The organism is Loktanella sp. PT4BL, assembly GCF_003201935.1.
In the GTDB taxonomy this organism is placed as follows: domain Bacteria; phylum Pseudomonadota; class Alphaproteobacteria; order Rhodobacterales; family Rhodobacteraceae; genus Yoonia.
Genome location: NZ_QJJL01000001.1, coordinates 747,786 through 804,261, shown reverse-complemented (window position 1 = coordinate 804,261; position 56,476 = coordinate 747,786). Strand labels below are relative to the sequence as shown.

Genomic DNA, 56,476 nt, shown 5'->3' with positions numbered 1-56,476 from the left:
GGCCAATCCGGAAATAGGCGTCAGCCGGCGACCGGCCCAGCCCGATTCCCAGCGTCAGACCGCATTTATGTTCACACCAATGGCGCAGTGCATCCCCATGGGGCGAACCGATACTGACGGACGTCACCGCATGGGACCGATGCGCAGGATCAGCGATATTCAGGTGCATTGGCCCTTCCGACGACCAATGGTCAAAGGCCGTCCAGATGACCTGCGCTAGCTTTTCATGCCGCGCGAAAACATTGTCCAAACCCTCCGCCTTGATGAGGTCCAGCGCCGTGCGCAACCCGTAGAGGTGGTGCGTCGGGGCAGTGCCGTCAAAGTACTGAAAATAGAACTCTGGGTTGGTGCGCGGCCGCCAGTCCCAATAGGTTGTCACCCGGTCACCACGGGCTGCATCGGCTTTGTCGTTGAACCAGACAAAGCTGATGCCCGCAGGCGTCATCAGGCCTTTTTGGCACCCCGCGACCATGACATCCACGCCCCAAGCGTCCATTTCAAACCGGTCACACCCTAACGACGCGATGCAATCTGCCATAAGCAGCGCCGGATGCCCAACGCGATCCATGACATCCCGCAAGGCCGCAATATCGTTTTTGACGCTGGTTGAGGTATCAACATGCACTGCGAGAACCGCCTTGATCCGGCCTTCTTTGTCGTTGGCCAAAACCTCTTCCACCTGTGCAAGGCCAATCGGTGATTGCGCGCCATAGTCGATGGTCTCGACCTTTGCGCCTAGCCCCGCGGCCATCTCCCCCCAACCGATGCAAAAACGCCCTGTCGCCAGCACCAGAACGGTGTCGCCAGCCGAGATCGTATTGGCAAGGGCCGCTTCCCAAGCGGCGTGTCCGTTTCCAATGTAAATGGCCACGTTGCTGTCTGTCATCGCTATCTCTTTAAGATCCGGCACGAGACTGGCGGTCAAGTCATGCAGCTCACCCTCGTAAATGTTGGGCGATGCGCGGTGCATTGCGCGCAAAACGTCATCAGGAATGACTGACGGACCAGGGATGGCCAAATAAGCACGACCTTGAGACAGCGACATGTTTTGGTGGCTTTCTTTATAACTCGGCAGGACCTTAATGAAGCGCCATGCAACGTCAACCTTGCCTCGCTTGCTCTATGCCCCCATTTCCGCGTAGACGAGAGAGAGCAGAGTTTGCAAAAGGCCAGTGATGCCCCCTCCTACCCCGAAATCCGGCTCCAAAAAGCAGCAATCTGCCACCAAACTCTTTGGTTGGCTCTGGCGAGATTACTTGCGGGAGCACAAGTGGCTGCTCGCTGCAGCCGTCGTCCTGATGATGGTCGAAGGGTCAATGCTGGCGTTGATCAGCCGCATGATCCAACCAATGTTTGATGATGTTTTCGCCCAAGGCGACCGGAACGCCCTTTATTTTGTCGGGTTCGGGATCATGACGATCTTTTTCGTCCGCGCGTTCACATCCTCTTGTCAGCGCATCTTGATGCAGTGGATCAAAGAGCTCGCGTCAGCTGCCATGCGCAAACATTTGCTGCGGCATATGATGTCACTCGACAGCGGCTTTTTTCAAATCCACCCACCAGGCCAGTTGATCGAACGTGTGCAAGGCGACGTGAATGTCATCAACTCGGTCTGGAGCAGTTTGCTGACGGCTGTCGCGCGCGATCTGGTGTCATTGATCGGTCTGCTCGCCGTCGCGATCTGGATTGATTGGAAATGGACCTTGATTGCGATCATCGGCATTCCACTCTTGATTCTGCCATCCATTCTTGTGCAGGCCTATATTCGTCGTCGTTCACGCAGTGCGCGTGAAATTGCAGGCAATGTCTCGACCCGACTTGATGAGGTGTTTCACGGCATCAACCCGATCAAGCTCAATGCGCTCGAAACCTATCAGGCAAAACGGTATGACGCGCTGATCCAGCAGGGTGTTACGGCAAGTATGCGCACGACAGCGGGGCAAGCGGCGGTGCCTGCATTGATTGATATCATGACAGGGATCGGTTTTTTGGCAGTCATGCTCTATGGCGGGTCCGAGATTATCGCCGGCGAAAAGACCAACGGTGAATTCATGGCGTTCTTTACGGCCATGTCGCTTGCCTTCGATCCACTGCGTCGCCTTGGCCTGATGAGCGGGCAATGGCAGATGGCCGCAGCGAGCGTAGAGCGTCTGCAATATGTCCTGAACCTGCAGCCGACGATCCTGTCACCTACCAAAGCCAAAACGGTCCCCCACAGTGCCCCGGCGGTCGCTTTGGAAAATGTGTCCATGAACTACGGTGATCTGCCTGTTTTGCGCGGGGCTAGCTTTACCGCTGAAGCCGGTAAAACCACCGCGCTCGTCGGCGCATCCGGGGCGGGCAAAAGCACGGTCTTTAATGTGCTGACCCGTCTGGTCGAGCCGCGCGAAGGGGCCGCGATGGTCGCAGGCGTTCCGATCACAGACTATGATCTGGCCGACCTGCGCAGCCTGTTTTCTGTCGTCACCCAGGACGCCGCCCTTTTTGACGAAACGCTGCGCGATAACATCCTGCTGGGCCGCGAAGGGGTGGATGAGGCGCATTTGAAATCTGTTCTTGATGCAGCCCACGTCAGTGACTTCCTGCCGTCCTTGCCCAACGGGCTCGATAGCCCCGCCGGACCACGCGGATCAAATCTTTCGGGTGGTCAACGGCAGCGTGTGGCGATTGCCCGCGCGCTCTTGCGTGACACGCCCATCCTGCTGCTGGACGAGGCGACAAGCGCGCTGGATACAAAATCCGAAGCAATCGTGCAGCAAGCGCTTGAAAAGCTTTCGACAGGGCGAACAACCTTGGTCATCGCGCATCGGCTTTCGACGATCCGCAACGCGGATTCGATCGTGGTGATGGACCACGGCCGCGTAGTCGATCAGGGCGACCATGAAACGCTTCTGGCGCGTGGCGGTATTTATGCAGACCTGCACCGCCTTCAATTTTCGCAAGAGGAGAGCACAGAGAATGTCTGACCGGACCGTCCTTTCCGTTGGTGGTGATGACCGCGTATCGTTCTTGCAAGGTTTGGTGACGAACGACGTGCGGCGCGCAGACGGTGCGATCATCTACACGGCGCTGCTGACGCCGCAGGGCAAATTCATTGCTGATTTTTTTGTCATCGGCGAGCAGGACCGCCTGCTGATTGATGTCGCAACATCCCATGCGCAGAAGCTTGGCCAGCGGCTTATGATGTACCGGTTGCGCGCGGCGGTGACGATTGAGCAGACCGATCTGGTTGTGTCACGCGGCACGGGCACCGCACCCGAGGGCGCCTATCAAGACCCACGCCATGACGCACTTGGCTGGCGCGCTTATGGCGATACAGATATCAGCGACGAAACCGATTGGGATGCGCTCCGCGTCGCAAACCTGATCCCTGAAACAGGCATCGAACTCGACAATGAGACCTATGTCCTGGAAGCTGGCTTTGAGCGCCTGCACGGCGTGGACTTCAAAAAAGGCTGTTTCGTCGGGCAGGAAATTGTTGCCCGCATGCAACACAAAACAACGCTGAAGAAGGGATTGGCGCTTGTTTCTGTCACAGGCACAGCAGTGCCAGGGGATCCGATCACCGCTGACGGGAAACCGGTGGGCACCTTGCATACGATTGATGGCGACAAGGCGCTCGCATTTCTGCGCTTTGACCGGGCCGAAGGCCCGATGCAGGCAGGCGAGGCAACCCTCACCCGCCTGAAGTAGGTTTAGGCGCGTTCGGCGTATTCGAACGTTTCAGTGTTCACCACGATATCTTCGTCCTGCCCGACAAAGGGCGGGATCATGACGCGCACACCATTGTCGAGAACGGCTGGCTTGAAGCTGTTTGCGGCTGTCTGGCCCTTCACGACCGGCTCGGTCTCAACAACCTTGCAGACAACTTTCTGCGGCAGGCTGACGTTCAGCGCCTCTTCGCCATAGTATTCGATCTTGACCATCATACCGTCCTGCAAGAACGGGCGGCGGTCGCCCAGAATATCAGACGGCAATGCAATTTGCTCATAGGTGTCGCTGTCCATGAATGTCAGCATGTCGCCCTCTTCAAACAGGAACTGCTGGTCCTTCTGGTCCAGACGCACACGTTCAACCTTGTCGGCGGACCGGAAACGCTCGTTCAACTTGCGCCCGTCGCGCAGGTTTTTCAGTTCCACCTGTGCAAAGGCGCCGCCTTTTCCGGGCTTGACGTGATCTACTTTTACAGCGCCCCAGAGACCGCCTTCGTGTTCAAGGACATTGCCGGGACGAATTTCATTACCGTTGATTTTGGGCATGGGTCTGAGGCTCTTTAGATTGTTAAGAAAGGTTGAAAGGTTTCAGTCGCAGCCTATATCCAGCTGGTGGGGAGCTGGCAAGTTCAACCAATCGTGGTCTCTTTTTGCGGCACAAGCCATGCACTGAGCGCATACCTGCCATTCCAAAAGAGAACCCCCGAATCGGATCAAAACGGGCATAAGGGCCCCTACGCGGGAACTACAAGAGCAAAAAAAGGAAATATGATGAGAGATTTCGTCGACGGTACAGCCTTTAACAACGAACAAGGCAACCGTGCCCGCAAACTCTTTGCTGCCGTGGTACTGGCAGCTCTCGACGATGCTATTGCAGATGACAAGAAATACGGAAATGGTCCAGAGCAGATTGCGCGTTGGGCGCGTTCACGTGATGGACGTGAAGTATTGTCATGTGCAGGTATCGACCCGAACGAGCGGGTTGTAAGCGGTTTGATGGAATTCGTGGGTAAAGGTGTGCGGACATCCGTTGCACTGTCACGCGAAGAAAGCGAACGTCGCAATGCAGCTGAGCAAGAGGCACGTGCTGCCTAGGTTTAGAGCAGCAGTTTTGCGTTAAAGACGCGGCCCAATGGGCCGCGTTTTTTGTTTACGGTCCTGCAAACATGATCGCGAAGAGAACAAAGGGTGCGAGTTCACTCACACCCAGCAGTGCAATCAATCCGCGCATCCAAGGGCCCCGATAGCGTCGCCAAAGAATACCGCAACACAACAGTGACAATGCCACCTCAACCGCGCCCGCGATATTGCCGTAGTGCCGTGGATCCCAATAGCTTACGGGGCTCTGAAAGACCCAATTACTCATTGGCCAGAAATGTGCACGCGCGTCATCGTTGTGCAGCAAAAAATCAAACCCCAGATGCAGCAACGCAGCGCCACAGAGCGCGATCATCACAGGCGCGCGGTAAAGCCCCGCAAGCGCAAGTGCGATCCCCCATATGATAAAGGAATTGTCGATCCGGAAGATGCTTTGCCACGCGGCCGAATAGTAAAGCTGGCCAAAAACGATATCGGGCGATGTCCCCAAAAGTAGCAGGTGCCAACCCGCCAGCACATAGAGCGACAGGTCAGGGATCAAGGCACCGGCAAAAGCGGCCCCAGTGATTGCAGGACGCTCCGCCTTCCCAAAGGCAGTAAGCCCAAAAATCAGATGCGCTGGCGTGTTCATGCTCTTTCCCCGCGCCCTCTGCGCCCCTATGAAGTTAGCTAAAGGAGCACCAATGACCAGAGCGATCATGATCCAGGGGGCTGGCTCGAACGTGGGCAAATCCATGCTCGTGGCGGGCATCGCGCGGGCCTGTGTCAAACGCGGCATGTCTGTCGCCCCGTTCAAACCGCAGAACATGTCCAACAACGCAGCCGTCACCGCTGATGGCGGCGAGATCGGGCGCGCGCAGGCGTTGCAGGCCTTGGCCTGCGGGCTGGAACCGATGGTCGATATGAACCCTGTGCTTTTGAAACCTGAAACAGATATCGGCGCGCAGGTGATCGTGCAGGGCAAACGCTTTGCCACGATGAAAGCGCGCGACTACGGCAAGCAGAAAGCGAAACTGCTGCCGCCTGTATTGGAGAGTTTCCAGCGGATTGGCTTGGGCCGTGATCTGGTAATTGTCGAGGGCGCCGGAAGTCCCGCCGAAGTGAACCTGCGCGCAGGCGATATTGCCAATATGGGCTTTGCCTCGGCTGCCAATGTGCCTGTGGTCCTTGTAGGCGATATTGACCGTGGCGGTGTAATTGCACAACTGGTCGGCACTCATGCGATCCTGCCACCTGAGGACCTGGCCCTGATCAAAGGCTTTGCCATCAATAAATTCCGCGGTGATCCCACCCTCTTTGCGGCGGGCATGGATATTATCGCCGCGCGCACAGAGTGGACGCCCCTCGGTATTGTGCCATGGTTTGCGGATGCGTGGAAACTGCCTGCCGAAGACGTCATGGACATCGCCAGCCGCAAAGGCGGTGCCATCAAGATCGCTGTACCACGCCTGAACCGTATCGCGAATTTTGATGACCTCGACCCGCTTACTGCGACACCTGATGTGACAGTCGAGATCATCGAGGCAGGCCGCCCCCTTCCCGGTGATGCTGATCTTGTCATCATTCCAGGGTCCAAATCCACGATTGCCGATCTGGCACATTTCCGCACGCAAGGATGGGACATTGACTTGCAGGCCCATGTGCGGCGCGGCGGGCATGTCTTGGGCATTTGTGGCGGCTACCAGATGCTGGGCAAAGAGATTATCGACGACGACGGGATCGAAGGCCCCCCTTCACGCGTCAGTGGTTTGGGCCTTTTGGACGTTCGCACAGTCATGGCCCCGCAAAAGCGGTTGGCCCTGTCAAACGCCTCTTATATGCCCAGCGGGGACAAGGTCAGCGGCTATGAGATCCATATCGGCCAGACGGACGGCCCCGACTGCACACGCGCGTGGCTGTCGTTGGATGGGCGCGGTGAAGGGGCGGCATCCCCTGACAGGCGGGTGATGGGGTGCTATCTTCACGGGTTGTTCGCCGCGGATGCTTTCCGCGCGGCGTTTCTGGCGGATATCGGCAAACCCGTCACGCATCATGACTATGCGCAAAGCGTGACAGACACGCTTGACGCACTGGCCGACCATCTGGAAACCCACATGGATATCGACGCGCTACTTGGCTTGGCGCATTAGTCTTGGCCCATTTCACGGCTGGTCAGAACGCGGTTGATCTCGCGTCGGACCAGTTTGCGCACATTGCGGGTGATCCGTTCACCAAGCTCTCCGCCCAGTTCCTCATGGACAATCTCGGCCACGAGGCGACGCAGCGCCTTATCATCAAGGCCGGACATCACAGAGGCCACAACGGCATCTTTCGTCGCTTCGACGGTGGATTGATTAGGTAATGACGGCTGCAAGGACTGTGGCTCGACCGCATCAGTTTTCTGCACGGCGTGCACAAAAGGCGGCTCTGGTTCAGCAGCTTCTGACGAATCAGTCTGCGGCTTCTGGAACGCGCTGGCGGCCCATGCCGCCTTGGCAAAGCGCTCACCCTCGTCGGCCTCCCAGTCATCAAACTGCGCTGTCACTGCGGCCTCGAGCTCTGCAATCGTGGCTTCCAGACCTGCCTTGTCATAGGTCTTGACCGGTGGCAGCGTCTTCACCGCGACTGGCGGTGATCCACCATTCTGGGCCGCATTTGTTGGGCTTTCCGGTTGATTGCCTCCGTCGATACGCAGGTCAGGCGTCAGGATAAGACGGTCTAACAGGATCCGCGACCGTGAACGCTGCGGTTCTTTATGCGAGACGAAATCACGCACTGACGAAACAAGGTCATCAATGTCTTCATCATGCGCCATTCTTGACATCCTGCTCATCCCGAATTTGCACCCAGTTGCAGAATTTTAGCGAAGGCCGATGCCTCGAACAACTGTGCGATTAATCTTTTCCAATCGCCTGCAAAACACGGTCCAGCGCCGCGCCCTGAGACGAGAGGGCAGATGGCGCATCTTTGACCAGATTATAGTAGGCCGATGGATCATATTGCTGCACCGGCAGGTTCAAATGATCAGCTGTCAAAAGCCCCATGGCGGACAAAAGTGCATAAGAGGCAATCACTTCGTTTGACTGGGCAGCAATCCGGTTCGCACGCGCATCAAGCAGTTCCTGTTCCGCGTTCAACACGTCCAATGTGGTGCGCGAACCAAGGGTCGCTTCCTCGCGCACACCTTCAAATGCCACGCTGGCCGCGCGGATCTGCTGTTCGGACGCCTGACGTGATGCCTGCGCCACCTGCAGCGAGGCAAAAGCATTGCCCACCTCTTGTTCGACAGCCATCACACGCAGGTGCAACCCAGAACGGGCCGCATCACGGTTGGCCTGCACTTGGCGGAACTGGCTGAGGATCTGGCCACCGCGATAGATCGGGCCGCCAATGCTCAGGCCAACCTGGGCAGAGGTGTTTGCTTCGTCGTCCGTGCTCACCGAACCGTTCAAGGAAACCGAAGGTCGCGTGGCAGATTCGGCGCGCCGGATGTTGATTTCTGCAGCGGCAACCGAATGCTGTGCCTCAAGTACGCTGGGGTGGTTGCGCACTGCAAAGGCCTTGGCATCATCAAGTGTGCGCGACACCGGCGCGGGGCTGACGGTCCGTGGACCAGCTGGCGCGCGGCCGATCGCCGCCTGATATTCCTCGGCTGCTTGCGCCAAATCGCCCTGCGCTGCTGCCAACAGGCTGCGTGCAGCGGCAAGCCGCGCCTCGGCAAGAGCAACATCTGTCCGCGTCACTTCACCGACCTCGAACCGGTCCTGTGCGGCGCGAAATTCCTGCGTGATCAGGCGCACGTTGTTCTGGCGCAACTGGACAAATTCGCCTGCACTCAGGACATTCATATAGGCCTGCACCGCGCGCAGCAGCACATCCTGCTCAACGCCCCGCAGCGACTGCCGTGTGCCAAGCACCACTTCTTTCTGGGCCTCGATTCCAAGCCGCCCGACACCAAAGTCAAACAATGTCACATCACCCGAAATCTGTGCCAGAACAGAGTCCGTTGTCGTCACCACAGGCACTTCAACGCGCCTTCTCGTGGCCGAAATCGACCAGTTGATCACAGGCAAGGTTGCCGCAACGGATTGGGCCACACCTTCGTCAGCGGCGCGCAACAGAGCGCGGTTCTGCTCGAGCAGGCCGGAATTATTGTAAGCGGCGGCTAAGGCATCAGCCAGAGTATCCGCCTTCAATGCGGGTGCGCCGATAAATGTCAGCGCGATCGCGACAACGGCCAGTCCCTTAGATCTCATCATGCGAAACTCCAAAGCTTTTAAAATATTTACGTGATGACGCGGGCGATTGATCACTCTTTAGAGTGCAAAAGCGCGGTCCTTTTCAAAACCCTTCAGCACAGGTGCGCTGGCATTGAACGAAAAGCGCCAATTCACGACGCCGTCAATCTTATGGCCGATGCGCACGACGCCGAGCGTTCCTTCTGCAAAAACAGCGCCAATCCGGCCACCTTCGCGCAGCTGCTCCAACAGCGCGGCAGGAACCTGCTCTGCACCACCTTGCAGGATGATCACGTCATAGGGTCCGGACTTGGCCGCACCGTCTGCCAACGGGCCAAACATCACCGCCGCATTGTCAACGCCCTGCCCCGAAAGAAGCGTTTGCGCTTCTTCGGCGCGTGCCTCGTCATCTTCAATGGCCACAACAAAGTCGCACATGTGAGCCAGAACAGCCGTCGAATACCCAAGTCCACAGGCCACATCGAGCACAACGTGACTTGGCTGGATATCCAGCGCGTCAATCATTTTGGCCAAAGTGCGCGGTTCGAGCAGCACGCGACCACCGCCAATTTCAAGGTTTTCACCAACATAGGCCGCTTCGCGTTTGCCGTCCGGCACAAACGCTTCGCGTGGTACCGACAACATTGCATCAATGATTGGGAATTTTGTCACGTCCGAAGGGCGCACCTGTGTATCGACCATCATTGTGCGGCGGGAGGTATAGTCAGTCACGATCTAAACTCTTTCGTTCAGTTTGTTTGATGTCTCATGCCATAGATGGCACGACACGGCAACATTGAACATCGCATAAACCAGCACAGCAAGACAAAGCCCGCCGCCTGCGCTGCATCTTTGTTATCTCTTTACGCGCCTGCGCTCGCAGATGCCTGCCTGGGCAGCATTAGTTGGATGGCCGCGCGCTGCGGCTGACAACCTCGTAGCGGCCACCTGCCCCGTTGATTTCACGGCTATCGAGAAGCTCAAAACCCGTCAGATCAAGTTCGTCCAGATGGCGCTTGCGCCCTGCGATCACAATCGCACTGTCCGAAGCAATCAGCGCCACAAGTTCATTCTGGCTATCAATCTGCACAACATCGCGACCAGCGTAATATGAAAAGATCCCAGGATAGGTCCGATAGGCCACAGGGGTATAACCGTTCTCTGCAAGCCTGCCCAGATGCTCTGCTGTGATGCGGGTCGATGCGCTTTCATTCATCCCCGGCAGCAGGACAGCCGCAAGCAGGAGACTCCACCCAACCATCACAGCCGATTGCACGAGAAGGGCCGCCTGACCTGATTTGCGCAACCAGACCAAGAGGCCCGCGAGGACAACCAAAAGCCCACCGCATAGCAGCGCGCCAAGTTGGTAGGCCGCGGCTTCCTCGCTGAACGAAAACGCCATTAATGCCGCCCCGAAGATTGCCATCATCCCCGCGACGCCCACCCATGCGCGCGGCACAAAGCCTGAGGCAAGGAGCGCACCAATCAGCAATGACACCTGCACCAGGATGGGCAGAACATAGACCCCGACTTTGCCGTCAAGCAGCGACAGCGTCATGAAATGCGCAAAAGCACCGATTGCGAGAATGCCAACAGGGTTCAACTGGCGGCGGGTTCTCCACATCGCAGCAGGCCACTGCAAAACGCGGGCCCAAGGCAGTGCCAGTGCAAAGCCTGTCCAAGGCAAAAGCAAAACGGGTAGCACGATAAAGTAATAGATGAACGGTTCGCTATGATGGAACGTATCTGTGGCCCGCGCGACAACTTGTTGGCCGATGATCTGTTCGCTGAAAAACGCCCAGCCCTCAACCATGATGATACCGACGGCCCAGCTTGCCATGACCAGTACGGACAGCAGCAACCCCAGAAGCGTCGTCAATCGCAAGATCGCCGCACCGCGCCCTGCCCAAACTGCGGCACCCCAGACAGCAACCAGCGGCAACAAAAGCCCCAGCGGGCCTTTGACCAGCACCGCAAGACCGCAGAGCGCAAAGCCAAGGTAGGCATGTCTTGCCGCTTCCCCGTTGTAGTAGTGTCGGTGCAGATAAGCCTGTCCACCCATCATCAGGGCCACGAAAAGCAAATCCATGCGCACGTAATGCAGCAAGAGCACCATGCCAAAGAGGCTGAGTTGCACGAGCATTCCGGCGGCAAACCCCGCGCGGCCGATACCAACGGCATTTGCCAGCGCACGCATCGCGAAAAGCAGGAAAATCGCCGACACGGCAGAGCCAAGCCACATGAGCCCCGGCATCTCGACGCCCGGGATCAGATCCAGTGCTGCGAGGAGCAGAAAATAGATGGGCGGCTTGTCCGGGTAGGCTTCACCATTGAGGTTCAGGACAATCCAGTGACCATCACGCACGAGGTTTGAATAGACTTCGGCATAGCGGACTTCATCAGAAAACCACAACCACCGTGCATCGAGTACAGGCAGCGTTTGCGTCAAAATCAACGCGATCCCGATCATCACCGGGAAACGCACCACAAAATCCCATAGTTTTATCATTTTATCCCAAACGTTCGCGACGGATCAGCCATAGATTGCGCGAATAAATAATCACGCCCATGGACTGCCCCAGAATAAAAACCGGATCGCCTCGGTAGATGGCGTAAGACAGCAATACCGTCCCCCCAACGATCGAAAAATACCAAAAGGCGACAGGCACAGTTGAGCGCCCCGCCTTTTCGGACGCGATCCACTGCACTAAAAACCGCGCTGTAAAAGCCATCTGTCCGCCAAGGCCGATCATGACCCACGTAAATTCAGCCCAACTATCGACATTCAGAAACTCAAACATGGGGCAAATTTCCTGTGTTATGCCGCAGCACTTCCGACATCTTATTGACGCGCTTGCGCCGACGGATCAGCCAGCTGACCCCGATCAGATCAAAGATCCCGACGAGCCCGCGCTGGAAGTTATTGTATTTTGAACGGCCTGCACCGCGTTCACGGTGACTGACGTCGACATGTGTAATGTCCCATCCGTCACGGATGAACAAAGCCGGCAAATAGCGGTGCATGTGGTTAAAGACCGGCAGCACCAGAAATGCGTCACGGCGAAATGCCTTGAGCCCGCAGCCGGTATCGCGGGTGCCGTCTTTCAAAAGCGCCGAGCGCAGCTTGTTGGCAAATTGTGATGCAAGCCGTTTCGAAAGCGTATCGCGCCGCCCCACACGCTGGCCTGCGACCAACGCCAGATTGCCGGACGTATCGGACAGCAAAGGCGCAACCAGCTTGGACAGTTCGAACGGCGGGTTCTGGCCATCCCCGTCAAGCATGGCAATGATTGTCCCCGTTGCGCGCAAGACCCCACTATGGATCGCGGCACTCTGCCCGCCCACATGCGGGTGTGTCACAATAACAAGACGCGGTTCTTCGGCTTGCAGGGCGCTCAAAACCTCTTGTGTGTGGTCGGTCGAGGCATCGTCGACAAAAATGATTTCATGCAGGGGATAGGCCGCGCCGGTTTCCAAGATCTCAGCCACCAATGTGCCAATGTTGTCAGCCTCGTTATGCACGGGGACCACGATTGAAACGTTTTGCATGTGTCTCTCGAACTCTCGTTTTGCCACTGCCAGTGTAGAATAAACCCACCTTGCAAGAGCAGACATGCTCAAAGTCGATGCGCCAGACCCAAACCCCACAAGTCACACAGGGGCCTTTACACGTGACTGTCGGCTAGCGAAGGGCACAAAAGAAGTCAATCTAGATCACGGCAACGTTGCCTGCGCCAACGGTCCATCCGTGGCGCATATGTCGCTTGTTGAACGGGATATCTGCGCCCAGAGGCAAACTTCCGCCCATGAACCGGTGCGCCAGCACGCGTGAGCTAGAAGGATTGCCCAGGTGGCATCACACTCTGAACGCGCGCAAGTGAAAACGACATTTCATGTTGGAGGTAACAATCCCGCACCGAACAGCCTGTCAGGTGAGGTTCATAAATTCATTTTGGAGGCGAGTACCGGAATCGAACCGGTCTACACGGATTTGCAATCCGCTGCATAACCTACCTGCCCACTCGCCTCGTAGACACGTCACCTAAGGATGACGCCAGATAAGGTCAAGCGCTTAGATAAACGCAGCTTACGACTTGGGCAAGAACTGAACGCGACCGGGGCCAAAGCCCGTTTCCTTTCCGGCGACACCACGGTAACCTTCGTCGCAACAAGGATCGGGTCATCCGATAGCGTATTGATTTGGAAGTCGGGATGCCGCGCACAGTTCTCTTTGTCACCGGAACACGGGCCGATTTCGGCAAGCTTGAGCCTTTGGCGGTTGCCACGCGAGATGCGGGCTTTGATGTCTCGTTCTTCACAACCGGAATGCACATGCTTGAACGCTACGGGCTGACCAAGCTGGAGGTGCACCGCACAGCAGGGGTGCAGGTTCATGAATTCCTCAACCAGCGGCCCGGCGATCCGCAGGACATGGTGTTGGCCAAGACGATCATCGGGTTTTCGGATTTCGTCAAAGAGCACACGCCGGATCTTGTCGTGATCCATGGCGACAGGGTAGAGGCGCTTGCTTGCGCGCTTGTCTGCGCCACCAACTACATTCGTTGCGCGCATATCGAAGGGGGCGAAGTATCGGGCACGATTGACGAGATTTACCGCCATTGTAACAGCAAACTGGCCAGCCAGCATTTTGTATCTTCTCAGGATGCCGCACGGCGCGTGATGGCGCTGGGCGAGCCTGAAGCGAATATCCGCGCCATCGGATCGCCCGAGCTGGATTTTCACGCAGGGCCCTCTGGCGTCGCCCTTGCCCAAGTCCGGGAGCGCTATGCCATACCTTTCGATGATTACGGCATTTGTGTTTTCCACCCTGTCACCTCCGAAGCCGACACGATGGGTGCACAAGCCGATGCGCTTTTTGGCGCACTTGATGAATCGGGTCGAAATTTTGTGGTCATCGCCCCGAACAATGACCCCGGGTCTGCTGCCATTTTTGATGCGATTGCCCGCTTGCCCAACGAGCGGTTCCGCGTTCTGCCATCCATGCGTTTCGCTCACTTCTCGGAACTGATGAAGAATGCCAAAGCGATGGTCGGCAATTCATCGGCAGGTGTACGCGAAGCCCCGTTCCTTGGTCTGCCATCCCTTGATATTGGCACACGCCAGACCAATCGCGCCAAATCTCCGTCCGTCTTTTTCGCCGATGCGACCGATACCGCAGCGATCAATGCTTTTTTGCAAAACAAATGGGGTGAAGCGTATCCGCGCCACAATGCCTTTGGCGGTGGCAGCGCGTCCGAACGGTTTGTGGACGCCCTGAAATCCGAGGATTTCTGGCAGAGTTCCTTGCAAAAGACCTTTCATGACATCCCAAGCTGACATGCATCGGGGTTTGGCGTTGCGCGGCTATCTGGCGGCAAGCCATCTGATTGCGCTGGCAGCCAAGCCCGTGCTGCGCCGTCGATTGCAGCGCGGCAAAGAGCACCCGACGCGCTGGCAGGAAAAGATGGGCAAGACCCTCGCCCCGCGCCCTGAGGGTTCACTGATCTGGCTCCACGCGGTCGGGTTGGGCGAAGTCCTTTCTCTGCGCGGCCTGATCGCACGTCTGGGGCAGAAACGGCCTGATCTGTCATTCCTTGTGACATCGACCACGGCTATCTCGGCCGAAGTCTTTGCCAAGAACGCCCCCCCCCGGACGACGCATCAGTTCTTACCGCTTGATGCACCCGCCTTTCGCCGCCGTTTCCTCGATCATTTTCGCCCTGATCTCTGCGTCTGGGTCGAACAGGACCTCTGGCCGGGCATGGTCAGCGATCTGGCAAAACGCCAGGTGCCGCAATGTATGGTGGCCGCGCGCATGAATGCAGCATCATTCCGGTCGCACCAAAAGGCAGAGGGGCTTTACCGTGACCTTTACAGCGCGATGGCGATGATCACGGCACAGGATGACGCGACCGCAGCCCATCTCGCCTCACTTGGTGCGAAGGTGAAGGTCACTGGGTCGCTCAAACCTGCCGCGCCATTGCTGGCCTGTGATAGGGCGGAGTTGGAGAGGCTGCAGAAAACGCTCGGCCAGCGCACCATCTGGGCCGTTGCCCCCGCGCATCACGACGATATTGCTCTTGCGTATGATGCCCATCAGAAACTGCGTGAGACCGACCCAACTGCCCTTCTCATAATTGCTCCCAGACTGCCGCAGGACGCCATTGAAGAGCTTGGCCCGCGCAGGTCCAAGGGTGAAGTTCCCGCAGCGGGCGATGCCGTCTGGCTCTGCGATACTTTCGGTGACCTGGGCCTGATCTACCGCCTTGCGCAGACCGTGTTGATCGGCGGGACTTTCGGCGATGTCGAGGGGCATAACCCGTGGGAAGCAGCCGCTTTGGGCTGTGCAATCCTGCACGGACCGCGGGTGGCAAACTTCAAAACCGATTATGCCCAACTGGCGGCGGTTTCCGGCGCAATAGCGGTCGCAACGGCCGATGATATTGCCGCTGCACTGGTGTCAGCGGATTTGTCGCGCATCGCAGAAAACGCAGGGCAGGCGATCAAGTCAGCAAGCGCACAAACCGATGTGCTGGCCGCAGATGTGCTTGATCTCTTCGACCGCACCACAGCAACCTAGCTATTGCCCGATATCTTCTGGCCCCACAGCAGTCGCCTTGATGATGGCATAGACTTTCTGACCCACCGCCAGATTCATCCGCAATGCGCTGCGCCGTGTCACCCGCGCCAAGAGGTGATCGTTCCCCGCACGCAGCCCGACCGCGACACCGGGGCCGCGCCCTTGTTCAACGCGGGTGATTTCAACGGGCAGGACATTCAGCGCGCTTAATCCCTCAGGGGCGACCGTTGCGAGGATCACATCCTGCGCCGGAATACGCACACGGATTGTTTGGCCCAATACACCCAAAATCCCCGGCAAGATCAAACGCCCGCCCGAAAAGGCAAGCTCGGTCAGACCATCGTCCAGCAACCGTCCCGCAACTTTGGTGGTGATCACCGCACCCGCTGCGCGGACGCCGACCAACGGCATCGTTTCGGGCTGGGACAATACCTGACCTACCGGTCCAGAGGCCACAACATGGCCTGCTTCAAGCACCACAAGTGTCGTAGCCAAGCGGGCGACCTCGGACACATCGTGGCTCACGTATAGCATGGGTGTTTCGACCTCATCGCGCAGCCGTTCGATAAACGGCAGGATTTCAGCCTTACGCGGGGCATCAAGGGCAGCAAGCGGTTCATCCATCAGTAAAAGCTGTGGATCACACATCAGCGCACGGCCCAGAGCCACGCGCTGGCGCTCGCCCCCTGACAGACCTGCTGGCATCCGCTCGAGCAAATGCGAAAGTCCCAGCACATCAATCACGCGGGCCGCATCATGGGCCCCACCATAGGTCAGATTGCGCTGAACAGTCATATGCGGAAACAGACGCGCATCCTGGAACACATAGCCGATGCGCCGTTTGTGCGGCGGCAGGTGCTGGCGCGTCGCCCCATCAAAGAGGACGGCATCACCGACAGTTATCCGCCCCGTATCAGGGCGCAAAAGCCCTGCGACAGCATTGACCAGTGACGTTTTACCCGACCCCGAACGCCCGAAAATCGCCGTCACGCCTTTAGGTGCCTCGAATTGCACATCGAGGTCAAACGTGCCCAGCCCCTTTTGTATATCGACCGTGATCATCTGCCTGTCACCCGCTTGGCCATGCGGCGTGCCAGCCACTCGGACAGGATGAGCGCGCCCATCGCAAGGATGACCGACACGATTACCAGTGACAGCACCGCAGGCTCGCTCCCGGGGACCTGCAACAGACCGTAGATCGCTGTGGGGATGGTCTGGGTCTCGCCGGGGATCGCGGCGACAAAGGTGATGGTCGCGCCAAACTCGCCCAGCGCCTTGGCAAAGCCCAGGATCGCGCCCGCGAGTATACCCGGCACCACCAAGGGCAGTGTCACCGTGCGCCAAACCCGCATACGCGACGCACCAAGGGTAGATGCGGCTGCCTCCAAGCCCGGATCAACCGCTTCGAATCCCAGCCGGATCGCGCGCACCATCAGGGGAAACGCCATGATTGCGGCCGCCAGCGCCGCCCCTGTCCAGCGAAAGGCAAAACTGATGCCAAAGGTCTGGTACAGCAGACTACCCACCGGCCCTTGTTGGCCGAAAAGCACCAACAAAAGATACCCCGTGACCACAGGCGGCAAGACCAACGGCAAATGCACCAGCCCGTTCAGCAGCTGGCGACCCGGAAAGGATTTCCGCGCCAGGATATACGCCACCCAAATAGCCACCGGGAGTGCCGCCAAGGTCGCCACAAGCGCCACACGCAATGACAACCAGATCGCGGTCCATTCCGCGGGTCCGAGCGCGTTGATCATGACGGATCATCCACAGGCGGCAGCAAACCGGCCTCTGCCAAAATGGCCTGGCCCTCCGGTCCGCGCAGATAGGTCAGCACGTCTTGCGCGGCGGTGTCAGCGTCATTGGTCAACGCTCCAACATAGCGTATCGGCGGGTGGCTGTCGGCCGGAAACAGAGCAACCTGGGCAACATCCCGCGTGATCCGCGTGTCGCTTTGATAAACGATCCCCAAAGGCGCCTGCCCGCGCGCCACCAACGCCAGTGCGGCACGCACATTGTCCACTTCGGCCAGCTTGTCCTCCAAGTCCTCCCACAAGCCCAGCGACTGCAACGCAGCCTTGGCGTATATGCCTGCCGGAACTGCCTGCGTAAGCCCGACGGCCATGCGCCCTGCCTCCAATGCGTCCAAGATCGCCTCTGATGTCAGCGGCACGGGGCCGGCACCTTCAGGCCCGATCATCACCAAGCGGTTGCTGGCAAAATCAAACACGCTCTCGGCTTGCACATGATCGCCCGCGACCAGGACATCCATCCAATCGGTATTCGCCAGAAGCACAATGTCCGCAGGCGCACCAAAACTGACCTGCCGCGCCATGGTGCCACTGCCGCCATAAGAGACAACAACATCATCAAACTGCGCCGCAATCAGGTCGACGGGTTCTTTCAAGCTGGCTGCGGCAAAGATCAGAACCTCGGCCCGCGCGGCGGCGGCTGAAAGTGTCAGAGCAAGGCTGATCAGAAGTGTACGTAATCTCATGGCGCGACTATCGGGGCGTTTACGGCCCCTTGCAAGTGTCAGGCCCAGCGCGGGCGACGCGTCGCCAATATCTGCACACCGGTGCGCACAGCATCGCTGATCGGTCCCTCACGCGGGATGTCACGCAGCGTGGTGATCCAATGCGGCTCGGGGTGATGCTTGCGCAGCGGACTGCTCCACGTCAAAGCACCGAGGATCGCTTGGGACGCGGGCGGCAAGACATCTGGAATGTCGTGGCCATTCAGCGTCGCCCAAACCCCTGTCCAAAGCCGACCCACCGACCACGGGTTATATCCCCCTCCCCCGAGGACCAGATAACGGGGCGACAGCGGGCGCAGGGCTGCGACAATCGCCCAATGGGCGTTGTTTGACAGGGCCAGCCGCGATTGGCGGTCTTCTGCCACCGCGTCAGCACCGCATTGCAGGACAATCGCATCAGGGCCGAAATCAGCGACCAAAGGCAAGATCAGCGCATCGCGGATCAGCGCCATTTCGGTATCGTTCAAACCTGCTGGCACGGGGAGGTTATAGACCTGCCCCACCCCCTTGTCCGTTAAAGCGCCTGTCCGCGGCCAGCGGTTTATCTCATGCACCGAGATTTGTAGCGTGTCCTCGTCAGTGGCAAAAGCGTGCTCGACCCCGTCGGGATGGTGGGCGTCGATATCAATATAGGCAATCCTCTTGGCACCGTTGCGCCGCAGGGACTGGATCGCCAGCACCGGATCGTTGAGATAACAAAAGCCGTTCGCGCGGTCCGGCAACCCGTGGTGCGTGCCGCCTGCGGGGGAATAGATCACACCGCCCCCGCGCAGCAACTCGCCCGCCAAAAGCGACGCACCCGCAGACGTGGCAGGCCTGCGGAACATTTCCTTGAAGATGGGGTTGGACGGGGTGCCCAGATTGTGTTTGCGGCGTATCTGCTCACTCACGCTCTGCGCCGCCTCGGCCGCCTGCAACGCGGCCAGATAGGTCGGCGTGTGATACCCCATAAGCGCCGCCGCCTTGGCGCGGGGACTGGTGATAAACTGCGCAGGCGGCAGCCAGCCCAGGCTGCGCGGAAGATCCATCACTGTCGAGACACGCGGCACGCGCAACGGATGCCACGCCCCATAGCTGGAGTGCCGATAGATCTCGGAACCGATAAAACGCGCATGTGGGGTTGCGTGTGGAATGGATGCTTGCATAACGTCTGACATACAATCTGATGTAATGCGATTTGCGGCGGAGAACATGGCAAAACCAGTCGCAAAACAGCTCCCCTTGAAGCTGCGGACCGGACACAAGACAGACGTACGGGCCCAGTTTGCGGCCCTCTGCTGGCGTGTGAAAAACGACAAGGTCCAGATTTGCCTGATTACCAGCCGCACGCGCAAACGCTGGATCATCCCCAAGGGCTGGCCCATGCACAAACAAACGCCCGCCAGCGCTGCCGCTACGGAGGCCTTTGAAGAGGCGGGGCTAAGTGGTGAGGCCATTGATTTCTGTCTTGGGGTGTTCAGCTACAGCAAGCCGCAGAAAGTAGATAACGCCCCCATCGTCACGATGGTTTATCCGCTTCATGTCACCCACGTGCATGCGGACTGGCCGGAAAAAGAGCAGCGGCGGCGCAAATGGATGTCGCCCGCCAAAGCCGCCAAGAAAATCAAAGAGCCTGAACTGAAGCGCATTGTCGCGGGGTTCAAGCCACATAAGATCCTGCGCTAGCAGCCGCTTGCAGCGCTGTATAAAAGGCCTATTTATCAGTATGACGTAAGCAATAGGTTGTGATGATCCGTTTCCACCTCAAATGTGAAGAAGACCACGAATTCGAAAGCTGGTTCCAGTCGGGCGAGGCATTCGACAAGCTTGTCGCGGCCAATATGGTGAATTGCACCGCTTGCGGCACCACCAAGGTCCGCAAGACGATCATGGCACCAGCTGTGAGCACCTCATCGCGGATCACGGCTCCGAAACCGTCCGAGGCAGACCTCGCCGCGTTGCGTGAGAAAGTCGAGGCGCATTCCGACTATGTCGGTAAGGGTTTCGCAAAAGAGGCCCGCGACATGCATGACGGCCTTGTCCCCGAACGCCCGATCTACGGCGAGGCGAACCTGAAAGAAGCCCGAAAACTGGTCGAAGACGGGATTCCCGTTGTGCCGCTGCCTTTCATGCCACGCAAGAAGACGAACTGATTCCACAAAGACAGGACCTCCTATGACGACACTGATCACAGGGGCCAATCGCGGAATTGGTCAGGCACTCATGGGCCTTTATGCTGACGCAGGTGAACCTGTCATCGGCACGCATCGCGCGGCTGATGCGGGGACTATGTATGAACTTGATGTCACAGACCCCGCATCACATGCCGCCTTGGCGGCGCGTCTCGGGGATAGGCCGATTGATCTTCTGGTTTGCAACGCAGGTGTCTTTCTCGACAAAGGGCAAACACTGGCCGGTGGCTACCCCGCAGACATGTGGGAACAGATGTTTGCTGCAAACGTCACCGGCGTTTTCCTCACGATCCAACACCTGCTCCCTCATTTGCAGCGCGCCAATGCAGGCAAAATCGCGATCATCTCGTCGCAGATGGCGTCACATACGCGTGCCCCCGGTGGCAGTTACATCTATCGGGCCAGCAAAGCTGCAGCGCTCAACCTTGGGCGCAATCTGGCCACTGATCTGGCACCCGAAGGTATCGCTGTCGGCATCTATCACCCCGGCTGGGTACGGACGGACATGGGCGGCGACAGTGCCGACATCTCGATGGAAGAAAGCGCCGCAGGACTGGCCGCAAGATTTGCCGAACTGAGCCTGGAAACGTCAGGCTGTTTTCTGACGTGGGACGGGCAGGAACACCCCTACTAACTATTTGCCCTTTGCAGCCACGCGCTTTAAAGGGAGCGCTGATTATTCAGACGTTATCGAAAGACAGCCCATGCCAACGCTCGTGATGAAATTCGGCGGCACTTCGGTGGCCAACCTTGACCGTATCGCACGCGCTGCAAAGCGCGTGGCTGTCGAGGTCGCCAATGGCTATGATGTGATCGTTATTGTCTCGGCGATGTCAGGCAAGACCAATGAGCTGGTCGGCTGGGTCAATGAAACATCCCCGCTTTATGATGCCCGCGAATATGATGCGATCGTGTCATCGGGCGAAAACGTGACCGCGGGCCTGATGGCACTGCGGTTGCAGGAAATGGATATCCCCGCGCGCAGCTGGCAGGGCTGGCAGGTGCCGGTCAAAACCACCTCGGCCCATTCGAACGCGCGCATCGAAGAGATACCCACCGAACGGATCAACGCCAAGTTCGGCGAAGGCATGAAAGTCGCAGTCGTCGCGGGCTTTCAGGGCATCAGCCCCGAAGGCCGCATCACCACATTGGGGCGCGGTGGCTCCGATACAACGGCCGTGGCCTTTGCTGCCGCCTTCGGGGCCGAGCGTTGCGATATCTACACTGATGTTGACGGCGTCTACACGACCGATCCGCGTATCACGAGCAAGGCGCGCAAGCTCGACAAGATCGCCTTCGAGGAAATGCTGGAACTGGCCTCATTGGGTGCAAAGGTTTTGCAAACCCGCTCGGTCGAACTGGCCATGCGCTATAAAGTGCGCCTGCGGGTGCTGTCATCTTTTGAGGAACCATCGGACAGCGCCGGAACGCTGGTCTGCGATGAGGAGGAAATCATGGAATCCAATGTTGTGGCCGGTGTCGCCTATTCCCGCGACGAAGCGAAAATGACCCTGATCTCGGTGGCCGACCGTCCCGGTATCGCCGCCGCGATCTTTGGGCCATTGTCCGAGGCCGGCGTGAACGTCGACATGATCGTGCAGAACATCTCGGAAGAGGGGCGCACGGATATGACCTTCTCTTGCCCGACCGATCAGGTGAAACGCGCCGAGAAGGCGATGCAGGATGCCAAGGCCAGCGGCGCGATCAACTTTCACGACCTCGTTGCTGATGAAGGCGTGGCCAAAGTCAGCGTCGTGGGGATCGGCATGCGCAGCCACACTGGTGTTGCCGCCAAGATGTTCCGTGTGCTTTCTGCTGAAGGTGTGAACATTAAGGTCATTACAACCTCAGAGATCAAGATTTCCGTATTGATCGACAGAAAATACATGGAACTTGCCGTGCAAGCCCTGCATGATGCTTTCGAATTGGAAAAAGCAGGCTGACGCATTTGTGTGCCAGCCCGTTCCACAGGAGGGGCTATGCCACATCGGCTAGAAAGCGAAAGCCGCAAGCTGCTTGGACGGCTGCGCGAGGCGCTCGCAGCTGACAATGAAGGTCAGGCGCGGCTCGATGCGGTTGTGAACCTTATTGCAGATTCGATGATGACCGAGGTCTGCTCGATCTATCTGTTCCGTGATGCCGAAACGCTTGAACTTTGCGCGACCAAAGGTCTCCAGGCCGAGGCAGTGCACCAGACGCGGATGCGCCTGGGCGAAGGTCTTGTCGGACGCACCGCCAAAAGCCGCACAGTCATCAACACAGCCGATGCACCAGCCGCCAAGGGCTTTCGCTATATGCCCGAGACAGGGGAAGAGCGTTATTCGTCTTTCTGCGGCGTCCCGATCCAGCGTCTTGGCGATGTGCTGGGCGTTCTGGTCGTCCAATCCAAAGCGGCCCGCGAATATACCCCGGATGAGGTCTACGCGCTTGAAATCGTGGCGATGGTCATCGCAGAGATGACCGAGTTAGGCGCCTTTGTCGGTGAAGGGGCAGCACTTTCCGCCCGCCACCAACAGCCTGTCATGCTGCGCGGCTCGATTGCGCAGGAAGGGGCCAGCGAGGGTGTCGTCTACCTGCACGAACCCCGCGTTGTGGTCACGAATCCGATTTCGGAAGACCCCGAAACCGAGGCCGCGCGCCTGCGCGACGCAATTGAGGATCTGCGCAAGGGCGTTGACAATATGCTGATGGGGGCACGCTCGGTTGATACCGATCAGGTGCAGGTGCTTGAGGCCTACCGCATGTTTGCCAATTCAACCAGTTGGCTCAAGCGGATGGAAGAGGACGTCAAAAGTGGTCTCTCCGCGGAAGCCGCGGTGGAAAAAGAACAATCCCACGCCCGCTCCCGTCTGTCGCGTGCGGCAGACCCCTACTTGCGCGAACGGCTGCATGATCTTGATGATCTCTCGAACCGCTTGCTACGCATTCTGACCGGCCAAGGGGCTGAAGCCCGTGCAGACATGCCGGACAATCCGATTCTTGTGGCCCGCAATATCGGGCCCGGTGAACTACTGGAGTATGGCAAGAAAATCCGGGGCATTGTGCTTGAAGAAGGCTCGGTCGGCAGTCACGCAGCAATTGTGGCGCGGGCATGGGCGATCCCGCTCATCATCAACGCCAAAGGCGTCACCCGTGAGGCCTTGAATGGCGATCCGATCCTTGTGGATGGCGACCAGGGTATCGCGCATCTACGCCCTGACGAGACCGTACAAGCCGCATTCCGCGACAAAATCGCGATGCAAACGCGCGCGCAGGAACGCTATGCCTCAATCCGCGACCTGCCTGCGGAAACAAAATGTGGCACGCGTATCTCTTTGCAGATGAACGCAGGCCTTATTGCGGACCTGCCATCGCTGGCGGGCTCGGGCGCTGAAGGCGTCGGGCTCTTCCGGACTGAATTGCAGTTCCTGATCCGCACCCAGATGCCGCGCCGTGCCGAGCTTTCAGCGCTTTATGCGCGTGTGCTGAAAGCCGCAGACGGTAAGCGGGTGGCGTTTCGCACACTTGATATCGGGTCGGACAAAGTGCTGACCTACATGAAGCCCAACGATGAACCGAACCCCGCAATGGGTTGGCGCGCGATCCGTGTGGGACTTGATAAACCGGGCGTGTTGCGGATGCAGTTGCAGGCACTTCTGCGCGCAGCAAACGGTCAGCCCCTGACGGTAATGTTCCCTTTCATCACCCAGATGAATGAATTTCGCGCGGCACGCGCCGAAATGGACAAGGCGATGGCGCGCGAAACCAAATTGGGCCATGCCTTGCCCTCCAAACTCGACGTGGGCGCAATGCTGGAGACACCCTCGCTCGCCTATGCGCCGGATGCGTTTTTCGAAGAAGTCGATTTCATTTCCATCGGCGGTAACGATCTCAAACAGTTCTTCTTCGCTGCCGACCGCGAGAATGAGCGCGTGCGCAAACGCTACGATACGCTGGACACCAGCTTTCTGGCCTTCCTGAGCCATGTCATCAAACGCTGCGAGAAAAGCGGAACACCGCTGTCCTTCTGCGGCGAAGATGCGGGGCGCCCTGTCGAGGCGCTTTGCTTTGCCGCACTTGGTCTGCGCACCCTGTCAATGCGCCCTGCCTCGGTCGGTCCGGTCAAGCATCTCTTGCGCCGCGTTAATCTGGATGAGGTGAAGGCGGTGATGGATGAAGCGATCGCCAATGGCGACCAGTCCGTGCGGCGTGCAGTAGCCGACTGGCTCGTCTATCAGGTCTGAGGCAGCTTGCCTGCGGCCAGAACCGCATGGAAGTGATCCGTGACTGCCTGCTCGCCATAGATGCGGGCCAAGCGGCGCAGCCCGAAATGCACATGGGCCATCGAGACGTAGTAATCGACGAAAGCGTAGTTGGTCCCTGCCCCGGCCGCTGCTCCGAGGATCGGCACCGCCTGCGTCGCCAGCTTTTGCGAAAGGACAGCGGCGAACTTAGGGGCCACTTTGCTGATCAGCCCGTTCACAGCAGCACCCGAGATACTGAGCCGCGCACCGATAAAGGCCGTGTCGATCCCGTCATCGCCACTCCCCGGTCCGCCCGCACCAAATACGGCAAGGCATTCGACCTTGGTTTCTTCCGCATCCGGATCTTCCCCGTAGGTCACCGCCACATGATGGACTGCACGGAAGATCACAGTGGTCGCCACGGGCAATTCGGCAAGTGCAGTTGGCAGACCGCCAACACCACCAAAGGCACCTGAAATCGTTCCCAAAATCTTGTGGATACGGTCGGAGCCAATCGTCTGCCCGCGCCCCTTGCGCGACTGGCTTGCGATGTCAAAACTATGGCGCAATGCCGTGCGTGCCAGATCGTCCATCTGGCCACGGACACCTGCGGGCAACATTTTGAGCCCGTCTTCGACCTGCCCGCCGACATAGTTGATTGCGGTCATCAACATGCCATTTGCCTTGCGTTGACGCGCGGCCAAAGCAGCAATCTCGGCCTTTGCCGCATCGCTGAGCGGTGGGGGCGGGTTCGGTGGATTGATCTCTTTCATCACGGCGCTTTTGTCATCCATCCCTTTGAAATGGGAACAGGGGAAGCCAATTTCAATCGCGCAGAGATGTGACCACGCCCGTCACACCATCCCAAGCATCGTCAGAAAGAGCGATCCCCAGCACACGATCAGGGTTCGTCGGCGGTGGCATGGTAACACCGTCGAGCCGTTCAAACCCGAAACGTTGATAGTAAGGCGCGTCACCGACGAGCATAAGCCGCGACCATCCGAGGGTGCGCGCATCTGCCAAGCAGCGCTGCATGAGCATTGCAGCTACACCCTCGCCCTGTCGCGTCGGGTGAACGGCGATTGGGCCAAGCAGGACCGCCTGTTGCCCCCCCACCAGAACAGGCCAGTTGCGCACCGCACCTGCCAGAATACCGTCTGCGTCACGGGCGGTCAGACACAACGGGCGGATCGGTTCAACACCCTCGCGCAGACGATAAGAAGACAAGGCAGACCGCCCGGGTGCAAAGCAGAGATCATAGAGCGCTTCGATTTCCCACCAGTCATCCGCTGTTTCCTGGGCCAATGTAATTGCCGTTTGTTGCATTTGTCTTTCATCTGGCCACGCGATAGTCAGACGCTACCTGTTGGGCAACAAAACGAAAAGGCATTGCATGTTCTACGAACCTAAAAATGGCCACGACCTGCCACATAACCCGTTCAACGCCATTGTATCGCCCCGCCCGATTGGCTGGATTGCAACGCGTGGTGCAGACGGCAAGGATAACCTTGCGCCCTATTCCTTCTTCAACGCCGTGGCCTACGTGCCGCCTCAGGTCATGTTCGCCTCAACCAGCAGCAAACCCGACCGCGAGGGCACCAAGGATTCCGTCGCCAACATCCGCGATACCGGCGTCTTTGCCGTGAATGTTGTCGAATACGCCGCGCGTGACGTGATGAACCAGACGTCCGGTGCATGGGACCGCGACACGGATGAATTCACCCTTGCCGGTATCGAAAAAGGGGAATGTGAAACGATCAATTGCCCGCGCGTCCTCAACGCCCCCGCGACGCTCGAATGCAAACTGACCCAGATCGTGCAACTGCCCGGAGAAGCGAATTTCGCCGTCTTCGGCGAGGTCACAGGCGTGCATATCCGCGACAATTGCCTTGTGGATGGCATGTTTGATGTGACCACGTTCAACCCGCTCACACGGCTTGGCTATCGCGATTATTCCACCATCCGCGAGGTCTTTAGCCTGCAACGCCCCGGTGAATAACGACTAGTGCCCGCCGATGATGCCGGTCTTCACGCCGTAGTCCACGGCGAGGGCATAGTCGGGATCATCGTCGCTATCGACCATGAGGTGGCCCGCTTTTGACAAAAGCTTGTGACAGTCGCGGCTGAGGTGCCGCAACTGGATGATCTTGCCGGCATCCTCATACTTCTGGGCCAGTGCCTCGATAGCCTGCAACGCGGATTGATCGGCCACGCGGCTATTGGCAAAATCGACGATGACCACATCAGGGTCGGATTCGACGTCAAAAATTTCCATGAATCCGTCAGATGAACCGAAAAACAGCGGTCCCTGGATTTCATAGACCTGCGCGCCAGCCGAAGTACGGCTTTCGCGCTTGATGGCGTGAATGCGGGTTGCGTTGCTCCATGCATAGGCCAGCGCGGAAACGATCACACCCACTACGACTGCCGTTGCAAGGTCCGTTGCCACAGTCACCACCGTCACAAGGATCGTTACGAAAGCATCCGTGCGGGGTACCTTGCGCAGGATACGCAGCGAGTTCCACGCAAAGGTCCCGATGACGACCATAAACATCACGCCGACAAGTGCAGCCAGCGGGATACGCGCGATCAGACCACTGGCGAACAAGATAAATGCCAAAAGGAACAGAGACGCCGCGATTCCGGCAACCCGTGTCCGCCCGCCAGATTTCACGTTGATCATTGACTGTCCGATCATCGCGCAACCGCCCATGCCGCCAAAGAAACCGGTCACTGTATTGGCTGCGCCCTGGGCCAGACATTCCTGGCTTGCCCCGCCGCGCTTGCCGGTCATCTCACCGACAAGGTTCAGGGTCAGCAGGCTTTCGATAAGACCGATCGCAGCGAGAATCAGTGCATAGGGCAGGATGATTTCAAGCGTTTCCCATGTGAGCGGCACCATCGGCACATGGAACGCAGGCAAGCCGCCTTCAATGTCTGCAAGATCACCGACAAGCGGCACATCAATCCCGAAACCGATCACAATCGCAGCCACAATCCCGATCCCTGCCAGCGGTGCAGGAATCGCATTCGTAATCTTGGGCATGACCCAGATGATCACCATCGTCAGCGCCACGAACGCCAGCATCAGATAAAGCGGTGCACCTGACAACCATTGCCCGTTGGCCATGCCGTGGCCCGCGCTTTCGGCGGTGCCGGGCACCTGAAACTGGCCCAATTGCGCAAGGAAGATCACAATCGCCAGACCATTCACAAAGCCCAGCATCACCGGATGTGGCACAAGGCGGATGAATTTGCCCCATCGCATGATCCCGACAAAGAGCTGGATCAACCCCATCAAGACAACCGTCGCAAAGAGGTATTCGACACCATGCACGGCAACAAGGCTGACCATCACAACGGCCAAAGCACCCGTCGCGCCTGAAATCATCCCCGGACGCCCGCCAAAGACCGCAGTAATCAGGCCGACGATGAACGCAGCATAAAGCCCGACCAAAGGCTCAACGCCTGCAACAAAAGCAAAGGCGACCGCCTCTGGCACCAGCGCCAGAGCAACTGTTAGACCGGACAGAATTTCCACCCGCCATTGACCAGCCGTCAGCGGGGCATCCGGGTCGGTGAGTTTGAGACTGTCAGCGAAAGTCGCCAAAAGGGCGCGGGCCATGTGAAATCCTGTGCATGGGGAATTTACGGGTGGCCTAAAGCAGCGCCCCGTGGATGTCACCCCTCAACCCCGACCGATCATGCGGTGTTGCAGCATTGGCACGGCGCACAGGCTTCCATTTGGGGTTGATCCGCTTCAATGTAGCGATGAAGCGACAGCAGGGCAGGTCATGCAGACAAGAATCGGAATCATCGGTGGTTCGGGCATTTACAATATGGACGGGCTGGAAAATGCCGCTTGGGTCACAGCCCCAAGCGCATGGGGCACCCCTTCTGACGATGTGTTGACGGGGCAATTGAACGGCGTCGAGATGGTCTTCTTGCCGCGTCATGGACGCGGCCACGTGCATTCACCCACCACTGTGCCTTACCGCGCAAACATCGACGCGCTCAAACGGCTGGGTGTAACGGATATCATCAGCGTAAGCGCCTGCGGGTCTTTTCGTGAAGACATGGCGCCCGGTGATTTTGTGATTGTCGATCAATTCATTGACCGTACCTTTGCCCGCGAGAAGTCCTTTTTCGGCACCGGCTGTGTGGCCCACGTCAGCGTGGCGCACCCGACCTGCGTACGCCTGTCAGAGGCCTGCGCAACTGCCGGCCACGCTGCGGGTATCACGATCCACACCGGCGGAATCTATCTTGCGATGGAAGGGCCACAATTCTCTTCCATGGCTGAAAGCAAACTCTACCGCGCATGGGGCTGCGACGTGATCGGCATGACCAATATGCCCGAAGCCAAACTCGCCCGCGAAGCCGAGATTTGTTATGCCTCCGTCGCGATGGTCACCGATTATGACAGCTGGCACCCGGATCATGGCGCGGTCGATGTCAGCGACGTGATCAAGACGCTGCAAGGCAATGGCACCAAGGCCCAAGACCTGATCAGCCGCTTGCCCGCCCTGCTCGGCGCAGACCGCGCCCCCTGCCCCTACGGCTGTGACCGCGCGCTCGAATACGCGGTGATGACCGCCCCCGATGAACGTGATCCCGCGCTGGTTGCGAAACTCGACGCCATCGCTGGCCGCGTCCTTTAGGAAGAGATAATGAAAACCGTCCAAGACTATATCCGCACCATCCCAGACTTCCCGCATGAAGGGATCATGTTCCGCGATGTGACCACGCTGTTCAGCGACGCGCGCGGTTTCCGCATCGCGATTGACCAGTTGCTGCACCCCTATGCAGGCCAACCCATCAACAAGGTCGTGGGACTGGAAGCGCGCGGGTTCATCCTTGGCGGCGCAATCGCGCACCAACTGTCGGTTGGTTTCGTGCCGATCCGCAAGAAAGGCAAACTCCCCGGCAAGACAATTGAACAGGACTATACGCTTGAATACGGCCAGGCCACGATGGAAGTGCACGACGACGCCCTGCAAGCGGGTGAGAAAGTCCTGCTCGTCGACGACCTTCTTGCAACAGGCGGCACCGCAGAGGCAGGCATAAAACTGATCGAACGCATGGGGGCCGAAGTCATCGGTTGCGCCTTCATTATCGACCTACCCGATCTGGGCGGGCGCAAAAAACTGGAAAGCCTCGGCATGAACGTCCACGCGCTCTGCCAGTTCGAAGGCGCATAGCCCCCAATTTCCATGTCCCTTCAAACTTCCGCCGGAGGCATCTGCCTTTGCCGCAAAACGGCACCGGGGTTCATGATCCCCAGCGGGTCCAGCGCATCTTTGATCGCACGCAGCATGTCGAGCTTCACCGGATCGCCATAAGTCTCAAGGTCTTTGACCTTGAGACGCCCGATTCCGTGTTCCGCGCTGACAGACCCTGCCATGGCATGTACCAGATCATGCACAACGCGCTTCACTTGGGGTCGCTCGGCCTCATAGTCCGCACGGCTCCGCCCCGGCATTGGAAAGACGTTATAGTGCAGGTTACCATCGCCCAGATGCCCAAAGCAGTTGATCCGGAACGCGCCAACTTCTGCCAAAGCCTTCTCGCCCTGCGCGATGAACGCGGGGATCGCGCTCAGCGGGAGTGAGATATCATGCGAACTGACGGACCCGATCCGCCGGTTCGCTTCTGGAATGCTTTCGCGGATATGCCAAAAAGCATCTCGCTGCGCATGGCTTTGTGCGATCACCCCGTCGGTCACCAACCCTGCCTCGAACGCTTTTTCAAACACCCCCTCAAGCGCCGCTTCGGGGCTGATCCCTGCTGAAAGCCCGACATCGATCAACACACACCATTCCGGCACTTCAGCGAAGGGTTGTTTATACTCCGGCCCGACCTCAGTCAGGAAATCCATGCCCTGACGGTGCATGATCTCAAAGGCGGATACACCCTCGCCGATCAACGCACCCGCAAGCGCCAGAAGCTCCAAAGCTGCCGCAGGTGAGGGCACCGCCATCATCGCCGCTCCCACGCCAACTGGGCGCGGCACCAGCTTGAGTGCGGCACCGGTGATGACCCCCAATGTCCCCTCTGCGCCGATCATCAGGTCACGCAGATCATAGCCCGTATTGTCTTTGCGTAGCCGCGTCAGCCCGTGCCAGATGCTGCCATCCGCACGCACCACCTCAAGCCCCAGACAGAGAGCGCGCGCATTGCCATAGCGCAGCACATTCACGCCGCCCGCGTTGGTGCCCAGCAACCCGCCAACCCGCGCCGACCCTTCCGAGGCCAGTGACAGCGGGAACAAACGCCCCACGTCTTCTGCCGCTTTCTGGACATCGGCCAGAATGACACCTGCATCACAAACGAGAACGTTTTCGGATGCGTAGACCTCGCGGATGCGGTTCATCCGCTCCAGAGACAGCACCACCGGCCGCGCACCTTCCTGCAACAACTGCCCACCTACCAAACCGGTGCCACCGCTATAGGGGACGATCCCGATACGGGCTGCGGCGCAGGCTTTTACGATGCTTGCGACCTCTTCGGTGCTGGCGGGCGCCACGACAAACCCCTGCCCTGCCCAGCGGCCACGCGGCTCGGAGAGGTAGGGTGTGGTGTCATTCTTGAACGTGGCCGCAGGCAGCAAGGCGCGCAGGCTAGCTTCTAATTCCGGCGTCACGGGGTTAAGCATATGATATTCCCTCAGAACAGCCCATTACATGGACCGGATTTGGCGACTGTCCAACACGATTAATCCGCCGTCCAGCCCCCGTCGATCAGCATGTGGGTGCCGGTCATCATCGCCGCGGCATCAGAGGCCAGATAGACCACAGGACCCATAATGTCACTGACCTCGCCTGCACGGCCCAGTTTGATCTTGCTCAACAGCCAAGTCACTTTGTCAGGGTCAGAAAACGTCACTTCGGTCAGCGGCGTGCGGATAAACGTGGGGCAAATCGTATTCACGCGGATACCCTGCTTGCCCCACTCGATCGCCATCGCCTTGGTAAAGCCCTCAACCGCAAACTTCGTGGCGCAATAAACAGCGCGGTCGTTTCCGCCCACATGGGCCATCTGGCTGGAAATGTTGATGAGACTACCGGGCTTGCTAGCAGCGATCAGGCCCTTAGCCACGGCACGTGTCAGGAAATAGGCCCCTTTGAAATTGATGTCCGAGACAACATCGAAATCGGCCTCCTTCGTCTCGACAGCAGGCGCGTGGATCGCAAAGCCTGCCGCGTTCACCAGCACATCAAAGGGGCCTTCTGCCAGCACCGCCGCCTCGGTCGCGGCAACATCAGCAACATCCATCACCATCGCCCGCGCCAGCATCCCAGCATCCGTCATCTCCGCCACCACTTGGCTGACGCGGGCCGCGTTCCGCGCGGCCACCGTCACCTCGGCCCCTGCATCAGCCAGCGCCACCGCACAGCCGAGCCCGATGCCGGACGAGCCGCCGACAACCAAGGCCCGTTTGCCGTCAAGCCGGAACGACGGTGTTTGCGGAAGTGTCATGGCCGTTTTGTCCTTATCAGGCGCGCGCCCTACCCAACATCGGTCTTGCCGCGCCGGTCACTGCGCAGGTTGGCGTAAAGCACATGATTGCGCCAGCGTCCGTTTATCTGCAGATAGCTTTGCGCCACACCTTCGTATTTATAGCCACACAGCTCGAGCAAACGGCGCGAAGCTGTATTCTCAGGCAGGCACCCCGCCTCGATCCGGCTGAGATCCATCACCGTGAACGCATGATGCACAACCGCCTGAATGGCCTCACGCATATAACCTTGGCGGGCAAACGGCTCACCAATCCAATAGCCTGTGATGCCCGATTGCGCCGGACCTCGGCGGATGTGATCAAGCGTGATTGCGCCGAGTAACCCGTTGTCTTCGCGCCGCACCAGAAAAAGCGGCATCGCCGTGCCGTTCGCAATCGAGCGCTGCGCCCAATAGACACGATTGGTGAAGGCTTTGCGCGACAAGTGGTCAGGTGCCCAGGTCGGCTCCCAGGGTTTCAGAAAGGCTTCGCTGTCGCGCCGCAGGGCCGCCCATGCACGAAAATCACTATGTATCGGCGGGCGCAATGTCAGCCGCTCGGTTTCGATCCGGACCTTCTTCTTGGCCCCGAGCATTAGGCCGCCAGTCGCGCTTTCAGCGCTTCAAGTGACGGGGCCGCCGCGGCGGGGCCATAAAATGCAAGCGCCGTACCGGCCTGTCCCGCCATCTGCCCTGCAAATTCCTTCACATCACCGGTTGTGACGTCATCAATATGCGCAACCGTTTCGCTGATACTGGGAATGCGCCCCCAGATCGACAAGAGCCGTGCCAGCCGTTCGGCACGGTTCGAGGGGCTTTCCAGCCCCATCAAAAGCCCTGCTTTCATCTGCGCGCGCGCACGGGCGACTTCCGCAGCACTCATATCATCGGCGGCGCGCTTCATCTCGTCCATGGTGACATTCGCAAGCTCTGCGATTTGTTCGGCGCTCGTGCCTGCATAGATCGTGGTCAGGCCCGTGTCCTCATAGGCCCCCGCCTGCGCAAAGATCGTGTAGCACAGCCCGCGTTTTTCACGCACTTCCTGGAAAAGGCGCGACGACATGCCTCCGCCCATGACGCTGGCATAGATTTGCGCGGTATAGATCGCGGGGTCCAGATAGGTTGGCCCTTCCAGCGCCAGCGCAAAATGCACCTGTTCGAGGTCCTTGATCTCGCGCCGCTCACCGCCGCCAAATTTGGCAGGCTGCATCAGTTCGGGCGCACGCGGCACGGCGGCCAAATGGCCGAAGAGCGCCTCTGCCTGTGCAACAATCGCATCATGGTCTATCGCACCGGCAGCAGACAGGATCATCTGGTTGGGGCCATAGTGTTCGGCAACAAACCCTTTCAGATCTTCGCGGTTAAAGCTGCTGACGCGTTCGGTTGGACCAAGGATCGTGCGGCCAAGCGCCTGATCAGGATAGGCCACTTCTTGCAACCAGTCGAAAATGATATCGTCGGGCGTATCAAGTGCCTGCCCGATCTCTTGCAGGATCACGCCGCGCTCCACTTCGATCTCGGCCGGATCAAAGACGGGATTCAACAAGATATCCGAAATCACATCCAGCCCGAGGGCAACATCGTCCTCAAGGACACGCGCATAATAAGCGGTCATTTCACGGCTGGTGTAGGCGTTCATATAACCGCCCACATCCTCGATGGCTTCGGCAATTTGCAGCGCGCTGCGGGTCTTGGTGCCCTTGAACGCCATATGTTCAAGAAAATGGGCAATTCCGTTCTGCTCAACCCGTTCGTGCCGCCCGCCTGCTTGGACCCAGATGCCAATGCTGGCTGATTTCAGTCCAGGCATATGTTCGGTCACGATTTGAAAGCCGTTGGACAGCGTGTGCAGTTGAATGGTCAATTCTGGATCCGTTCCTTGATGACCGCCTGAATGGCAGCCAGATCATTGCCGACGCGTGTAACGCGCTCGGGTCGGTCATACAGGTCCGCCATGCGCGGTGGAAGAGGGGCCGCAACACCAGAGGCCGCTTTCACCGCATCGGGGAATTTCGCGGGGTGTGCCGTGGCGAGCGTGACCATCGGTGTAGCGCCTAGATATGCTTCGGCCACATGCACACCGACGGCGGTATGCGGGCACAAGAGTTCGCCATGGTTTGCCAGATAGGTCTTGATCGCAGCCTGTGTTTCTTCCTCAGAGGCGCGGCCTGATTTGAAGGTATCCTTCAACATCTGATAGGCGCCTTGGCTGATCTCGAAACCACCCTTTTTCAGATCTTCCATCTGGCTGGCAACAGCGGCACCATCACGCCCGTAGGCATCAAACAAAGCGCGCTCGAAGTTCGAGCTGACTTGAATATCCATCGAGGGGCTGATGGTAGGTTCCACGCCTTCTTTGGTGTAGGCACCGGTTTGCAGCGTGCGGTGCAGAATATCGTTGCGGTTGGTTGCAACCACCAGATCAGCAATCGGCAGACCCATTTTCTTGGCAATGTAGCCTGCGAAAATATCACCGAAGTTTCCTGTCGGTACTGTAAAGCTGACTTCGCGGTGCGGTGCACCAAGCGATACAGCGGCTGTGAAGTAATAAACCACCTGCGCCAGAACTCGGCCCCAATTGATCGAGTTCACGCCGGCCAGCTTCACCTCTTCTCGGAAAGCGAAATCGTTGAACATATCTTTGACGGCGGCTTGGCAATCATCAAAATCACCATCCACGGCCAGCGCATGCACGTTGCTTTCGTTTGGCGTGGTCATCTGGCGGCGCTGCACCTCGGACACGCGACCGTGGGGGTACATGATAAAGACATCGACGGCCTTCAGACCGCGGAACGCCTCGATCGCGGCAGAGCCCGTATCACCCGAGGTCGCGCCCACGATTGTCACGCGATCCCCCGACCGTGTCAGCGCAGCCTGAAACATCTGGCCGATCAGCTGCATCGCGAAGTCTTTGAACGCAAGCGTGGGACCGTGAAACAGTTCCAGCAGGAAATGGTTGCTATCGAGCTGCACCAAAGGCGCGCGCGCTGCATGGCCGAAACCGGCATAGGCCTGGGCAATCAGCTTGCGGAATTCGGCATCGGTAAACGTGTCACCGATGAAGGGGCGCATCACGTCAAAGGCCACATCTTCATAGGATTTGCCTGCCATGGTCGCGATCTGCGCATGGCTCAGCGTTGGCACTTCTTCCGGTACATATAGCCCGCCGTCGCGCGCCAAACCGGTCAACATCGCTTCTTCAAAGCTTAACGAGGGTGCTGTCCCGCGGGTCGAGATGTAGCGCATAACTGTCAGGCGTCCTTTTGGCGTGTCGTCCGGAATATCAGGAACAGGGTCATAATCGCCCAGACTGCGGCCAGCAAGAACCATGTGACAGCATATTCAAAATGGTCATTCTTGATGGTTGCCGTGTTCACAGGCAGTGGCGTCAGCCGCGGATCGGCGGGTGACGTCTGGCTGACCACAACCATCAGTGGCTGGGTATCGAGCGCCTCGGCCATGGTTTCGACGTTACGGGCAAACCAGATATTGCTGGCGAGATCCGGTTCAGGCGTGCTGTCGTTCTGGTCATCGGGCCACAAGAGTGTCCCAACCATCCGCATTTGCACAAGCAGAGGGGCTGCGTCCTTGTCCTCGAGCGGTAAAAGACCCTGATCCAAGAGGATCGGTCCGATATCGGTTTCGAACCGTGAAATCACACGGTATCCGGTCCCCGCCTCGGTGCCCGACACCAACACGTGAAGCTCTTCTCCGGTCGGGCGACCGGTGACGGAAACACGCGAATACTCATCACTTTGTTCATTCACAAACCGCGTCAAAGGGACGGGCGCTGCGGCCAAGCGCTGATCAATCTCGGCGAGAATTTCTTCTTTCCATGCCAAACGCTCAACCTGCCAAAGGCCGAGACTGACCAAGACTCCACACCCGGCAATGCCAAGGATCAGGGGGAACAGAATTTTACGCAGCATCTTGCGCCCTTGATTGTAAAAACGCGCGAGATTGAACCCGCGCGTTTGTGAATTTTGCACCGTGGATCAAGATCTACCTTACATAAGGCGCACTTAAATGCCCCAGATGTAGACGGCGAAGAACAGGAACAGCCAGACCACATCAACGAAGTGCCAGTACCAGGCTGCTGCCTCAAAACCGACATGCCGTTCCGGTGTAAAGTGCCCTGCCCGTGCGCGCAGATAGCAAACGAAAAGGAATATCGTACCGATGATCACGTGAAAGCCGTGGAAACCTGTGGCCATAAAGAAGTTGGAGAAGAACTTGTCGCCGCCGAATGTCCAGTCCTGCTCGACCAGCAGATACCAGTATTCGTAGGCCTGAAGGCCGGTGAACAGGATGCCCAGAACAACCGCCAGCAACAGACCGTTCTGCAGGTCTTTGCGGTTGTTTTCATGGACCAGTGCGTGGTGCGCCCACGTTACTGCCATGCCGGAACACAGCAGAACGAGTGTGTTGATCAGCGGAAGGTGAAACGCATCGACCTGATAGAACTCGGGGGCAACGTATGTTGTGCCCGCATATTCGTTCATGGGATAAAGCGTGTGCTTGAAGAACGACCAGAACCATGCGGCGAAGAACATCACTTCCGACATGATGAACATGATGAAACCGTAGCGCAGGCCGATCCGGACAACCGGTGTGTGATCACCTGCGTTGCTTTCAGCAACAACTTCTGACCACCATGCGAACATGACGTAGAGAACAGCCGCAAGGCCGATCAGGAACATGTATGGCCCTGATCCGTGCATCCAGATGACGGCACCAAACAGCATGATGAAAGCGCCCAATCCGGACATAAGCGGCCAGATTGATGGTGGCAAAATATGGTAGTCGTGGTTCTTTGCATGCGCCATGTGGTGCGTTCCCTATAGGCTGGTCTTTAGTTGTTTTGTATGGCGTCTTGTGACGCGGGTGTCAAAGCTTGCGGTGCAAGTGAGGCTTGGATTTCTTCTTCCGGCAGGTCGATTTCGTAGAAGGTATAGCTCAGCGTGATCGTATGCACGTACTGCCCTTCGCGGTCATCCACGATGGCGGGGTCCACAAAGAAGCTCACCGGCATCATCACGGTCTCGCCTGGCATCAGGACTTGCTCGGTGAAACAGAAGCATTCGATCTTGTCGAAAAACGCACCCGCCTCGTAAGGGGTGACGTTGTAGGCCGCCTGCCCCGCAATCGGCACATCCAGCGGGTTGTGCGCCTCGTAAAACGCGAGCCCCGTTTCGCCGATACGGATTTCCATTTCGCGGACTTCAGGTTTGAAGGTCCACGGCATGTCACGGGCAAGAGAGGCGTCAAAACGGACCTTGATGGTTTCATCAAGGATCACATCGCTGCCTGTTTCGGCGACATTGGTCGCGCCGCCAAACCCTGTGACACGGCAGAACCAGTCATAAAAAGGCACCGATGCCCAAGCAAGGCCGCCCATGAGGATCACGACCGAGACTGTCTGTACCAGCGTTCTGTTTGTCCCTTGCAGGTTAGGAAACAGTTTCATTCGCCTGCCCCTTCTTCTGGAATAAGCTGTGGTCGGGCCACGTGGTCAAAACGTTCGAACTGGTTCGCGTTTCCCAGTTCAAGAACTTTCACCACAGTCAGACCAAAGATCACGGCGATAAAACCCGCCAAGATAAGCCCAAGCCCATAGTTGCGGCCTTTGCGCCGCGTATGCAGTTCGTGTTCGACATGCAGAGTCATGACCAGCCTCCAATCCCGTAAAGCCGCAGTGCCGCTTCGACGAGGAGCGCACCGAAATGCGCAAACAGATAGTAAAGAGAAACCTTGAAGACCTTGATTTCGACCTTGTGCTTGTCGGCTTCGCAGGCCGCGTCATCACGCCGCCAGATATCAAAGGCCCCCTTGAGGAACCACACATTCATCCAAACCGCAATCGCTAGATAGAACGGGCCACCGATCGACGTGAAACCAAGCCCGATTGCGACAGGAACCAGCAGCAGCGTGTAGACCAAAACATGCCGGCGCGTTGAATCCCGCCCGTGCGTTTCGGTCAGCATCGGTATACCGGCGTTCCCGTAGTCCGACTTTACAAACAGCGCGAGCGCCCAGAAATGCGGTGGTGTCCACATGAAAATCAACGCGAACATCAGCACACTTTCGATACTGACGCCGCCGGTCGCCACGGCCCAGCCGATCATCGGCGGGAAGGCACCTGCCGCGCCACCTATGACGATGTTCTGCGGGGTCGCCCGTTTCAGCCACATCGAGTAGACGACGGCATAAAAGAAGATCGTGAAAAGCAGCAGGAACGCCGCGAGGAAGTTTGTCGCCAGCGCCAAAAGCACCACCGCAAACCCGGAGAGTGCCAAACCGATGCCCAGTGCCTCACCCGGTGCCACGCGCCCCGAAGGGATCGGCCGTCCGGCAGTGCGGCGCATGCGCGCGTCGATGTCAGCATCCCACCACATGTTCAGCGCGCCCGACGCCCCTGCGCCCACGGCGATACACAGGATTGCCACGAAACCGATAAAAGGATGGACCGGCACGGGCGCGACAAGCAACCCGACAAGCCCTGTGAACACAACGAGTGACATGACACGCGGCTTTAACAGGGCAAAGTAATCGCCCATGTTCGCCTCATATGTGCTTTCAGATGCGCTAATGTCGCTCATGCCAAACCTTGTCATAGGGCGGTGGGTGAACACCCACCTTATGTTTTGGACCTGTCAAAGAATGCAAGGCGGGTCTGAACCCGCCCTCACACTTAGGATGTGCCGGTCGCCTCAGCGAGCCAAGCGTCATATGTCTCTTGGCTGACGACTTTTACGGTAATCGGCATATAGGCGTGGTCTTTACCGCAAAGCTCGGAACACTGGCCGAAGAAGATCCCTTCACGCTCAGCAGCAAACCACAGTTCGGCCAGACGGCCGGGCACCGCGTCCTGCTTCACGCCAAAGGCCGGGATCGTCCAGGAGTGGATCACGTCAGCCGCAGTTACCTGCATCACAACTGTTGCACCGACAGGCACAACAACCGCCGTGTCAGTTGCCAAAAGATACTCTTCCTGACTGTAGCCGTATTCTTCGAGTTCTTCGCGGGCCAGCATGTAGCTTTCGAAACCGAAGTCATGATCGACGTACTCATAACCCCAGTACCACTGATAGCCGGTGACCTTGATTGTAATATCCGCCTCGGGGATCTCCTGCTGTTTGAACAGCACGGGCAGCGAAAACGCACCGATAAAGACAAGGATCACAACCGGCACTACCGTCCATGCGACTTCGAGCGGCGAGTTATGCGTGAATGTCGCGGGTTCAGGGTTGCGCTTGTGGTTATAGCGGATCACGACCCACGCCAGCAGTGCGGTTACAAACAATGTGATAATGGTGATAATCACCAAAAGCATGTTGTCGAGCCAAACCACATCGCGCGCCAGTTCGGTTGCAGACGGCTGAAAGCCCATGCCGCGATCAACTGGTCGGCCCACAATCTCAAGCTCTTGGTTTACCTGCTGTGCTGTTGCTGATGTTCCCGCCATCAGCAGACCGGCGGTGGTCCAAAGCGACGTTGCAAAGGTGTTCAAACGCATATCGTACCCTATCTTATTTGCACCTGCGATGGTGCGTCTCCCGGGCGATTCCATTCGGGCTACGGACGGAATCCCATTGTATTCGACAGACCGTGTCCCATATCCTAACGCACAACTCAAGAACTGCTATTGCGTCAAACAGACGCTTTCGTGACAAAATTCACGCCGCACAAGGAAAAACCCATGTCCGCAGACCCGTTTCGCCCGTTTGAAACCAATCTAGATCAGGATACGGCACTTTTGCTGTTGCGTGAAGCGACCGCTGGCGCCGATGATGGTGAGCTCTTTCTGGAACGGCGCAAGTCCGAGGTGATCTCGTTTGACGACGGGCGCATCAAAACCGCCAGTTTTGATGCATCCGAAGGGTTCGGCCTGCGCGCCGTGCGGGGAGAAACCGCAGGATATGCCCATTCCACCACCATTGACGAACATGCCCTGAAACGTGCCGTTGCCACCGCGCGGCTTGCCGTCGGAGACGGCGGCGGCACCATGTCCGCAGCCCCTGCCGGTACAAATCGTAAGCTCTATTCCGATGATGACCCAATGCTGCAGGCCACCTTTCCTGCGAAGATCGACCTTCTGCGCGAAATAGACGCCTTCGCCCGTGCACTTGATCCGCGTGTCGTGCAGGTATCAGCAACCATCGCCGCGTCTCACCAGGAAGTCCTGATTCTGCGCCCCGAAGGCACGCTTGTGACCGACACCCGCCCGATGTCGCGCCTCAACATCAGCGTGATCGTCGAGGAAAACGGCAAGCGTGAAAGTGGCGGTATGGGCGGCGGTGGTCGTGCGGGCCTGATCGGGCTGATCGGGCGTGACCATTGGGAACCTGTTGCACGCGAAGCGCTGCGTATTGCCTTGGTCAATCTTGATGCCGAACCTGCGCCTGCGGGTGTTATGGATGTCGTGCTCGGCCCGGGATGGCCCGGCATTCTGCTGCACGAGGCAATCGGCCACGGCCTTGAGGGTGATTTCAATCGCAAGGGATCAAGCGCCTTTGCAGGCCTGATGGGCCAGCAGATCGCCGCCAAAGGTGTGACCGTGCTGGATGATGGCACAATCCCTGACAGACGCGGGTCGATCACGGTAGATGACGAAGGCACGCCCAGCGCCAAAAACACATTGATCGAGGACGGTGTTTTGGTCGGCTATATGCAGGACCGCCAGAACGCCCGCCTGATGGGGGTCGCACCGACTGGCAATGGACGGCGCGAGAGTTTCGCCCATGCGCCCATGCCGCGCATGACCAATACCTATATGCTGGCCGGTGACGCCGCACCTGAAAGCCTTGTCGCTGATCTCAAGGACGGGATCTATGCTGTGGGGTTTGGTGGCGGTCAGGTCGATATCACCAACGGCAAATTCGTCTTCAGCTGCACCGAGGCCTACCGCGTCAAGAACGGTGTGGTCGGTGCCCCCGTCAAAGGCGCCACATTGATTGGTGACGGAGCGACGGCGCTGAAACATATACGCGGGATCGGCAATGACCTTGCGCTTGACCCCGGGATTGGCAACTGCGGAAAGGCGGGCCAGTGGGTGCCGGTTGGTGTCGGGCAGCCAAGCTTACTGATCGGCGGGCTAACGGTGGGTGGCGCGGCTGCATAATTGGGTGCCGCCATTGGTTTGGCGCGGCAGAGTGGAGCTATTTTTCGGTATTGCCGCGCAAGGACTTCGGGAAACCTGCATTTTTGACGAATTTAATGCAAATCCGGTAAGAACTCGTTAACCCCGTTCATCCTAAAGTAGCTTTGCAATATGGCGGAGCCTACAGGATGACCGGAACACAAGTTTCTTCCACTCACCCCCCACTCCTACCCACCACGGAAGAGGATCTGTTCAACCGGCTCCGCCTATTGCGATCACGTCGGGTTGGCGTTGCGACATATCACCGTCTGCTGGCAGAACACGGCAGCGCGGCTGATGCATTGCGCGCCTTGCCAGATGTCGCGAAAGCCGCTGGTGTCAGCGGCTACGAAATCTGTCCAGAAGGCGTGGTCAGGGCGGAACTCAAAGCAGGTAAGGCCGCAGGGGCGCAATTGGTGATGCACGGATCACCGGCCTATCCTTCGGCCCTTTACGACATTGCCGATGCGCCACCACTGATGTGGGTGCTGGGACAGACGGCGCTTTTACAAAGGCCGATGATCGCACTTGTTGGCGCGCGGAATGCATCGTCCCTCGGGACACGCATGGCGAAACGACTGGCCGAGGATTTGACAAAATCTGGCTTTGCGGTGGTTTCGGGCCTTGCGCGCGGCATTGATGCGGCGGCCCACCACGGCGCGCTTGCCGGCGGTACTATTGCTGTCATGGCCGGCGGTGTCGACACAATATATCCCGCAGAAAACACGCAACTGGCGCAAGACATCGCAAAACGCGGCGTGCGTCTGTCAGAAATGCCGATGGGGCTTCAGCCGCAGGCGCGGCATTTTCCCATGCGCAACAGAATCATTTCCGGTCTTGCCCGCGCCGTCGTTGTGGTCGAGGCCGCAGGAAAATCCGGTAGCCTGATCACCGCCCGCAATGCGCTGGATCAGGGGCGTGATGTTCTGGCTGTGCCGGGGCACCCGCTTGATGCCCGTGCTTGGGGGTGCAACCTGTTGATCCGCGATGGTGCAACGCTTGTCCGCTGCGCTGAAGATGTCATCGATGCATTGACACCGGTCGTAGAGGCGCCCGCACCTGATCTACCTGAAGCTGCGCCACAGGAAAGAACGCTGCGCGATATCGCGGCCCTGCATTCGGAAATTCTGTCCCGCCTCAGCGCCGCACCGATCGCCGAAGACCAGCTGATGCGTGACATCAAAGTGACAGCGACAGACGTCGCACCCGTCCTGATCGATTTGGAACTCGATGGCAAAATCACGCGGCATGCGGGTGGTTTACTGGCCCGCGTTCTCTGAGAATACGGCAGTCACGCGCAAAGATTTTTACCCTCATTGACATTCGGCAGGCAGACGCCACATCTTGCGCGACTTAAGGAACCGTATTGTCTGTAAAGGATTCTCATGCCCGTTGTCGTTGTCGAATCCCCTGCGAAGGCCAAGAAAATAAACGGCTATCTGGGCAGCAACTATACTGTTCTCGCGTCCTACGGACACGTCCGCGACCTACCGCCAAAGGATGGATCCGTCCTGCCTGATGAAGATTTCGACATGAAATGGGAAATTGCGGCGGACAGCAAAAAGCACATCAAAGCAATCGTTGACGCGCTGAAAAACGACAATGAGCTGATACTCGCAACCGACCCCGACCGCGAAGGCGAAGCGATCTCATGGCACCTGACAGAGGCGCTGATTGCCAAGAAAGCGATCAAGAAAGACACGCCCGTCAGCCGTGTGGTGTTCAACGCCATCACGAAATCCGCCGTCACAGAGGCAATGAAGAATCCCCGTCAGGTTGATGAACCTTTGGTCGATGCCTATCTCGCACGCCGCGCGCTGGATTATCTGGTGGGGTTCAACCTTTCACCTGTCTTGTGGCGCAAACTGCCCGGTGCGAAATCCGCCGGCCGCGTCCAATCGGTCTGTCTGCGCATCATCGTCGAGCGCGAGATGGAAATCGAAGCGTTCCGCAGTCAGGAGTACTGGACAGTCAAGGCGCTTTTGCAGTCTCCGCGCGGCCAGACGTTTGAGGCACGCCTGACCACACTTGCTGGCAAAAAGCTCGACAAGTTTGATTTAGGCAACGCGACACAGGCCGAAATGGCTGTGCAGGCCATCAATTCGCGCGATCTGGTCATCCAGTCAGTCGAGGCGAAACCGGCCACCCGCAACCCTTCGCCGCCTTTCATGACCTCAACCTTGCAGCAAGAGGCCAGCCGCAAATTCGGCATGGGCGCGAAACAAACGATGAGTGTCGCCCAGCGTCTTTATGAGGCGGGCCTGATTACATACATGCGGACCGACGGTATCGACATGGCGCCCGAGGCTGTCACAGGCGCCCGCGATGCGATCAAGGCAAAATTCGGCGAAAAATATCTGCCCGACCAGCCGCGTCTCTACAAGAACAAAGCCAAGAACGCGCAGGAAGCACACGAGTGCATCCGCCCGACCGAAATGTCGGTTAGTACCGAAGATGCCAAAATCGCCGACGCTGATCAGCGTAAGCTCTATGACCTGATCTACAAACGCACGATAGCCAGCCAAATGGCCGCCGCGCAGCTGGAACGCACTGTCGTTGATATCACCAGCGCCGATGAACAGGTCGTACTGCGCGCGAACGGGCAAGTGATGGTCTTTGACGGCTTCATCGCGATCTACGAGGAAGGCAAGGACGACACGGTTGTCGATGATGATGACAAGCGCCTGCCGCAACTGACCGCAGGCGAAAAGGCCGAGAAAAAGTCGGTTGATCCCGAACAGCATTTCACACAGCCACCGCCCCGCTATACAGAAGCGACGCTCGTCAAGCGCATGGAAGAATTGGGGATCGGCCGCCCGTCGACCTATGCATCCATCGTGACCACGATTCAGGATCGCGGTTATGTCGAGAAGGACAAGAACCGTCTGATCCCGCAGGATAAAGGGCGCTTGGTAACGGCCTTTTTGACCAATTATTTCCGCAAATACATCGGTTACGACTTCACCGCTGATCTCGAAAACCAGCTTGATGAGGTCAGCGCAGGCGCGGCTGACTATAAAAAGGTGCTGGCGCGGTTCTGGCGCGATTTCTCGGCGGCGATCGCCGAAACCGCCGATTTGCGCATCACCGAGGTGCTGGAAAAAATCAACGAGGTGCTGGAACCCCATCTTTTCCCGCCCACCGAGGACGGCAGCGATCCACGCCTGTGCCCCAACTGTGGCGCAGGGCGTCTGTCAATGCGCACGGCACGCTCTGGCGGGGCCTTTATCGGGTGTTCGAACTATCCTGAATGCCGCTATACAAGGCCCTTCGGCCCACCCAATCCAGAGGCCGAAGCCTCGGCCATCCCGCCAGAGGGTAAGCTGTTGGGCATTGATGATGGCGACGAAATCCGCATCTTCAAAGGCCGTTTTGGCCCCTACGCCCAGCGCGGGGAAGTGACGGAAGAGAACAAAAAACCACCCCGTCAGGGTATCCCTGCGGAGTGGGAGCCAGAGGATGTGACACTTGATCAGGCACTGATGCTGCTGTCGCTGCCACGTGAACTTGGCCCGCACCCCGAAGATGGCATTCCGGTCTGGGCCAATATCGGACGCTACGGACCATACCTGAAACATGCCGAAAGCACTTCGCATCGCGGTGGGACCAACGCCAACCTTGAGAGCATTGATGAGGTCTGGACCGTGGGGATGAACCGCGCGGTACAGCTCTTGGCGGAGAAAGTGGCGTCACGCGGTGCACGTGGCAAAGCAGCTGTGCCGATCCGTGAATTGGGCGAACACCCCGAAGCTGGCGGTCCCGTCAATATTTATGACGGCAAATACGGGCCTTACGTGAAATGGGAAAAGATCAACGCGACGATCCCTGACACCATTGAGCCGTCCGAACTGACGCTGGCGCAGGCGGTGCATCTGATTGACGAGCGCGCCGAGAAGGCCGGCAAAAAGAAACCGGCCCGCAAGAAAGCCCCCGCCAAGAAGACCGCTGCCACCAAAAAGAAACCGGCGGCCAAGAAAGCCGGCTGAGGGCAATTCTGCGTCGCGGCAATTTATTGACTCTCCCGGTGTTGGGCGGCACTACTTGTGCAAATCACGCCGGAGAGTTCGTCAATGAAAAAGATCTACCCTAACGCGGCCGCTGCTCTTGATGGGCTTTTGCACGATGGCATGTTTATCGCCGCCGGCGGTTTTGGCCTTTGCGGCATCCCCGAACTTTTGCTGAGTGCAATCCGCGATGCAGGCACGAAGGACCTGACTTTCGCGTCGAACAATGCAGGCGTTGATGACTTCGGGATCGGCATTTTGCTCCAAACCCGTCAGGTCAAAAAGATGATCAGCTCATATGTCGGTGAAAACGCCGAATTCATGCGGCAGTATCTGTCGGGCGAGCTTGAACTGGAGTTCAACCCCCAAGGCACATTGGCCGAGCGCATGCGCGCAGGCGGCTGCGGCATCCCCGGCTTTTATACCAAAACCGGCGTTGGCACCGTGATTGCCGAGGGAAAAGAACATAAGGATTTCAACGGCGAGACCTATATCCTGGAAGAAGGCATCTTTGCCGATCTTGCGATTGTCAAAGCATGGAAAGCCGATGCAACCGGCAACCTTGTGTTCCGCAAGACAGCACGCAATTTCAACCCGCCCGCGGCGATGTGCGGCAAGGTCTGTGTGGTCGAGGTGGAAGAAATCGTCCCGACAGGGAGCCTTGATCCCGATAGCATCCATTTGCCCGGCATCTATGTACACCGTTTGATCCAAGGGGATCACGAAAAGCGGATCGAGCAACGCACAGTGAGGAGCGCATAACATGTGGGACCGTAATCAGATGGCCGCGCGCGCCGCACAGGAACTGCAGGACGGCTGGTATGTGAACCTCGGGATTGGCATCCCGACGCTGGTTTCTAACTACATCCCTGAAGGGATCGAAGTGACCTTGCAGTCCGAAAACGGGATGCTGGGCATGGGGCCTTTCCCGATCGAAGGCACCGAGGACGCAGACCTGATCAATGCGGGCAAGCAAACGATCACCGAACTCCCACAGACGGCCTATTTTGACAGTGCGCAATCCTTTGGCATGATCCGTGGCGGCAAGATCGCGATGGCGATCCTAGGTGCGATGGAAGTTGCCGAGAACGGTGATCTGGCAAACTGGATGATCCCCGGCAAGCTGGTGAAGGGCATGGGCGGGGCAATGGATCTGGTCGCGGGCGTTGGGCGTGTCGTTGTGGTGATGGATCACACAAACAAGCATGGCGAAAGCAAAGTCCTCAAGGAATGCACCCTGCCATTGACCGGTAAAGGTGTTGTCGACCGCATCATCACCAACCTCGGCGTGCTGGATGTAGTCGAGGGTGGTTTGCGCATTGTCGAAACTGCCGATGGTGTAACAGAAGAAGAACTGCGCGCCGCAACCGAGGCGGCGATTGTCTGATCTCTCTGTCATGCACGAAGAGAATGGTCGCAAAGGCCGCTATTCTATTGTGCACCGATCGGGAGAAAGTGAACTGACCTATTCTGTGGTGTCGCCCCAAAAGGTCTCTGCCGATCACACGCAGGTGGCGAGTGGTCACGAAGGGGAAGGTGTTGGCCTTATGATGCTGCGCGAGATGATTGCAGATGCGCGCGGCAAAGGCTTCCAGATCCTGCCGCTTTGTCCTTTTGTAAATGCAGAGCGCCGCAAGCACCCGGAATGGTCAGATGTGTTTTCGGTCTAGATACCGTTCACATTGAACACGCAGGCATCGGTGATGAGTTCGGGGGGCGTTTGGCAAAGGCCCTTGGCAACCTGCCAGGCCGCCAGCACCTTGGGCACATAGGCCCGCGTTTCCGAGAATGGAGGCACACCATCATACCGGCGCACGTTGCCTTCCCCGGCGTTATAACCCGAAAGTGCCAGCAAAGCGTCATTCTCAAAGTGGTCGAGCAACCACTCAAGATAAGCCACGCCACCTTTGATGTTTTGTGCGGCATCCGTACTGTCATCCACACCAAACCGCGTTGCTGTATCTGGCATAAGCTGCATCAGACCGGTTGCGCCGGCTGAACTCACAGCGTCAGTGCGTCCCGCACTTTCGACCGAGATGACCGCAAGGACCAATGCAGGCGACACAGAGGTGCCGACAGTCTCGGTCAGGATACTACGTCCATGCGCCGAGGCGATATTCTGCAGTGATTGCAGTCGCGGCGAGGGCACACCCTGCCCCGCTGGAGGATTGTTAAGTTGCGCGATTGCCTTTTGGAACCGCACCGCTCCCTGCGCAGCAATGTCCGTAGGAACCGTGGTCCAGAACCATTCAAGCCCCGATGGCTGCGGCAACGCAACCGCACCGGCAGCCGCAACAGGCTCTGGCGCGGGGTCAGCATAAACCGGGCCCAGACGTGGCGCGTTTGGATCAATCTGAACGGTGATCCGGTTTGTAGAACCCGCGCTGGGAACCGGCACACGCTTGAAGGTGAAGTCCGGCAACAGGCGCTCGACCTCGGCGACCACAGGGGTTGATGCGAGAATCGCACTGATAAGTGCTACGCTCGTTAATTTACGACTCATTTTTGAACCTGCTCGAGGCTTTTTGTTCATATAAAGATGGCAGAAAGCAGCCAAAAAGCTAGAGCTTTGGGAACAATAAACTGGATTCAAACAGAATTGGCGGCTTTGTAGCAACGGACTTCTGCGAAGATGAACGAAAGATGAATTTTTCTTTCATTTAAAAACAGTCACTTACAAATTCCCCGGCAAATTTTCCGGTCTGTGGCGAAAAAAACTGATTGATGCCAAAGTGCTGCCCCATTCAAATGGCTATATCTACTCATCCAAACCGGTGCTCGCGTTAGCTTTACCAGTAAACCAGATGCCGACGCGGAACGAAACTTAATCTGCAAATACCCTGAGGAGGGATCACTATGCTTAACTTTATCAAAAACTTCCGCAGCGACGAAGACGGCGCTGTAACAGTTGACTTCGTTGTTCTGACAGCTGCAATCGTTGTTCTGGGCCTGGCAGTCGGCGCGGCAATCAGCTCTGGCGCTCAGGACCTCGCAAACGATATCGAAGAAACGTTGGACGGCCAACAGCGCAACGGCGGATAATTCCGGTCTTCGTTGAATTAAGGAAGTTGCGCCTGCGCCGCTTTGGCGCAACTTCACTCCAGAGCTGTAGTGTACGTTTAGCAATGCCCGCGCTCTGAGATTAGATGGCATCGCAATCTTAGTATAGAAGGTTCGTTTTCAACCTTCGCCTTACGTCAGATTTGAAGCCGGAGTTTCCAATAATTATGCAAATGTACCTAGACTTTCTGAGCGACGAAGATGGCGCGGTCACCGTAGATTTTGTTGTGCTTACGGCCGCTATTTGCTTGATGGGCCTTACCGTTGTAACAGCATTCAGCGGCAGCGCTGAAGATCTTGCCAATGACTCGGCGTCGTTCATGCGAGAACAATGCGTCAATCTTGCCTGCGATTAACGTCAGGCGGCCACTGGTCGGTTTTTCGATGACCACCTTCCGCAAATTAATGCAGCATAATAATAGAAGTAATTTTAACCAGCAGCGTGGTATGCTTTCCTAGACTGATTGACCTGCGGAAACAAGTCCGATCAATCACACGTCAGGCAGACCATAGCACGCATGAGTTTCGCTCATGCATCACAAACGCACATTGTGGTAACCTCACTCTCTTGTATTTTCCGGCCATGCAATGTCTGCTACGGTAACAGCCTGGCGACATAATATGAACATGCTCTTAGGTTACTTCAAAAGCGTAATCTGCGGCGGCAAAACGAGATTGGGTGCGCCATCCATGATGATGGCCCGGAAACTAGAGGTGAAGATATGCGTGCTGTTTTTGGATTAGTTCTGTTGATTGGGATGGGGCTTGCCGGTTTCGCTGTATATATGGTGAACCAGTATATGGAAACGCAAGCATCCCAATTGGAGCGAGAACGCCAGCGGTCTGCAACTGCGATTCGGACTGTAGATATCTACGCACCCTCCCGGTCGCTCACTTATGGTGATTTGCTGACTATAGATGATGTCCAGATCATAAAGTATGCGCGCGATTATTTGCCCGATGGCGTGTTTGAAACTGAGGAAGAGCTTTTCCCAGAGGGTCCGACAGTGCCGCGCGTTGTCCGTATTCCGATGCAGGCGAACGAACCAATTTTAAACGCCAAAGTCACAGAGGCCGGGGCGCCGCAAGGCATTACCGCACTACTAGATCCTGGCATGCGGGCCTTTCCATTGCCCAATAACATGACTCAAGCATTTGCAGGCGATCTCAGAACATCTGATCGAATTGACCTGTATTGGGTTGGTAGCGTGGATCGCGGACAAAGAATATCGCGCTTGGTGAAAAGCAGACTTGAAATTATTGCAATGGGTGAGACGGATGCTCGCGGCAGAGGCACCGGCGTTATTCTTCAGGTATCGCAAGAAGACTTTGCAGATCTGCAAGTGTTGCAGGCAGCAGGAACGCTTTCACTGACCCCAGTGGGGCGTAACGACCTTGCGCCCGGTGACACAACGATTGAAACCAACATCCGCGATGTTCTGGGCATTGTGGAAGAGGTGCGTGAACCGGAGCCTGAGATTGTCGAGGAAGAACGCTGCTTTGTCACCCAGCGCAACGGGACCGAACGTATTCAGGTTGAGGTCGAATGCGCCAACTGAACTGGCCACTTCACTGAATTGACGATATCTTTCTTACGCCCCGCTAAATCTTGTGTGGGGCGCAAGAACATACACACGGCCTAGCAAGTGTTGCGTTTAACCCACATTCGCTCCGCCCTCCAACACCTTGATTATTGCAATAAATATGGTTGTGGCTCATGGTCAGCGCATCATGGGCGGGAAGACCCGTTATAACGAGGCGTGATCGGAGAGGCAGGTCACTTATGAAATATGACAAATTCTTAAAGGCAGCTATTGCTGGCTTGACGTTGTCGCTAACTGCGGCAGCACCAACTATTGCACCGGCCGAAACGTTGCGCGTTCTGCGCGGCGCGGCGTCCAGCGCACTGAGCGTTCCGATGAGTCGGGCCGTTGTTGTGGAGAGCGATGTGCCCTTCACCGAACTTTCGATTGCGAACCCGGGCATTGCGGATATCTCGTCATTGTCGGACCGCACAATCTACGTTCTGGGCAAAGAGCCCGGCCGCACGACCCTAACCCTTCTGGGTGAGAACGGGCGTCTGATTACGAACGTCGAAGTGCATGTTTCACCTGACATGGCAGAGTTCAAAGAGCGTTTGACGCAAATTTTGCCGGGCGAAAACATCGAGGTCCGCACAGCAAATGACGGGATCGTTCTGTCCGGTACAGTAAGCTCGATCGCACGACTTGATCGCGCACTGGATCTTGCAGAGCGCTACGCACCCGAGCGTGTGTCAAACCTGATGACCGTCGGCGGCACACAGCAAGTGATGTTGAAGGTGCGTTTTGCAGAAATGCAGCGATCTGTCAGCAAAGCGCTGTCTTCTTCACTTTCACTGTCCGGTCTTGGATTCGGTGACGATGTCAGCATCACTGGTGGTACAAACCGCACAGTTGGCCAAGCCGCGATTAACGGTGCTCTCGCAAACACCGTCCCAGCGTCAAACTCCAACAACGGCGCGTTTGTCTTTGGCTTCGGTGCGGGTAGCCTCGAAGTGGGTATCTTGCTTGAAGCTCTGGAAACACGGGGTGTTGTGCGGTCTTTGGCAGAGCCAAACCTGACGGCGCTCAGCGGTCAGGAGGCGACGTTCCTCGCCGGTGGCGAATACCCTGTACCATCTTCGAATGACGGTGGAACAATCTCGGTTGAATATAAGCCGTTCGGTGTCGAGCTAAGCTTTATTCCACGCGTGATTGATGGCGACATCATCAATCTGGAACTCAGCGCCGCAGTATCGGCGATTGACCCTTCCAGCGGCTTCCAGGCAAACGGCTTCTCTGTCGATGCTTTTAGCCGTCGTGAAACATCGACCACAGTTGAGATGCGTGATGGCGAAAGCTTTGCAATCGCCGGGCTGCTCTCGGATGACTTCAACGACTTGAACGGTCAGGTTCCATGGGTCGGGGATATCCCTGTCCTTGGTGCGCTGTTCAGAAGCGCTGAATTCTCGCGTCGCCAGACAGAGCTGGTGATTATTGTGACGCCACACCTTGTGTCACCGACACGGGGCGAAGCGTTGGCCTTGCCAACGGATCGTGTGCGCCCACCCACCGAGCAAGGGCTCTTCCTCTTCGGCCAGGTGGCCCGGACGGGTGGTCCATCATCAGGTGGCGCAGGCGAAGTGGCACGCCAGGACTTTAGCGGGTCCTACGGCTATGTCCTTGACGAATGATTGGAGCGTAAGTCGATGAAATATATGATTACAGCAGCCATCGCGGCCGCAACACTGGGCGCCTGCTCTTCCGCTGACAGGCAAATCGCAGCTGCTTCGTTCTTTACTGAGGCAGGGTCAACGATCGACTCTGGTGATTTTGGCGAAGCCACAATGAACAACCGTCTGGTTCAGACAGGTGCACAGGATTACACGATCAATCTTGCGCGTCGTTTTGCAGCCGATGTGAACACAACGGTAAACTTTGCCTTCAACTCGACAGTTCTGGACGCCGATGCGCGTGCAACACTGATGAGACAGGCAGACTGGATCCGCCAGTTCCCTGAGGTCCGCTTCAAAGTCTACGGCCACACTGACCTTGTTGGCAGCCAGAGCTATAACCGCTCGCTTGGCTTGCGCCGCGCACAAACCGTCGTGTCGTTCCTGGCGACGCAAGGGATTGACCGCAGTCGGCTGGAAGCCGTCGTATCCTTCGGTGAAACACAGCCGCTTGTTGTGACCGAGGGCCGCGAGCGTCGTAACCGTCGCACGGTCACAGAGGTGACAGGATTCGTTGAAAACGATCCAATGCTTCTGAACGGCAAATACGCTGCCGTTATTTTCCGCGAATATGTTGCAAGTGCTGTTCCGGCAACCGAGACTGCGACAGACGGCCTCTAAAAATATGCGCTTTCGCGCTTCGTTGACGCCGGATTCTTGATCCGGCGTCAACATTTGACCAAAGAATTGCAAATCGTCGCAAATATCTGCACAGTCGAGCTGATTTGGTCCTATTATCGACAAATTTCCCAGTAATGATTGGACCAGAAGTTGGTTTTATAGCCATGGTTTAGGCAAACCTGGCCGGTATGGTAGGTGAGTCTTACTACTGGCTGGTGATTTTGAGTGAAATTAAAGTGATGGGGACATCAAGAAGATGAGTACAAGCCCGGTTGTCCAGAGTGATCCGCCACAAATCGTGGCGTGCACGATCAGTCGTGACGTGCAGAATTTTGATCTCCTGATCGAAGATATGGAAGCGGCATTGGGCGATGCATGGGGTGACCTCAGTTTTGAGGATGCCATCGCATTTCTAGGCCAGCCGGAGGCACGCGGTCTTCAGTTTGTCACACTCGCGATGGATGCCGAGGACGAAGACAACCTTTCAACCATCTCCGAGGTCATAGCATCCGCTAAAGCCGCATCTGTCAAAGTGATCCTTATCGCAGAAGATGTCAGCCCGACCGCGCTGCACCAGCTTTTGCGCGAAGGCGGTGACGAATTTGTCCCCTACCCTCTTCCTGAAAATGAATTGGCGCGCGCAATCGAACGTGTACTGACCAAGCAGGAAACACCCGCACCGCAAAGCGGTGAAAAAGGGTTCCAGGTAAGTGGTGACCGATCGGGGGTTATCATCCCCATCCATGGTCTCGCAGGCGGGACCGGTGCCACTATGCTGGCTGTAAATCTCGCCTGGGAACTGTCGAACATTGACAAGAAGGACCCGCCAAAAGTCTGCCTTCTCGACCTCGACTTTCAGTTCGGCTCTGCTTCCACATATCTTGACCTGCCCCGTCGCGAAACTGTCCTTGAACTGCTGACCGACACAGCAACAATGGATGCGGAAACCTTCATGCAGGCCACGCTGACCTATGGCGATAAGCTGCATGTACTGACAGCGCCGATGGACATGATTCCGCTCGACATGATCACGCCGGACGACATCAAACGCGTGATCCAGATGGCCGCCAGCAACTTCGACTATGTCATCATTGATATGCCTTCGACGATGGTTGAATGGTCCCAGACCGTTCTCGAATTGGCTCATGTGTATTTCGCGATGATTGAGCTTGACATGCGTTCGGCGCAAAATACGCTACGTCTCAAGCGTGCGTTGCAGTCTGAAGATTTGCCGTTCGAAAAGATCCGATTTTTGCTGAACCGCGCGCCCGGATTTGCCGATATGAACGGTAAAAGCCGCGTGAAGCGCCTTTCCGACAATCTTGGCATTTCTATCGAGGTCCAACTGCCTGATGGCGGCAAACCGGTCATGCAAGCGGCAGACCACGGCGCGCCGATGGCAGAAACCGTCCCAAAGAATGCCCTGCGCAAAGAGATTATGAAGCTCGCGAAATCGATCCATGATGTCAACCAAGCAGATACAGCCGAAGCGAATGCTTGAGAGGTAACGCTATGTTTTCAAAATATAAAAAGCCAACCCTACCAAAAGATGCTGCCACGGTCACACCGACCGCCCCTTCCAAAGTTGACGTTGCAGCTGTGCCTGTAGCGAAGGCCGATGACGGACGTAAGCCCCTTCACAAGACGACCCAGGCACGGCGTCCGGGTGAAGTGGCACCAATGGACAAGGAAAAACGCCGAAAGGAGCGTTTGGGTGAAATCAAACTGGAGCTTCACAAGGCCCTGCTGGACAACCTGAACCTTGCCGCGCTTGAAACTGCCTCCGAGCAGGAGTTGCGCACAGAAATCAACGCGATCGCCAACGAGACCCTCGAGGATATGGGGATCGTCCTGAACCGCGAAGAGCGCCAGACCTTGAGCCAGGATCTCTTCTTCGAGGTGACCGGCCTTGGTCCGCTGGAAACGCTGCTCAAAGACGAGACGGTGAACGATATTCTGGTCAACGGCCCGCAACAGATCTTTGTGGAACGTGACGGACGTCTGGAACTAACGGACATTACCTTCAAGGACGAACGACACCTGTTGCGGATTATCGACAAGATCGTGTCTGCTGTTGGCCGGCGCGTCGATGAATCCAACCCATATGTTGACGCCCGTCTCGCCGACGGTTCGCGTTTCAACGCGATGGTTCCACCTATTGCAGTGGACGGATCGCTTGTTTCCATTCGTAAGTTCAAGAAAGACAAGCTTGGCATCGAAGAGCTTGTCAAATTCGGCGCTTTTACCGAGGAGATGGCAGCCTACCTTCAGGCCGCGGTGTCCACCCGCCTCAATATTATCGTTTCCGGTGGTACAGGTTCGGGTAAAACCACAACGCTGAACGCGCTTTCCGGCTTTATCGACGACGCCGAACGCATCCTGACAATCGAGGATACAGCGGAACTTCAGCTGCAACAGACCCACGTTGGCCGGATGGAAAGCCGCCCACCGAACGTTGAAGGAAAAGGCGGCGTTTCCCAGCGTGACTGTCTCAAAAACGCCCTGCGGATGCGTCCTGACCGCATCATCGTAGGTGAGACGCGTGGTGAAGAAGTTATCGACATGTTGCAGGCCATGAACACCGGCCACGACGGATCCATGACCACGATCCACGCCAACAGCGCGCGCGATGGTGTATCGCGTCTGGAAAACATGATCGCGATGGCCGGTATCGAGATGCCGATCAAAGCGATGCGCAGCCAGATTTCTTCGGCTGTGAACTTGATCGTGCAGGCATCCCGCTTGCAGGATGGTTCACGGCGGATGACGTCCATCACCGAAATCACCGGTATGGAAGGCGATGTTATCTCGATGCAGGAAATCTTCCGGTATCAGCGCGTTGGTCTGACACCAGACAACAAAATTATCGGTCACTTCACAGCGACCGGTGTCCGCAGCCACTTCTCCGAGCGCTTCAAGCTTTGGGGTTATGATCTTCCACCTGCCATCTTTGAACCGATGGTCGCGGAGTAAACGACATGATTTCAGTCGAACCACTTATCTATGTTCTGATTTTTGTCGCCGTTCTGGCGCTTGTTCAGGGTGCCTACCTTGTCATTTTTGGCAAGTCGATAAGTATGGACGGCAAGGTCAACCGTCGTCTGGATATGCTCGACAAAGGTGGAAGCCGCGAACAGGTTCTGGATCAACTCCGCAAGGAAATGACTCAGCACATGAAGTCGCAGAGTATTCCCGTATACTCTTTGCTGGCTGATCGCGCACAAAAAGCCAATATCGCATTCACACCGGTTCAGTTGATGCTGATGATGGTTGTGCTGAGCGGCGTTTCCTTTGCCCTTTTAACTGTCATGACAGACGTTGGCGTCCCGATCCGTGCACTGGTTGCGGTCCTGATGGGGATCGGTAGCGTGTACGTATGGGTGAACAGCAAGGCTAACAAGCGTATGAACATGCTTGCAGAGCAGCTGCCGGAAGCTGTGGAACTGATGGTGCGTTCGCTGCGTGTGGGGCACCCGTTCTCATCCGCCGTCGCAATCGTTGCACGCGAAGTACCAGACCCCCTGGGCACTGAAATGGGCATGATTTCAGACGAGGCCGCATATGGTCGTGATATGGGCGAAACGCTCAAGGCAATGGCAGAACGGCTCGACAATCAGGACATGCGCTTTCTTGCGGTTGCTGTAACAATCCAGCAGACGTCCGGCGGTAACCTTGCCGAGATTTTGGATGGTCTGGCCAAGGTGATCCGGGCACGCTTCCGTCTTTTCCGCCGCGTTGCTGCGATCACTGCTGAGGCGAAATGGTCTGGTAATTTGCTTTCCGCTTTTCCGGTTGTGGCACTGCTCGGTATCAATCTTGTCAAACCCGACTATTATGATGAAGTCATGACAAGTCCGCTTTTCATTCCCGCTGTTCTGATAGTGGTTGCATTCCTCGTGGTGAACCTCATTGTGATGCGGGCCTTGGTCAACATTAAGGTCTAAGGGGCTGCAGATGGAAGATATCCAAACACTGATCACCGACATGCTGGGGCCATATGGTCCATTGATGATTGTCGGCTTGCTGGGCGTGTTTCTTATTCTGGTGACACTGCCCGTCTTGCTGAAGCGCGAAGTTGACCCGCTTGACCGGATCAAGGCGGCAAGTACGTCACCCGAAGCTGGGAAAAAGGGTAAGGGCAAGCAGTTACGCTCGGCCTCTGGTAAAGACAAACTCGAGAAATATGCCAACTTCCTCGAGCCGCAGAACGCTGATGAATACTCCGCAGTTAAGCTGAAGTTGCTGCAGGCCGGTTATCGCAGTAAAAACTCGGTGCGGATTTACAACTTTCTGCAATTCGCCTTGGGTATCTTTGGCCTTCTGTGCGGTGGCGCCTATACGCTCTTCCAGATGACAACAGGTGT

General features: G+C 57.4%; 56 protein-coding genes and 1 tRNA gene (2 of these 57 only partly in view). 28 read left to right on the top strand and 29 right to left on the bottom strand.

Features of this window, described 5'->3' with window-relative positions:
- Positions 1-1,045 carry the 5' portion of a pyridoxal-phosphate-dependent aminotransferase family protein gene (locus C7964_RS03915; protein ID WP_110278318.1) on the bottom strand. It extends 134 nt beyond the left edge of the window, so only the first 1,045 of its 1,179 coding nucleotides appear in the window; its start codon is at positions 1,043-1,045; the stop codon falls past the left edge of the window.
- Between the two features lie 130 nt (positions 1,046-1,175).
- On the opposite strand from C7964_RS03915, the gene C7964_RS03910 reads away from it, so the two are divergent.
- Entirely contained in the window at positions 1,176-2,966 is a 1,791-nt protein-coding gene (locus tag C7964_RS03910) for an ABC transporter ATP-binding protein (protein WP_110278317.1), read from the top strand.
- Positions 2,959-3,693 (top strand): CAF17-like 4Fe-4S cluster assembly/insertion protein YgfZ, encoded by a 735-nt coding sequence (ygfZ, locus tag C7964_RS03905; RefSeq protein WP_110278316.1) that lies wholly within the window; start codon positions 2,959-2,961, stop codon positions 3,691-3,693. The genes C7964_RS03910 and ygfZ overlap by 8 nt, the downstream gene beginning before the upstream one ends.
- A gap of 2 nt (positions 3,694-3,695) precedes the next feature.
- Here the strand turns inward: ygfZ and efp are convergent, their stop codons facing one another.
- Positions 3,696-4,259: an elongation factor P gene (gene efp / locus C7964_RS03900; RefSeq protein ID WP_076659252.1), complete on the bottom strand. Its 564-nt coding sequence runs from the start codon at positions 4,257-4,259 to the stop codon at positions 3,696-3,698.
- A gap of 225 nt (positions 4,260-4,484) precedes the next feature.
- Here efp and C7964_RS03895 point away from each other — a divergent pair, with 225 nt between their 5' ends.
- Positions 4,485-4,808 carry a DUF6280 family protein gene (locus tag C7964_RS03895; protein WP_055294189.1) on the top strand — a complete coding sequence of 108 codons (324 nt, stop codon included), beginning with the start codon at positions 4,485-4,487 and terminating at the stop codon, positions 4,806-4,808.
- A 55-nt stretch (positions 4,809-4,863) separates the two neighbouring features.
- On the opposite strand, the gene C7964_RS03890 is transcribed toward C7964_RS03895, so the two are convergent.
- Complete coding sequence (locus tag C7964_RS03890) at positions 4,864-5,442, bottom strand: cobalamin biosynthesis protein CobQ (RefSeq protein ID WP_110278315.1); 579 nt, start codon at positions 5,440-5,442, stop codon at positions 4,864-4,866.
- 52 nt (positions 5,443-5,494) lie between these two features.
- On the opposite strand from C7964_RS03890, the gene C7964_RS03885 reads away from it, so the two are divergent.
- The gene (locus tag C7964_RS03885) at positions 5,495-6,940 is read left to right on the top strand and encodes a cobyric acid synthase (protein WP_110278314.1); all 1,446 of its coding nucleotides are present in this window, start codon (positions 5,495-5,497) and stop codon (positions 6,938-6,940) included.
- Here the strand turns inward: C7964_RS03885 and C7964_RS03880 are convergent.
- From C7964_RS03880 to C7964_RS03850, 7 genes are all read right to left on the bottom strand, one after another.
- Positions 6,937-7,605: a hypothetical protein gene (locus tag C7964_RS03880; RefSeq protein ID WP_110278313.1), complete on the bottom strand. Its 669-nt coding sequence runs from the start codon at positions 7,603-7,605 to the stop codon at positions 6,937-6,939. The genes C7964_RS03885 and C7964_RS03880 overlap by 4 nt on opposite strands.
- A gap of 79 nt (positions 7,606-7,684) precedes the next feature.
- Complete coding sequence (locus tag C7964_RS03875; RefSeq protein WP_110278312.1) at positions 7,685-9,049, bottom strand: TolC family outer membrane protein; 1,365 nt, start codon at positions 9,047-9,049, stop codon at positions 7,685-7,687.
- A 57-nt stretch (positions 9,050-9,106) separates the two neighbouring features.
- Positions 9,107-9,760, bottom strand: coding sequence for a protein-L-isoaspartate O-methyltransferase family protein (locus C7964_RS03870; RefSeq protein WP_286163742.1), 654 nt, complete (start codon positions 9,758-9,760; stop codon positions 9,107-9,109).
- Between the two features lie 169 nt (positions 9,761-9,929).
- Positions 9,930-11,537 (bottom strand): ArnT family glycosyltransferase, encoded by a 1,608-nt coding sequence (locus tag C7964_RS03865; protein WP_146214818.1) that lies wholly within the window; start codon positions 11,535-11,537, stop codon positions 9,930-9,932.
- A gap of 1 nt (position 11,538) precedes the next feature.
- Positions 11,539-11,829 carry a lipid-A-disaccharide synthase N-terminal domain-containing protein gene (locus tag C7964_RS03860; protein ID WP_055294178.1) on the bottom strand — a complete coding sequence of 97 codons (291 nt, stop codon included), beginning with the start codon at positions 11,827-11,829 and terminating at the stop codon, positions 11,539-11,541.
- Positions 11,822-12,577, bottom strand: coding sequence for a glycosyltransferase family 2 protein (locus C7964_RS03855; RefSeq protein ID WP_110278310.1), 756 nt, complete (start codon positions 12,575-12,577; stop codon positions 11,822-11,824). Before C7964_RS03855 ends, C7964_RS03860 begins: the two co-directional genes overlap by 8 nt.
- Before the next feature lie 404 nt (positions 12,578-12,981).
- Positions 12,982-13,055: transfer RNA gene (locus tag C7964_RS03850), tRNA-Cys, on the bottom strand.
- Between the two features lie 185 nt (positions 13,056-13,240).
- On the opposite strand from C7964_RS03850, the gene neuC reads away from it, so the two are divergent.
- Positions 13,241-14,365: a UDP-N-acetylglucosamine 2-epimerase gene (gene neuC, locus C7964_RS03845; RefSeq protein ID WP_110278566.1), complete on the top strand. Its 1,125-nt coding sequence runs from the start codon at positions 13,241-13,243 to the stop codon at positions 14,363-14,365.
- On the top strand, positions 14,349-15,608 hold the full coding sequence (locus tag C7964_RS03840; protein ID WP_110278309.1) for a 3-deoxy-D-manno-octulosonic acid transferase: 1,260 nt from the start codon (positions 14,349-14,351) through the stop codon (positions 15,606-15,608). Before neuC ends, C7964_RS03840 begins: the two co-directional genes overlap by 17 nt.
- On the opposite strand, the gene modC is transcribed toward C7964_RS03840, so the two are convergent.
- The 4 genes from modC to C7964_RS03820 are packed head-to-tail and all read right to left on the bottom strand — an operon-like array spanning position 15,609 to position 19,301.
- Positions 15,609-16,670 (bottom strand): molybdenum ABC transporter ATP-binding protein, encoded by a 1,062-nt coding sequence (gene modC / locus C7964_RS03835; protein WP_110278308.1) that lies wholly within the window; start codon positions 16,668-16,670, stop codon positions 15,609-15,611.
- A complete protein-coding gene (modB, locus tag C7964_RS03830) occupies positions 16,667-17,365 on the bottom strand; it encodes a molybdate ABC transporter permease subunit (RefSeq protein ID WP_110278307.1) in 699 nt (232 codons plus the stop codon). The genes modC and modB overlap by 4 nt, the downstream gene beginning before the upstream one ends.
- On the bottom strand, positions 17,362-18,105 hold the full coding sequence (modA, locus tag C7964_RS03825) for a molybdate ABC transporter substrate-binding protein (RefSeq protein WP_110278306.1): 744 nt from the start codon (positions 18,103-18,105) through the stop codon (positions 17,362-17,364). The genes modB and modA overlap by 4 nt, the downstream gene beginning before the upstream one ends.
- 38 nt (positions 18,106-18,143) lie before the next feature.
- Positions 18,144-19,301, bottom strand: coding sequence for an acetoin utilization protein AcuC (locus tag C7964_RS03820; protein ID WP_110278565.1), 1,158 nt, complete (start codon positions 19,299-19,301; stop codon positions 18,144-18,146).
- Between the two features lie 34 nt (positions 19,302-19,335).
- On the opposite strand from C7964_RS03820, the gene C7964_RS03815 reads away from it, so the two are divergent.
- The 5 genes from C7964_RS03815 (at position 19,336) to ptsP (ending at position 24,538) form a co-directional block, all read left to right on the top strand.
- Positions 19,336-19,809: an NUDIX hydrolase gene (locus tag C7964_RS03815; RefSeq protein WP_110278305.1), complete on the top strand. Its 474-nt coding sequence runs from the start codon at positions 19,336-19,338 to the stop codon at positions 19,807-19,809.
- 62 nt (positions 19,810-19,871) lie between these two features.
- Positions 19,872-20,276 (top strand): DUF1178 family protein, encoded by a 405-nt coding sequence (locus tag C7964_RS03810; protein WP_110278304.1) that lies wholly within the window; start codon positions 19,872-19,874, stop codon positions 20,274-20,276.
- Between the two features lie 22 nt (positions 20,277-20,298).
- The gene (locus tag C7964_RS03805) at positions 20,299-20,949 is read left to right on the top strand and encodes an SDR family oxidoreductase (RefSeq protein WP_110278303.1); all 651 of its coding nucleotides are present in this window, start codon (positions 20,299-20,301) and stop codon (positions 20,947-20,949) included.
- A gap of 70 nt (positions 20,950-21,019) precedes the next feature.
- Positions 21,020-22,258 (top strand): aspartate kinase, encoded by a 1,239-nt coding sequence (locus tag C7964_RS03800; protein WP_110278302.1) that lies wholly within the window; start codon positions 21,020-21,022, stop codon positions 22,256-22,258.
- Between the two features lie 36 nt (positions 22,259-22,294).
- On the top strand, positions 22,295-24,538 hold the full coding sequence (gene ptsP / locus C7964_RS03795; protein WP_110278301.1) for a phosphoenolpyruvate--protein phosphotransferase: 2,244 nt from the start codon (positions 22,295-22,297) through the stop codon (positions 24,536-24,538).
- Here the strand turns inward: ptsP and C7964_RS03790 are convergent.
- Together C7964_RS03790 and C7964_RS03785 are read right to left on the bottom strand one after the other, a co-directional pair.
- The gene (locus C7964_RS03790; RefSeq protein ID WP_502693550.1) at positions 24,529-25,311 is read right to left on the bottom strand and encodes an EcsC family protein; all 783 of its coding nucleotides are present in this window, start codon (positions 25,309-25,311) and stop codon (positions 24,529-24,531) included. The genes ptsP and C7964_RS03790 overlap by 10 nt on opposite strands.
- Before the next feature lie 52 nt (positions 25,312-25,363).
- On the bottom strand, positions 25,364-25,864 hold the full coding sequence (locus C7964_RS03785) for a GNAT family N-acetyltransferase (protein WP_110278299.1): 501 nt from the start codon (positions 25,862-25,864) through the stop codon (positions 25,364-25,366).
- A gap of 67 nt (positions 25,865-25,931) precedes the next feature.
- On the opposite strand from C7964_RS03785, the gene C7964_RS03780 reads away from it, so the two are divergent.
- Positions 25,932-26,537, top strand: a complete 606-nt coding sequence (locus tag C7964_RS03780; protein ID WP_110278298.1) for a flavin reductase family protein — start codon at positions 25,932-25,934, stop codon at positions 26,535-26,537.
- 3 nt (positions 26,538-26,540) lie between these two features.
- Here the strand turns inward: C7964_RS03780 and C7964_RS03775 are convergent, their stop codons facing one another.
- Positions 26,541-28,163, bottom strand: a complete 1,623-nt coding sequence (locus C7964_RS03775) for a SulP family inorganic anion transporter (RefSeq protein ID WP_110278297.1) — start codon at positions 28,161-28,163, stop codon at positions 26,541-26,543.
- A gap of 169 nt (positions 28,164-28,332) precedes the next feature.
- Between C7964_RS03775 and C7964_RS03770 the strand changes: the two genes are divergently transcribed.
- Both C7964_RS03770 and C7964_RS03765 read left to right on the top strand, forming a co-directional pair.
- Positions 28,333-29,199: an S-methyl-5'-thioadenosine phosphorylase gene (locus C7964_RS03770; protein ID WP_110278296.1), complete on the top strand. Its 867-nt coding sequence runs from the start codon at positions 28,333-28,335 to the stop codon at positions 29,197-29,199.
- Positions 29,200-29,208: 9 nt separating this feature from the next.
- Positions 29,209-29,739, top strand: coding sequence for an adenine phosphoribosyltransferase (locus tag C7964_RS03765; RefSeq protein ID WP_110278295.1), 531 nt, complete (start codon positions 29,209-29,211; stop codon positions 29,737-29,739).
- A gap of 20 nt (positions 29,740-29,759) precedes the next feature.
- Here C7964_RS03765 and C7964_RS03760 read toward each other — a convergent pair whose 3' ends face one another.
- From C7964_RS03760 to coxB, 11 genes are all read right to left on the bottom strand, one after another.
- Positions 29,760-31,193, bottom strand: a complete 1,434-nt coding sequence (locus C7964_RS03760; protein WP_110278294.1) for an FAD-binding oxidoreductase — start codon at positions 31,191-31,193, stop codon at positions 29,760-29,762.
- A gap of 59 nt (positions 31,194-31,252) precedes the next feature.
- Entirely contained in the window at positions 31,253-32,017 is a 765-nt protein-coding gene (locus C7964_RS03755) for an SDR family NAD(P)-dependent oxidoreductase (RefSeq protein ID WP_110278293.1), read from the bottom strand.
- A gap of 29 nt (positions 32,018-32,046) precedes the next feature.
- Positions 32,047-32,631, bottom strand: coding sequence for a GNAT family N-acetyltransferase (locus C7964_RS03750; RefSeq protein ID WP_055296088.1), 585 nt, complete (start codon positions 32,629-32,631; stop codon positions 32,047-32,049).
- Entirely contained in the window at positions 32,631-33,899 is a 1,269-nt protein-coding gene (locus C7964_RS03745) for a M16 family metallopeptidase (protein ID WP_110278292.1), read from the bottom strand. Before C7964_RS03745 ends, C7964_RS03750 begins: the two co-directional genes overlap by 1 nt.
- A complete protein-coding gene (gene thrC, locus C7964_RS03740; protein ID WP_110278291.1) occupies positions 33,896-35,281 on the bottom strand; it encodes a threonine synthase in 1,386 nt (461 codons plus the stop codon). Before thrC ends, C7964_RS03745 begins: the two co-directional genes overlap by 4 nt.
- A gap of 5 nt (positions 35,282-35,286) precedes the next feature.
- The gene (locus C7964_RS03735; protein ID WP_110278290.1) at positions 35,287-35,964 is read right to left on the bottom strand and encodes an SURF1 family protein; all 678 of its coding nucleotides are present in this window, start codon (positions 35,962-35,964) and stop codon (positions 35,287-35,289) included.
- A gap of 93 nt (positions 35,965-36,057) precedes the next feature.
- Complete coding sequence (locus tag C7964_RS03730; protein ID WP_055296092.1) at positions 36,058-36,861, bottom strand: cytochrome c oxidase subunit 3; 804 nt, start codon at positions 36,859-36,861, stop codon at positions 36,058-36,060.
- 26 nt (positions 36,862-36,887) lie between these two features.
- Positions 36,888-37,502 carry a cytochrome c oxidase assembly protein gene (locus tag C7964_RS03725; RefSeq protein ID WP_110278289.1) on the bottom strand — a complete coding sequence of 205 codons (615 nt, stop codon included), beginning with the start codon at positions 37,500-37,502 and terminating at the stop codon, positions 36,888-36,890.
- On the bottom strand, positions 37,499-37,702 hold the full coding sequence (locus tag C7964_RS03720; RefSeq protein ID WP_110278288.1) for a cytochrome c oxidase system small membrane protein: 204 nt from the start codon (positions 37,700-37,702) through the stop codon (positions 37,499-37,501). Before C7964_RS03720 ends, C7964_RS03725 begins: the two co-directional genes overlap by 4 nt.
- Positions 37,699-38,634 carry a heme o synthase gene (cyoE, locus tag C7964_RS03715; protein ID WP_110278287.1) on the bottom strand — a complete coding sequence of 312 codons (936 nt, stop codon included), beginning with the start codon at positions 38,632-38,634 and terminating at the stop codon, positions 37,699-37,701. The genes C7964_RS03720 and cyoE overlap by 4 nt, the downstream gene beginning before the upstream one ends.
- A gap of 92 nt (positions 38,635-38,726) precedes the next feature.
- Positions 38,727-39,551 carry a cytochrome c oxidase subunit II gene (gene coxB / locus C7964_RS03710; RefSeq protein ID WP_110278286.1) on the bottom strand — a complete coding sequence of 275 codons (825 nt, stop codon included), beginning with the start codon at positions 39,549-39,551 and terminating at the stop codon, positions 38,727-38,729.
- A gap of 183 nt (positions 39,552-39,734) precedes the next feature.
- On the opposite strand from coxB, the gene tldD reads away from it, so the two are divergent.
- The 6 genes from tldD to C7964_RS03680 all read left to right on the top strand — a co-directional run bounded on the left by tldD (position 39,735) and on the right by C7964_RS03680 (position 46,848).
- Positions 39,735-41,156 (top strand): metalloprotease TldD, encoded by a 1,422-nt coding sequence (tldD, locus tag C7964_RS03705; protein WP_110278564.1) that lies wholly within the window; start codon positions 39,735-39,737, stop codon positions 41,154-41,156.
- A 167-nt stretch (positions 41,157-41,323) separates the two neighbouring features.
- Positions 41,324-42,454, top strand: coding sequence for a DNA-processing protein DprA (gene dprA / locus C7964_RS03700; protein ID WP_181417096.1), 1,131 nt, complete (start codon positions 41,324-41,326; stop codon positions 42,452-42,454).
- Positions 42,455-42,559: 105 nt separating this feature from the next.
- The gene (gene topA / locus C7964_RS03695; protein WP_110278285.1) at positions 42,560-45,160 is read left to right on the top strand and encodes a type I DNA topoisomerase; all 2,601 of its coding nucleotides are present in this window, start codon (positions 42,560-42,562) and stop codon (positions 45,158-45,160) included.
- Between the two features lie 84 nt (positions 45,161-45,244).
- The gene (locus C7964_RS03690; protein WP_055687447.1) at positions 45,245-45,940 is read left to right on the top strand and encodes a CoA transferase subunit A; all 696 of its coding nucleotides are present in this window, start codon (positions 45,245-45,247) and stop codon (positions 45,938-45,940) included.
- Position 45,941: 1 nt separating this feature from the next.
- Complete coding sequence (locus tag C7964_RS03685; protein WP_110278284.1) at positions 45,942-46,565, top strand: 3-oxoacid CoA-transferase subunit B; 624 nt, start codon at positions 45,942-45,944, stop codon at positions 46,563-46,565.
- Positions 46,558-46,848 (top strand): GNAT family N-acetyltransferase, encoded by a 291-nt coding sequence (locus C7964_RS03680; RefSeq protein WP_286163739.1) that lies wholly within the window; start codon positions 46,558-46,560, stop codon positions 46,846-46,848. The genes C7964_RS03685 and C7964_RS03680 overlap by 8 nt, the downstream gene beginning before the upstream one ends.
- Here the strand turns inward: C7964_RS03680 and C7964_RS03675 are convergent.
- Positions 46,845-47,681, bottom strand: a complete 837-nt coding sequence (locus C7964_RS03675; RefSeq protein WP_110278283.1) for a lytic transglycosylase domain-containing protein — start codon at positions 47,679-47,681, stop codon at positions 46,845-46,847. The genes C7964_RS03680 and C7964_RS03675 overlap by 4 nt on opposite strands.
- 353 nt (positions 47,682-48,034) lie before the next feature.
- Between C7964_RS03675 and C7964_RS03670 the strand changes: the two genes are divergently transcribed.
- The 8 genes from C7964_RS03670 to C7964_RS03630 form a co-directional block, all read left to right on the top strand.
- Positions 48,035-48,220, top strand: coding sequence for a hypothetical protein (locus tag C7964_RS03670; RefSeq protein WP_110278282.1), 186 nt, complete (start codon positions 48,035-48,037; stop codon positions 48,218-48,220).
- A 740-nt stretch (positions 48,221-48,960) separates the two neighbouring features.
- Positions 48,961-49,797 carry a Flp pilus assembly protein CpaB gene (gene cpaB / locus C7964_RS03660; RefSeq protein ID WP_110278280.1) on the top strand — a complete coding sequence of 279 codons (837 nt, stop codon included), beginning with the start codon at positions 48,961-48,963 and terminating at the stop codon, positions 49,795-49,797.
- A 224-nt stretch (positions 49,798-50,021) separates the two neighbouring features.
- Complete coding sequence (locus C7964_RS03655; protein WP_110278279.1) at positions 50,022-51,452, top strand: type II and III secretion system protein family protein; 1,431 nt, start codon at positions 50,022-50,024, stop codon at positions 51,450-51,452.
- A 15-nt stretch (positions 51,453-51,467) separates the two neighbouring features.
- Entirely contained in the window at positions 51,468-52,112 is a 645-nt protein-coding gene (locus C7964_RS03650; protein WP_110278278.1) for an OmpA family protein, read from the top strand.
- A gap of 256 nt (positions 52,113-52,368) precedes the next feature.
- Positions 52,369-53,613, top strand: coding sequence for a CpaE/TadZ family protein (locus C7964_RS03645; protein ID WP_110278277.1), 1,245 nt, complete (start codon positions 52,369-52,371; stop codon positions 53,611-53,613).
- Between the two features lie 11 nt (positions 53,614-53,624).
- Positions 53,625-55,085 (top strand): TadA family conjugal transfer-associated ATPase, encoded by a 1,461-nt coding sequence (locus C7964_RS03640; RefSeq protein WP_110278276.1) that lies wholly within the window; start codon positions 53,625-53,627, stop codon positions 55,083-55,085.
- A gap of 5 nt (positions 55,086-55,090) precedes the next feature.
- Positions 55,091-56,056 carry a type II secretion system F family protein gene (locus C7964_RS03635; RefSeq protein ID WP_110278275.1) on the top strand — a complete coding sequence of 322 codons (966 nt, stop codon included), beginning with the start codon at positions 55,091-55,093 and terminating at the stop codon, positions 56,054-56,056.
- Positions 56,057-56,066: 10 nt separating this feature from the next.
- A protein-coding gene (locus C7964_RS03630) for a type II secretion system F family protein (protein WP_110278274.1) crosses the window boundary here: on the top strand, positions 56,067-56,476 show its 5' portion. Its footprint extends 562 nt past the window's final position; the window shows 410 of its 972 coding nt (coding positions 1-410); its start codon is at positions 56,067-56,069; its stop codon lies off the right edge, out of view.

Excerpts from the sequence above, each read along its gene's own strand:
- C7964_RS03910 (WP_110278317.1), top strand. The coding sequence starts at position 1,176 with ATGCCCCCTCCTACCCCGAAATCCGGCTCCAAAAAGCAGCAATCTGCC.
- ygfZ (WP_110278316.1), top strand. The coding sequence starts at position 2,959 with ATGTCTGACCGGACCGTCCTTTCCGTTGGTGGTGATGACCGCGTATCG.
- efp (WP_076659252.1), bottom strand. The coding sequence starts at position 4,259 with ATGCCCAAAATCAACGGTAATGAAATTCGTCCCGGCAATGTCCTTGAA.
- C7964_RS03895 (WP_055294189.1), top strand. The coding sequence starts at position 4,485 with ATGAGAGATTTCGTCGACGGTACAGCCTTTAACAACGAACAAGGCAAC.
- C7964_RS03890 (WP_110278315.1), bottom strand. The coding sequence starts at position 5,442 with ATGAACACGCCAGCGCATCTGATTTTTGGGCTTACTGCCTTTGGGAAG.
- C7964_RS03885 (WP_110278314.1), top strand. The coding sequence starts at position 5,495 with ATGACCAGAGCGATCATGATCCAGGGGGCTGGCTCGAACGTGGGCAAA.
- C7964_RS03880 (WP_110278313.1), bottom strand. The coding sequence starts at position 7,605 with ATGGCGCATGATGAAGACATTGATGACCTTGTTTCGTCAGTGCGTGAT.
- C7964_RS03875 (WP_110278312.1), bottom strand. The coding sequence starts at position 9,049 with ATGATGAGATCTAAGGGACTGGCCGTTGTCGCGATCGCGCTGACATTT.
- C7964_RS03865 (WP_146214818.1), bottom strand. The coding sequence starts at position 11,537 with ATGATAAAACTATGGGATTTTGTGGTGCGTTTCCCGGTGATGATCGGG.
- C7964_RS03860 (WP_055294178.1), bottom strand. The coding sequence starts at position 11,829 with ATGTTTGAGTTTCTGAATGTCGATAGTTGGGCTGAATTTACGTGGGTC.
- C7964_RS03855 (WP_110278310.1), bottom strand. The coding sequence starts at position 12,577 with ATGCAAAACGTTTCAATCGTGGTCCCCGTGCATAACGAGGCTGACAAC.
- neuC (WP_110278566.1), top strand. The coding sequence starts at position 13,241 with ATGCCGCGCACAGTTCTCTTTGTCACCGGAACACGGGCCGATTTCGGC.
- C7964_RS03840 (WP_110278309.1), top strand. The coding sequence starts at position 14,349 with ATGACATCCCAAGCTGACATGCATCGGGGTTTGGCGTTGCGCGGCTAT.
- modC (WP_110278308.1), bottom strand. The coding sequence starts at position 16,670 with ATGATCACGGTCGATATACAAAAGGGGCTGGGCACGTTTGACCTCGAT.
- modB (WP_110278307.1), bottom strand. The coding sequence starts at position 17,365 with ATGATCAACGCGCTCGGACCCGCGGAATGGACCGCGATCTGGTTGTCA.
- modA (WP_110278306.1), bottom strand. The coding sequence starts at position 18,105 with ATGAGATTACGTACACTTCTGATCAGCCTTGCTCTGACACTTTCAGCC.
- C7964_RS03820 (WP_110278565.1), bottom strand. The coding sequence starts at position 19,301 with ATGTCAGACGTTATGCAAGCATCCATTCCACACGCAACCCCACATGCG.
- C7964_RS03815 (WP_110278305.1), top strand. The coding sequence starts at position 19,336 with ATGGCAAAACCAGTCGCAAAACAGCTCCCCTTGAAGCTGCGGACCGGA.
- C7964_RS03810 (WP_110278304.1), top strand. The coding sequence starts at position 19,872 with ATGATCCGTTTCCACCTCAAATGTGAAGAAGACCACGAATTCGAAAGC.
- C7964_RS03805 (WP_110278303.1), top strand. The coding sequence starts at position 20,299 with ATGACGACACTGATCACAGGGGCCAATCGCGGAATTGGTCAGGCACTC.
- C7964_RS03800 (WP_110278302.1), top strand. The coding sequence starts at position 21,020 with ATGCCAACGCTCGTGATGAAATTCGGCGGCACTTCGGTGGCCAACCTT.
- ptsP (WP_110278301.1), top strand. The coding sequence starts at position 22,295 with ATGCCACATCGGCTAGAAAGCGAAAGCCGCAAGCTGCTTGGACGGCTG.
- C7964_RS03790 (WP_502693550.1), bottom strand. The coding sequence starts at position 25,311 with ATGAAAGAGATCAATCCACCGAACCCGCCCCCACCGCTCAGCGATGCG.
- C7964_RS03785 (WP_110278299.1), bottom strand. The coding sequence starts at position 25,864 with ATGCAACAAACGGCAATTACATTGGCCCAGGAAACAGCGGATGACTGG.
- C7964_RS03780 (WP_110278298.1), top strand. The coding sequence starts at position 25,932 with ATGTTCTACGAACCTAAAAATGGCCACGACCTGCCACATAACCCGTTC.
- C7964_RS03775 (WP_110278297.1), bottom strand. The coding sequence starts at position 28,163 with ATGGCCCGCGCCCTTTTGGCGACTTTCGCTGACAGTCTCAAACTCACC.
- C7964_RS03770 (WP_110278296.1), top strand. The coding sequence starts at position 28,333 with ATGCAGACAAGAATCGGAATCATCGGTGGTTCGGGCATTTACAATATG.
- C7964_RS03765 (WP_110278295.1), top strand. The coding sequence starts at position 29,209 with ATGAAAACCGTCCAAGACTATATCCGCACCATCCCAGACTTCCCGCAT.
- C7964_RS03760 (WP_110278294.1), bottom strand. The coding sequence starts at position 31,193 with ATGCTTAACCCCGTGACGCCGGAATTAGAAGCTAGCCTGCGCGCCTTG.
- C7964_RS03755 (WP_110278293.1), bottom strand. The coding sequence starts at position 32,017 with ATGACACTTCCGCAAACACCGTCGTTCCGGCTTGACGGCAAACGGGCC.
- C7964_RS03750 (WP_055296088.1), bottom strand. The coding sequence starts at position 32,631 with ATGCTCGGGGCCAAGAAGAAGGTCCGGATCGAAACCGAGCGGCTGACA.
- thrC (WP_110278291.1), bottom strand. The coding sequence starts at position 35,281 with ATGCGCTACATCTCGACCCGCGGGACAGCACCCTCGTTAAGCTTTGAA.
- C7964_RS03735 (WP_110278290.1), bottom strand. The coding sequence starts at position 35,964 with ATGCTGCGTAAAATTCTGTTCCCCCTGATCCTTGGCATTGCCGGGTGT.
- C7964_RS03730 (WP_055296092.1), bottom strand. The coding sequence starts at position 36,861 with ATGGCGCATGCAAAGAACCACGACTACCATATTTTGCCACCATCAATC.
- C7964_RS03725 (WP_110278289.1), bottom strand. The coding sequence starts at position 37,502 with ATGAAACTGTTTCCTAACCTGCAAGGGACAAACAGAACGCTGGTACAG.
- C7964_RS03720 (WP_110278288.1), bottom strand. The coding sequence starts at position 37,702 with ATGACTCTGCATGTCGAACACGAACTGCATACGCGGCGCAAAGGCCGC.
- cyoE (WP_110278287.1), bottom strand. The coding sequence starts at position 38,634 with ATGAGCGACATTAGCGCATCTGAAAGCACATATGAGGCGAACATGGGC.
- coxB (WP_110278286.1), bottom strand. The coding sequence starts at position 39,551 with ATGCGTTTGAACACCTTTGCAACGTCGCTTTGGACCACCGCCGGTCTG.
- tldD (WP_110278564.1), top strand. The coding sequence starts at position 39,735 with ATGTCCGCAGACCCGTTTCGCCCGTTTGAAACCAATCTAGATCAGGAT.
- dprA (WP_181417096.1), top strand. The coding sequence starts at position 41,324 with ATGACCGGAACACAAGTTTCTTCCACTCACCCCCCACTCCTACCCACC.
- topA (WP_110278285.1), top strand. The coding sequence starts at position 42,560 with ATGCCCGTTGTCGTTGTCGAATCCCCTGCGAAGGCCAAGAAAATAAAC.
- C7964_RS03690 (WP_055687447.1), top strand. The coding sequence starts at position 45,245 with ATGAAAAAGATCTACCCTAACGCGGCCGCTGCTCTTGATGGGCTTTTG.
- C7964_RS03685 (WP_110278284.1), top strand. The coding sequence starts at position 45,942 with ATGTGGGACCGTAATCAGATGGCCGCGCGCGCCGCACAGGAACTGCAG.
- C7964_RS03675 (WP_110278283.1), bottom strand. The coding sequence starts at position 47,681 with ATGAGTCGTAAATTAACGAGCGTAGCACTTATCAGTGCGATTCTCGCA.
- C7964_RS03670 (WP_110278282.1), top strand. The coding sequence starts at position 48,035 with ATGCTTAACTTTATCAAAAACTTCCGCAGCGACGAAGACGGCGCTGTA.
- cpaB (WP_110278280.1), top strand. The coding sequence starts at position 48,961 with ATGCGTGCTGTTTTTGGATTAGTTCTGTTGATTGGGATGGGGCTTGCC.
- C7964_RS03655 (WP_110278279.1), top strand. The coding sequence starts at position 50,022 with ATGAAATATGACAAATTCTTAAAGGCAGCTATTGCTGGCTTGACGTTG.
- C7964_RS03650 (WP_110278278.1), top strand. The coding sequence starts at position 51,468 with ATGAAATATATGATTACAGCAGCCATCGCGGCCGCAACACTGGGCGCC.
- C7964_RS03645 (WP_110278277.1), top strand. The coding sequence starts at position 52,369 with ATGAGTACAAGCCCGGTTGTCCAGAGTGATCCGCCACAAATCGTGGCG.
- C7964_RS03640 (WP_110278276.1), top strand. The coding sequence starts at position 53,625 with ATGTTTTCAAAATATAAAAAGCCAACCCTACCAAAAGATGCTGCCACG.
- C7964_RS03635 (WP_110278275.1), top strand. The coding sequence starts at position 55,091 with ATGATTTCAGTCGAACCACTTATCTATGTTCTGATTTTTGTCGCCGTT.